General features: G+C 38.5%; 45 protein-coding genes (2 of these 45 only partly in view). 16 read left to right on the top strand and 29 right to left on the bottom strand.

Translation table 11 applies throughout. From position 1 onward, the window contains the following. Positions 1–621: the final stretch of a sulfatase family protein gene (locus tag D7Z94_RS24295; protein ID WP_120714247.1), read on the top strand. 870 nt of this gene lie to the left of the window's left edge; the window shows 621 of its 1,491 coding nt (coding positions 871–1,491); its start codon lies off the left edge, out of view; it ends in the stop codon at positions 619–621. 12 nt (positions 622–633) lie between these two features. On the opposite strand, the gene D7Z94_RS24300 is transcribed toward D7Z94_RS24295, so the two are convergent. The 8 genes from D7Z94_RS24300 to D7Z94_RS25720 all read right to left on the bottom strand — a co-directional run bounded on the left by D7Z94_RS24300 (position 634) and on the right by D7Z94_RS25720 (position 11,708). Beyond that, a complete protein-coding gene (locus tag D7Z94_RS24300; protein ID WP_120714248.1) occupies positions 634–4,215 on the bottom strand; it encodes a VCBS repeat-containing protein in 3,582 nt (1,193 codons plus the stop codon). A 169-nt stretch (positions 4,216–4,384) separates the two neighbouring features. Further along, positions 4,385–5,677, bottom strand: coding sequence for an HlyD family secretion protein (locus D7Z94_RS24305; protein WP_120714249.1), 1,293 nt, complete (start codon positions 5,675–5,677; stop codon positions 4,385–4,387). Beyond that, positions 5,678–7,888: a peptidase domain-containing ABC transporter gene (locus D7Z94_RS24310; protein ID WP_120714250.1), complete on the bottom strand. Its 2,211-nt coding sequence runs from the start codon at positions 7,886–7,888 to the stop codon at positions 5,678–5,680. It abuts the gene before it with no gap. A gap of 37 nt (positions 7,889–7,925) precedes the next feature. Then, on the bottom strand, positions 7,926–9,173 hold the full coding sequence (locus D7Z94_RS24315; protein ID WP_120714251.1) for a glycosyltransferase: 1,248 nt from the start codon (positions 9,171–9,173) through the stop codon (positions 7,926–7,928). 51 nt (positions 9,174–9,224) lie between these two features. Beyond that, positions 9,225–9,404, bottom strand: a complete 180-nt coding sequence (locus D7Z94_RS25565; protein ID WP_147415992.1) for a hypothetical protein — start codon at positions 9,402–9,404, stop codon at positions 9,225–9,227. 1,079 nt (positions 9,405–10,483) lie between these two features. Next, complete coding sequence (locus D7Z94_RS25710) at positions 10,484–10,645, bottom strand: hypothetical protein (protein ID WP_158594719.1); 162 nt, start codon at positions 10,643–10,645, stop codon at positions 10,484–10,486. A gap of 357 nt (positions 10,646–11,002) precedes the next feature. Then, positions 11,003–11,179 (bottom strand): hypothetical protein, encoded by a 177-nt coding sequence (locus D7Z94_RS25715; protein ID WP_158594720.1) that lies wholly within the window; start codon positions 11,177–11,179, stop codon positions 11,003–11,005. A 352-nt stretch (positions 11,180–11,531) separates the two neighbouring features. Continuing rightward, the gene (locus D7Z94_RS25720) at positions 11,532–11,708 is read right to left on the bottom strand and encodes a hypothetical protein (protein ID WP_158594721.1); all 177 of its coding nucleotides are present in this window, start codon (positions 11,706–11,708) and stop codon (positions 11,532–11,534) included. A gap of 367 nt (positions 11,709–12,075) precedes the next feature. Between D7Z94_RS25720 and D7Z94_RS24325 the strand changes: the two genes are divergently transcribed. Beyond that, the gene (locus D7Z94_RS24325) at positions 12,076–12,378 is read left to right on the top strand and encodes a helix-turn-helix domain-containing protein (protein WP_120714253.1); all 303 of its coding nucleotides are present in this window, start codon (positions 12,076–12,078) and stop codon (positions 12,376–12,378) included. Positions 12,379–12,501: 123 nt separating this feature from the next. Here D7Z94_RS24325 and D7Z94_RS24330 read toward each other — a convergent pair whose 3' ends face one another. The 5 genes from D7Z94_RS24330 to D7Z94_RS24350 form a co-directional block, all read right to left on the bottom strand. Beyond that, positions 12,502–14,265 (bottom strand): RagB/SusD family nutrient uptake outer membrane protein, encoded by a 1,764-nt coding sequence (locus D7Z94_RS24330; RefSeq protein ID WP_245967299.1) that lies wholly within the window; start codon positions 14,263–14,265, stop codon positions 12,502–12,504. A gap of 74 nt (positions 14,266–14,339) precedes the next feature. Next, positions 14,340–17,675, bottom strand: coding sequence for a SusC/RagA family TonB-linked outer membrane protein (locus D7Z94_RS24335; RefSeq protein ID WP_120714255.1), 3,336 nt, complete (start codon positions 17,673–17,675; stop codon positions 14,340–14,342). A 482-nt stretch (positions 17,676–18,157) separates the two neighbouring features. Next, the gene (locus D7Z94_RS24340) at positions 18,158–19,339 is read right to left on the bottom strand and encodes a THUMP-like domain-containing protein (protein WP_120714256.1); all 1,182 of its coding nucleotides are present in this window, start codon (positions 19,337–19,339) and stop codon (positions 18,158–18,160) included. 7 nt (positions 19,340–19,346) lie between these two features. After that, positions 19,347–20,447 (bottom strand): AI-2E family transporter, encoded by a 1,101-nt coding sequence (locus D7Z94_RS24345; RefSeq protein ID WP_120714257.1) that lies wholly within the window; start codon positions 20,445–20,447, stop codon positions 19,347–19,349. Positions 20,448–20,526: 79 nt separating this feature from the next. Further along, positions 20,527–21,177: a DUF4159 domain-containing protein gene (locus D7Z94_RS24350; RefSeq protein ID WP_120714258.1), complete on the bottom strand. Its 651-nt coding sequence runs from the start codon at positions 21,175–21,177 to the stop codon at positions 20,527–20,529. A 46-nt stretch (positions 21,178–21,223) separates the two neighbouring features. Here D7Z94_RS24350 and D7Z94_RS24355 point away from each other — a divergent pair, with 46 nt between their 5' ends. Then, on the top strand, positions 21,224–22,006 hold the full coding sequence (locus D7Z94_RS24355; protein ID WP_120714259.1) for a DUF1223 domain-containing protein: 783 nt from the start codon (positions 21,224–21,226) through the stop codon (positions 22,004–22,006). Between the two features lie 69 nt (positions 22,007–22,075). On the opposite strand, the gene D7Z94_RS24360 is transcribed toward D7Z94_RS24355, so the two are convergent. Together D7Z94_RS24360 and tsaD are read right to left on the bottom strand one after the other, a co-directional pair. Continuing rightward, entirely contained in the window at positions 22,076–22,783 is a 708-nt protein-coding gene (locus tag D7Z94_RS24360; RefSeq protein WP_120714260.1) for a 16S rRNA (uracil(1498)-N(3))-methyltransferase, read from the bottom strand. A 110-nt stretch (positions 22,784–22,893) separates the two neighbouring features. Beyond that, positions 22,894–23,916 carry a tRNA (adenosine(37)-N6)-threonylcarbamoyltransferase complex transferase subunit TsaD gene (gene tsaD / locus D7Z94_RS24365; protein WP_120714261.1) on the bottom strand — a complete coding sequence of 341 codons (1,023 nt, stop codon included), beginning with the start codon at positions 23,914–23,916 and terminating at the stop codon, positions 22,894–22,896. Between the two features lie 108 nt (positions 23,917–24,024). Between tsaD and D7Z94_RS24370 the strand changes: the two genes are divergently transcribed. The 4 genes from D7Z94_RS24370 (at position 24,025) to D7Z94_RS24385 (ending at position 31,531) form a co-directional block, all read left to right on the top strand. Continuing rightward, positions 24,025–28,431: a translocation/assembly module TamB domain-containing protein gene (locus D7Z94_RS24370; RefSeq protein WP_245967300.1), complete on the top strand. Its 4,407-nt coding sequence runs from the start codon at positions 24,025–24,027 to the stop codon at positions 28,429–28,431. Positions 28,432–28,587: 156 nt separating this feature from the next. Beyond that, positions 28,588–29,574 (top strand): 6-phosphofructokinase, encoded by a 987-nt coding sequence (gene pfkA / locus D7Z94_RS24375; protein ID WP_120714262.1) that lies wholly within the window; start codon positions 28,588–28,590, stop codon positions 29,572–29,574. Between the two features lie 23 nt (positions 29,575–29,597). Then, positions 29,598–30,599, top strand: a complete 1,002-nt coding sequence (gap, locus tag D7Z94_RS24380) for a type I glyceraldehyde-3-phosphate dehydrogenase (RefSeq protein ID WP_120714263.1) — start codon at positions 29,598–29,600, stop codon at positions 30,597–30,599. A gap of 80 nt (positions 30,600–30,679) precedes the next feature. Next, on the top strand, positions 30,680–31,531 hold the full coding sequence (locus tag D7Z94_RS24385) for an N-acetylglucosamine kinase (protein WP_120714387.1): 852 nt from the start codon (positions 30,680–30,682) through the stop codon (positions 31,529–31,531). On the opposite strand, the gene D7Z94_RS24390 is transcribed toward D7Z94_RS24385, so the two are convergent. Beyond that, the gene (locus D7Z94_RS24390; protein ID WP_120714264.1) at positions 31,524–31,904 is read right to left on the bottom strand and encodes a RidA family protein; all 381 of its coding nucleotides are present in this window, start codon (positions 31,902–31,904) and stop codon (positions 31,524–31,526) included. The genes D7Z94_RS24385 and D7Z94_RS24390 overlap by 8 nt on opposite strands. A 37-nt stretch (positions 31,905–31,941) precedes the next feature. Beyond that, positions 31,942–34,710 (bottom strand): putative LPS assembly protein LptD, encoded by a 2,769-nt coding sequence (locus tag D7Z94_RS24395; RefSeq protein WP_245967301.1) that lies wholly within the window; start codon positions 34,708–34,710, stop codon positions 31,942–31,944. Between the two features lie 91 nt (positions 34,711–34,801). Here D7Z94_RS24395 and D7Z94_RS24400 point away from each other — a divergent pair, with 91 nt between their 5' ends. From D7Z94_RS24400 to D7Z94_RS24440, 9 genes are all read left to right on the top strand, one after another. Next, entirely contained in the window at positions 34,802–36,160 is a 1,359-nt protein-coding gene (locus D7Z94_RS24400; protein ID WP_120714265.1) for an N-acetylmuramoyl-L-alanine amidase family protein, read from the top strand. Positions 36,161–36,214: 54 nt separating this feature from the next. After that, entirely contained in the window at positions 36,215–37,183 is a 969-nt protein-coding gene (locus D7Z94_RS24405) for an MlaD family protein (RefSeq protein WP_120714266.1), read from the top strand. Next, positions 37,184–38,515, top strand: a complete 1,332-nt coding sequence (locus tag D7Z94_RS24410) for a (Fe-S)-binding protein (protein ID WP_120714267.1) — start codon at positions 37,184–37,186, stop codon at positions 38,513–38,515. A gap of 1 nt (position 38,516) precedes the next feature. Next, the gene (locus tag D7Z94_RS24415; RefSeq protein ID WP_120714268.1) at positions 38,517–39,308 is read left to right on the top strand and encodes a (Fe-S)-binding protein; all 792 of its coding nucleotides are present in this window, start codon (positions 38,517–38,519) and stop codon (positions 39,306–39,308) included. 75 nt (positions 39,309–39,383) lie between these two features. Beyond that, entirely contained in the window at positions 39,384–39,866 is a 483-nt protein-coding gene (locus D7Z94_RS24420) for an ABC transporter ATPase (protein WP_120714269.1), read from the top strand. A 110-nt stretch (positions 39,867–39,976) separates the two neighbouring features. Next, a complete protein-coding gene (locus tag D7Z94_RS24425; protein WP_120714270.1) occupies positions 39,977–42,889 on the top strand; it encodes a glycoside hydrolase family 3 N-terminal domain-containing protein in 2,913 nt (970 codons plus the stop codon). A gap of 117 nt (positions 42,890–43,006) precedes the next feature. Next, a complete protein-coding gene (gene bshA, locus D7Z94_RS24430) occupies positions 43,007–44,152 on the top strand; it encodes an N-acetyl-alpha-D-glucosaminyl L-malate synthase BshA (protein WP_120714271.1) in 1,146 nt (381 codons plus the stop codon). Between the two features lie 64 nt (positions 44,153–44,216). Continuing rightward, complete coding sequence (locus D7Z94_RS24435; RefSeq protein ID WP_147415993.1) at positions 44,217–44,615, top strand: hypothetical protein; 399 nt, start codon at positions 44,217–44,219, stop codon at positions 44,613–44,615. Between the two features lie 112 nt (positions 44,616–44,727). After that, complete coding sequence (locus D7Z94_RS24440) at positions 44,728–45,900, top strand: OmpA family protein (RefSeq protein WP_120714273.1); 1,173 nt, start codon at positions 44,728–44,730, stop codon at positions 45,898–45,900. 114 nt (positions 45,901–46,014) lie between these two features. Here D7Z94_RS24440 and D7Z94_RS24445 read toward each other — a convergent pair whose 3' ends face one another. The 12 genes from D7Z94_RS24445 to D7Z94_RS24500 all read right to left on the bottom strand — a co-directional run. Next, positions 46,015–47,199: a GNAT family N-acetyltransferase gene (locus D7Z94_RS24445; RefSeq protein ID WP_120714274.1), complete on the bottom strand. Its 1,185-nt coding sequence runs from the start codon at positions 47,197–47,199 to the stop codon at positions 46,015–46,017. 16 nt (positions 47,200–47,215) lie between these two features. Further along, on the bottom strand, positions 47,216–48,391 hold the full coding sequence (locus D7Z94_RS24450) for a GNAT family N-acetyltransferase (RefSeq protein ID WP_120714275.1): 1,176 nt from the start codon (positions 48,389–48,391) through the stop codon (positions 47,216–47,218). Between the two features lie 7 nt (positions 48,392–48,398). Next, positions 48,399–49,595 (bottom strand): GNAT family N-acetyltransferase, encoded by a 1,197-nt coding sequence (locus D7Z94_RS24455; RefSeq protein WP_120714276.1) that lies wholly within the window; start codon positions 49,593–49,595, stop codon positions 48,399–48,401. Between the two features lie 98 nt (positions 49,596–49,693). Further along, on the bottom strand, positions 49,694–50,659 hold the full coding sequence (locus D7Z94_RS24460; protein ID WP_120714277.1) for a GNAT family N-acetyltransferase: 966 nt from the start codon (positions 50,657–50,659) through the stop codon (positions 49,694–49,696). A gap of 67 nt (positions 50,660–50,726) precedes the next feature. After that, positions 50,727–51,740, bottom strand: a complete 1,014-nt coding sequence (locus D7Z94_RS24465; protein ID WP_120714278.1) for a GNAT family N-acetyltransferase — start codon at positions 51,738–51,740, stop codon at positions 50,727–50,729. Positions 51,741–51,977: 237 nt separating this feature from the next. Further along, complete coding sequence (locus D7Z94_RS24470) at positions 51,978–52,643, bottom strand: LbetaH domain-containing protein (protein WP_120714279.1); 666 nt, start codon at positions 52,641–52,643, stop codon at positions 51,978–51,980. A gap of 301 nt (positions 52,644–52,944) precedes the next feature. Next, positions 52,945–53,160, bottom strand: coding sequence for an acyl carrier protein (locus D7Z94_RS24475; protein ID WP_120714280.1), 216 nt, complete (start codon positions 53,158–53,160; stop codon positions 52,945–52,947). 3 nt (positions 53,161–53,163) lie between these two features. Next, positions 53,164–54,234 (bottom strand): 3-oxoacyl-ACP synthase III family protein, encoded by a 1,071-nt coding sequence (locus D7Z94_RS24480; RefSeq protein ID WP_120714281.1) that lies wholly within the window; start codon positions 54,232–54,234, stop codon positions 53,164–53,166. 104 nt (positions 54,235–54,338) lie between these two features. Beyond that, positions 54,339–54,581 carry an acyl carrier protein gene (locus D7Z94_RS24485; protein ID WP_120714282.1) on the bottom strand — a complete coding sequence of 81 codons (243 nt, stop codon included), beginning with the start codon at positions 54,579–54,581 and terminating at the stop codon, positions 54,339–54,341. 3 nt (positions 54,582–54,584) lie between these two features. Continuing rightward, on the bottom strand, positions 54,585–56,309 hold the full coding sequence (locus tag D7Z94_RS24490) for an HAD-IIIC family phosphatase (protein ID WP_120714283.1): 1,725 nt from the start codon (positions 56,307–56,309) through the stop codon (positions 54,585–54,587). Between the two features lie 218 nt (positions 56,310–56,527). Next, on the bottom strand, positions 56,528–57,313 hold the full coding sequence (locus D7Z94_RS24495; protein ID WP_120714284.1) for a VOC family protein: 786 nt from the start codon (positions 57,311–57,313) through the stop codon (positions 56,528–56,530). A gap of 123 nt (positions 57,314–57,436) precedes the next feature. Then, positions 57,437–57,671, bottom strand: partial view of a GNAT family N-acetyltransferase gene (locus D7Z94_RS24500; protein WP_120714285.1) — the end only. Its footprint extends 797 nt past the window's final position; the window shows 235 of its 1,032 coding nt (coding positions 798–1,032); its start codon lies beyond the right edge, outside the window; the stop codon is at positions 57,437–57,439.

A 57,671-nucleotide genomic window follows, 5' to 3' on the forward strand; every position in this document is an offset into this window, starting at 1 on the left:
ACTGTTATGGAATACTTGAAAAAAGAAGGCCTGGATGAATCCACTTTGGTAATCTATATGGGGGATAATGGTTTTAGCTGGGGGGAGCATGGTTTGATCGATAAGCGGCATTTTTATGAAGAATCTGTTAAAGTTCCATTGTTGGTACGTTGCCCGGAATTGTTCCAAGGTGGAAAAACTCCCAAGCAAATGGTACAGAATATTGATGTGGCACCGACCATTTTTGATGTTGCCGGAGTAAAAAAACCGGACTATATGCCAGGTGTTTCCTTTGTTCCCATTTTAACGGGAAATACGGATGCACCTTCCCGTAAGGAAGTTTTTTACGAATATTATTGGGAATACGACTTTCCGATGACTCCCACAGTATTCGGAATGCGTACCGATAAATATAAGTACATCAAATATCAAGGAATATGGGATAGGAATGAACTCTACGATTTGGAAAATGATCCAGATGAAATGTATAATCTCATAGCGGATCCGGACAAGCAGGAAATTGTAAAATCGATGGCCTCTGCCATCTATGATTGGCAGGAGCAAACGGGAGGGATGAATATACCCTTAAAACGCACCGTTAAATATCGATACGGGGATTACAGGCATAAAAATGAATACTAAGGAACCTTTACTTTAAAAAGCAATTTTCCGTGTTTCCTTTCCTAGGGCATCAAAAATACGTATTTCTGCAGCATTAGTATTGATTGTTAAAGTTCTGCTGGATTGTGACTGGAAGGTACTGCCCCAGTAGAATTCTTGAACACTATGGGAACCGTCCTTATACTTAATTTGGGACCTTACCTCGTTGGGTTCTAACCGGACTAACCTCTTGAACAACTTTTGCCTGGGCTCAAAAACCCGCAAGGAATCATTGTTTTGGGAAGCTACAACAAGCATTTTCTCGTTATCGATATTAAGGGTCACCAAACTTTTACCATCTCCGGGTACAAGAAAATGACTTTTTTCCAAGGCAATGGGAGTAAAACTCCCTTTTCCTGTGTTTTTAAGGGCTAAGCCAACAAGAGCATCAGCAGGACCTTGCTGTACTTCCATCCCATAATCGTTACCTACTAACAATAGATCGACAAAATTATCATCATCCAAGTGTTTTGGTACTATTCCATAGATAGGAGCCAATTGTGCGGCGGTAGGCAGTGGGTGGATTTCAAATTTTCCGTTCCCAAGGTTTTCTACCCAAGAGGATTGCATATAGTTAAAGGATAAAACTGTGGCATCATCCAAAAGTCCATCCGAAAACATTTCAGGAAGCGTAGATTCCCCAAAAGCCCCGAATGAATTGAATTTTTTACGAATACCTACAAATTGTTTGGTAACATCTTGCCAGGGATGGTATAAGTACTCTTTTCTTGTACCTATGCTATCCCTTAGGTAATAGGAAATTAGGGGATCTATAGTGCCATTATCATCCAAGTCCTTGGCATATACTCGAACAGGCTCTTCAGCACTGCCCTTGAAATATATATTTTTCCCGGAATTTCCGGCTATATAATCCATATCGCCATCGTTGTCGAGATCCGCTGCCGCAAGGCTGTTCCACCAGCCTAGGTTGTTAGCTATGCCTGTATCCTTTGTGACTTCTACCAGTTTTCCATTTTCATTTTTAAAAAAACGAAGGGGCATCCATTCTCCGGCCAAAATCAGGTCTGGCCAGAAATCACCATTGAAATCTGTCCAAAGGGCATCACTAATTAATCCGGGATTAGTTTCAGGGAAAACATCCTTGGTGGCATCAACAAATTTTGGATTGCCCTTTGTACTCTCATTTCGCAGTATGTAAGAACGATCCGCCATGGGATAGGAAAAAGGTAAAACCCTGCTCCCTACAAATAAATCTAAGTCACCGTCCCTATCATAATCCGCGGCTTTAACTGCGGAGGAATTTGCAGTAATATTCGGTAGCGATTCTTCGCTTTCCGTAAAGTTGCCTTTTCCATTGTTGAGTAATAGTAAATCTTTATAGAATTCATGCCCGGCCGGGTATTGTCCGCATCCCCGGGCGATGTATAGATCTAGGTCACCATCGTTATCAGCGTCAAAAAGTAATGTCCCTGCATCTTCCTCTTGCAATTCAGCATCTTTTTTATAGGTTACTTCGCTCTGTTTGAACGTACCGCCCTTCTGTTGTAAAAACCATTTCTGTTTGAATTTTCTACTTGCGGCCACGAACATATCTTCCAAACCATCATTGTTGACATCACCGATAGCCAATGAAGGTCCATATTGCGAAAACTTATGGGGAAGGGTGCGCTGAAAATTAAAATCAATAAAATCATGGTCCTCACTCAAATGATCTAGATTATAGTTTTTGGACACTTCTTGAAAATCAATTTTTCCTATTTTGTCTTTTGTATCATCTACTCGTAAAGCAGAAGTATTATAGGTTATCTGTAATAGCGTATCCACCTTTACATTTGTTAACTTCTGCTTGCCTTCACCGGGCCAATAAATAATGATGCTATCGGCTACCGTAGCATTGCCCAATCCAAAGTGCAGTATGTTTTCTGGTTGCGAAAGATAACCACGCCCCGATAGGACAGACTTCTTTTGAATTATACCCTTTGTATAAAGTTCCGCTACTGCTCCAATAGCTGCTGTATTTTCTTTTTTTCCGATTAATTGCATACGGAGGTAATTGTTGTTTGAAGCTGTCTGGTCCAAATTATTCCTTAACAACAAGACGGGTTCATTAATATTATTTATGACCAAATCCAGATCACCGTCGTTGTCCAAATCACCATAAGCCGCACCGCTAGAAAATGTACCAAAGTTCAAACCCCATTCTTGAGTTACATCCGCGAAACCTAGGTCTCCCTGATTTTTAAAAACAAAATTTGGGATTTTTATTTCGGGAATAGCGGCAATCAGGGTTTCCTTGCTTACCAAACGACTGGCAGTTATCCTAAAATCCCCAAAATCCCGATCTGTTACATCCTTGGGGAAACCATTTGTGATAAATAAGTCTTGCCAACCATCATTGTCCAAATCGGCAAAAAGGGGAGCCCAGCTCCAATCCGTTTCTTGGACTCCGGCATACATCCCCATATCTCCAAAAATGGGATTCCCAGTTTCCGGATTGATGCCTAAATTCAATTGCATCGTATTACGTGCATACTGGTTTTCGTATCCATATTTTTTTGTGAAGATCTCCTTTTGGTAACTACTGGGCCCCTGAAACAATTTTTTACGTTTATTATAATAAGGTTGCATTTCCGTGGTATAAATGTCCATGCGCCCATCATTGTCGATATCCGCCAAGTCGCTGCCCATAGAGGAAAGACTAAAATGTTGGAAGACTTCGCCGGCACGGTTGGTAAATGTGCCATCCTGATTATTTATGTACATTAGGTCATTGCTCAAGAAATCATTCGCAACGTAAATGTCCAACCAGCCATCTTCATTAAAATCATTGATCAGGGTGCTATGACTATATCCATGGTAACGGATGCCTGCCTTTTCGGAAATATCCACAAAATAGGGATGTTGAAGACTATCGTTCCATTGGTTTTCGTAAAGTTTGTCCCTGCTCAGTGATGTACCGTCATCTTCTAAGGGTCGAAATTCAGTGGGATCAATACCCTCGATCCGATTTACCCCGATAAATAAATCCAAATCCCCATCATTATCATAATCAAAAAATTGTGCGTGGGAGGAATAGGTATAGTCGGCAATACCATACGCTTTACCCATCTCCTTAAATATGGGAATACCCTTGTCGTTGGTCCCTTGATTTATATAGAGCAGATTTCTTCGGCGTAACGAATCTTTATAAAAGGTGTTACAAACATAGATATCCTTTTTGCCATCAGCATTAACATCAACAATTGAAACCCCGGAAGACCAAAAAAGAGAATCCGGTTTCCCTATTAACGCCTTTTGTGAAATGTCTTCAAATTTTAGATTTCCTCTATTTAAGAACAGTTTGTTGTCCACCTGGTTTCCCGCAAAAAAAATGTCATCCAGCCCATCGTCATTTAAATCGCCCAAAGCGACCCCAGCACCGTTGTATACGAATTCGTTATCAATGATATTTATAGAATCGTTCTCAACAAGTTGATTGTTGAAATGAAGTCCGGATTGCACAGGTTCAATCTTTGTAAAAAGGGTAGGGGAAGGGTCCTTTTGTCCGCAGGAGGTGAGAAGTATAAGGAGTACAATTCCAAAAAATATGGAATTACTAGAAATTAAATTCTTCATTATATTTATTGTTCAGGTCTAAAGCGGTCAGCATACAAAGATGCAAGAAGACGACGAAAGAAACAAAAAAAGGACGCTCTTAAATTTAGAAGGCCTTTTGCGAATGCAGCAGCCATTTGATTCTTTGTAAATGGAAAAACTTAGGTTAAGAGTAGAATTTAGAAGTATATTATCTTTCGAAGGCCTCTTTTAACTGATAAAAAAACCGTTCCAGAAGCCTTAAATCTTCTGTAATAATCTCGGCACCCCCCCGCATTTCCTGTTTAAACTCGATTTCCTTGCCATAGCTGGTAATCATTTCCTGTGGCAAGGAAACATCCACTAAATAAAAGCCGTCCTTGTCTGGTGTTAAGGAAATATTTTCAACTTTTCCACTTAAAATACCAAATTCGGTCTCGGGATAGTTTTCGAGTTTCACATTTACATATTGGCCAAGTTTAATTTTGCCAGAATTTTGCGAGGGTGTTTTTAATTTTGCCACATAGTCCAAATTGTTGGAAGGTATAATGGTGAAAACAAGATCCCCCTGGAATACGGACTGGTTCTGGTCCCAATAGTTCATAAAGGAAACCTTGCCATCAATTTCCGATTTAAATACAAAAGTGTTTTCCCAATTCTTAATGGCCTGTTTTAACTGATTAAAAGCTTGAATGGTGGTCTTTAACAATTGAATTTCCTCTCGGGTCCTAGAAATCTCGGTTTCTTTGGATGTTTTTTTAGCCCCTCCGATTGCTTCCCTAATCTGTGAAATAGAAGCGCCAAGGGTTTTCGTATTTCTTTCAGAGGACAGTACTTCCAACTTTTTATTTTCAAATTCTTGTTGGGAAATAACTCCCTTTTCGTACAAGCCTTCATGGCGTTCCAAATCACTTTCCTTAAAAGCTAGTTCGGATTTGCTCAAAGCATATTGATCTTCCAGACTAGATAGCCTCTTTTTGAGCTCGGCCAAGGAAATCTTGTTGGCAATCGCCTCGTTGGAAAAAGGTTCTAATCGCTTGTTCAATTTGTATTGAAAATAGCTGTTCTCAAACAGAGCAAAACTTTGGTTGATATCCCCCAAAAAAAGAATGGGAAGACTGTCAAAGGGAAACTCAATGGATTGGTCTGATAGTCTGATGGTATCAATTATCGATTGTAGGTATAAGACGTCTTCTGTATTCGCTGTGTTCTCTAAGACTGCCAAAACTGTATTCTTTGTAACTTTTTGTGATTCACCAACGTGAATCGAGTCAAATTTGGCGGAAACCATGGCAAATTCCTTTTGGGGAGGGGTTTTGGTCGTAATGATAGCTTGGGATACTATTAAATCCGGGTACTTTATAAACCATGAAATGGCCAGTACCAAAATGATAAGTGATAGGAACAAGGTATTGCCCCAGCGTATCATCCAATGAGGGACCCGTGTAAGTATCTCCTGAACTTCTTCGCTCCGTAATTTTATGTTGTCCAAAGTATCTCCCATTTATTTGCTCAATTCCAATTGATTTTTCACTAAATTAAAGTATGCCCCTTGTTGTTTTATCAAATCCTGGTGATTTCCAATCTCAACAATCTTGGCATTGTCCAATACCACAATTTGATGGGCATTTTTTACAGTACTTAACCTATGGGCGATTACTATAACGGTTTTGTTCCTAAAGAACCGATCCAATTTTTCCATAATTACCTTCTCATTGTTGGCATCAAGCGCCGAGGTTGCCTCATCAAAAAAAAGGTAGTCCGGATCTTTATATACCGCTCTTGCTATGAGCAATCTTTGTTTTTGTCCGGTACTTAACCCTACACCCTCCATTCCTATTTTGGTATTATAGGATAACGGTAATTCTTCTATGTATTCTTCAATATTGGCTACATCAACTGCATATTTCAAGCGTTTTTTATCAATATGGTCTACTCCTATGGCAATGTTATTGGCAATGGTATCATTGAAGATATAGTCCTCTTGCATGACAACGCCGCACTTGTCCCTCCAGACTTTTTGAGATATATTCCTGATATCATAGGTGCCAAATTTTATTTTCCCTTTGGAAGGTTCATAAAACCGCAATAGCAATTTCATCAAGGTGGTTTTCCCGCTACCACTGGCCCCTACAATTGCGGTAATTTTATTGGCCGGAATATGTAAATTTAACTTTTGAAGAACAAATTTGTCAGAACCTCTGTACCTAAAGGATAGGTCCTTTATATGAAAATCAAGATTATCAGGAATATCATTGATTTTGTTCAGAATTTCGCTTCCTTCGTCTTTCTTGTTATGTATTTCACCAAGACGTTCCAATGATATTTTGGCATCCTGAACTTCTTTAATAAAATTGATCAATTGGGAAATAGGGGAATTCAACTGACCGACAATGTACGAAATGGCCAACATCATCCCTAGAGTGATTTCCCCATCAATGACCAATTTGGCGGAAAGGACAGTAATTAGAATGTTCTTTAGCTCGTTAATGAAGCCGGAACCCACACTTTGGTATTGTTCCAGAGCCAAGCTTTCAATAGAAATTTTGAACAAGCGGGCCTGCAGGAATTCCCATCCCCAGCGTTTCTTTTTCTCGGCGTTGTGAAGTTTTATGGTCTGCATCCCATTAATCAACTCAATCACCCTACTTTGTTCTTGGCTTATTTGTGAAAACCGTTTATAGTCTAAATCCCTACGTTTTTTCAGGAAAATTATGATCCAGCCAAAATATAGGATACTGCCAATTAAAAATATACCGAAAATCAAGAGACTATAGTAGGCCAGGACCAACCCAAATACCACTACATTTATCATGGAAAACAGGACATTCAATGAGGAGGTGGTAAGTATGCGCTCAATACGGCTATGGTCATTGATACGCTGAAGTATATCTCCAGTCATTCTGGAGTCAAAAAAGGATATGGGGAGTTTCATTAGCTTGATAAAAAAATCGGAAACTAAGGAAATATTAATTCGGGTACTGAGATGTAACAATATCCAACTTCGGATTACCTCAACTCCTGTCCTTCCTAGAAACAGGGCCAACTGCGCAAATAGAATAAGGTAGACAAAATTAATATCTTGGTTTTTGATTCCTACATCTACTACACTTTGGGTCAAAAATGGGAAGATAACCTGTAATAGGCTACCTGCCAAAAGACCGATGACCAGCTGCCAGATAAACCTTTTATATTTTATCAAGTAGCTTGTTAAGAATAACAGTCCTAAGGGCTTTACCTGTTCATCAGCGAGGTCACTTTCATAAAATTTTGATGTAGGCTCTAACAATAATGCTATGCCTTCCTCGGTGTTCTCGTCGGCGTTGTTGCCGATCCATGATTTTAACAATTCTTCTTTAGAGTGGTTTAATAATCCGTAACCCGGATCGGAGATTTTTAGGATATCTCCATTTTTTTTTCTTCTTTCCGCCCCGTACAGCACCACAAAGTGAACCTTGTTCCAGTGTAGGATACAAGGCAGAGGCGCTTTTAAAAGTTCTTTATAGGAAAGTTTTACACCAAGACTTTTGAAACCCAAGTGCTCAGCGGCATCACTTAGGTCCAATAAACTGCTTCCAGACCGTGTGGTTTCACTTATTTCCCGGATGTGGGGCAAGGAAACAGTTTTGCCATAGTGCTTTGCAATAATTTTTAGACATGTTGGGCCACAGTCTTTGCTATCAGGTTGGGTATAATGTGGAAACTTCTTTAGCATAGACCACTTTGGAAATTTTGTATTTTTAACTTTGCTTTTAAATGGCGGTTTGGAATTCGGGATTGGGCAACAACATTTTTATTTTTTCCTTTACTTCTGTTTCGGAGTACTTATCGATATCAAGGGAATCCCCAAGCCCATTGGCCTTTACCCGGGCTGCGTTACCATTTTGATCTATAAATTTATTCATAGGGACAACTAGCATGGGTACGTTGTGATGGAAGGCCTCCTTTACCGAACCCAATCCACCATGGGTGATGAACAAATTAGTATGGGACAATACATCTTGTTGTGGTAGATAATCAAAAGTGAATACATTGTCAGCGTTTTTTAGCTCCATTGTGTGATTGCCTTTTGAAATTATAAGTATGGTTCCTGAAAGTTCTTCCACAATTGAAATTACTGAATTGAAGAAGTTGGTAACCTTTGGACCTTGTGCTAGGGTGCCAAAGGCCATATAAATCACCTTGAAATTGGTTCCAAGGAGGTATTCCCTTTTTAGGTCTAAATAGTCGGAGGTATAATAGGCACTTTCATTTTTTGAAGATACTTTTTCAAAGAAATGTACGTGTTTGGGTAGTTTAAATGTTGGGAACTCCAACTCGTTGGGAAGAAGGATAAGGTTTTCGACACTTTTAATGCCCCTATTTAAGGAATGTTTTAGATCCACTTGTTTTTTCCAATCCATTCCGTACTTCTTACAGTGTTCTTTCCATAAAAAGGTTTCGTCCTTTCCAAGAAAAGCGATTTTTAGAATCATTTCTCGAAATCGTTGTTTAAACAATTCCTTAAACCATAAATAGCTTATCTTCATTTTAGATAATATCCCGGTTCGGGGAATGAAGCTGGAAGTCATCGGAGGAATACCTCGTGTCTTTCCTGAGTATACTTTGGTATGTACTATGGTGATATTTGGGACAAAAGGTCTAAAGAAAAAATAGTATTCGGACATGCTCTGATCAATATATACATGGGTGGGCTTGTATTCTTTGATTAGTTCTTGTGTTCTGCGAAACGCATTTTCAAACTCATCCTTTCTTTCTAAATAATATGTTTTTGAAATCAAGCTTTTTAGAAACAAACCGAGAAAAGATTTGTAATTTTTAATGATATATTCGGATAAGTATTCAAATTCTTTACATTCGAAACCTTCATCTTGAACCGTTTTAATAAGAGGGGCGGTGGCCGTAAAAATTACTTTTTCACCATGTCCAGCATAGGTATGAGCTAGCCCGAAAACAGGGTAGTAATGACTAAGAAAGGGTTGTATTACGAAGAGTTTCATCCGTTTTAAGGATTTGGCTCTGGTTTATACAGAGCCAAATACAAGATCTAATTAATATCCACAGACCCCCTGACCAGGTTGTAATACGGTACCGCCAGGTACCCCAGGTGGGCAATTTACAGGAGTATATGGAATAGGACAGAAACAATAGGGGGTAGAACCTCCCTTGACTGTCTTTAGTTGTTCCTTGGACAACAATTTGTCCGAGAATTTGGAAATAAGCTTTTTCATCTTTTTAATTTTAAAGATTAATAAATAATTTATGTAAACTGATCTGCAAATCCTCTTGAATTGTCTCTGTAGCCACATGTCCAATATAAAATGGATTAAGGCCTTGATAAAATCCAACCACGAAACTTCTTCCGTACGATTATTCAAAAATGTTCACACTTACCTTTGTAATTTTAACATGTTGCATGTATAAGTAAGAAGCTAGAATAGTACGAAAAAATTATTTCGTAATTCCTATAATTATAATAGTATTTTACTTACATAAAGTAATGAATAATAATTTGGTAATGTGCTTAAAACTTTGTTAAATAATAATTGATTAGTTTTTATAATATCTATCAAAAGTATCTATAGAATTTCTTCTTATCTGGTGTCGAGAGTCATATTACTTGTAATTCCTGTTTCTAATATTTCTAAAGTCCGATTTACAAAAAACAAACTACGAGTATAATAGATGAAAAAAAGCTTTCTGATATTAGGCCACGATGTGTTGATTCTTTTTTAATAGATTTAATTAAAAATACTTGGAGCTTTAATATCTTGAATTGCTGAGAAATTGTAGGTCTAGGTCAATAGATTTAGCAATATGGCAAGTATTCGTTTAACTTCTCTTTTTAAGCTAAAAGACCATGGTTTTCGAGGATTATAGGAACAATTATGACTTAGGAATTTGTACATTGAAAATTGAATTCTTGCATAAGGAATCGATTTAGGTCACTTTTCCTGTCTAAATTGAATTATGTTTGAATTTTTTTTAGAAAGAAACTCAGAGGAAGATATGTATTTGGAACCATACATTTTAGTAGACACTCGGCTTTTAAACCCAAAACCTTTATTTTGAATATTTTCGAAGAGTTTGGCAGTGGAGGTGAAAACTACTTTTTCACCTTGGTCAGGATACGTATGTTTTAGCCCGAAAGCAGGGTAGAAAAGCTTTGGAAAGGCAGTATCTGGAATAGTCTAACTTTTAAAATTTAGCCCTGTAATCACAGGGCTAAACTTAAAACTATGATTACTAATTGATGATAAAGGCTTTTGAATGTACCTTGCACCGAAAAAAATTTAGAACACAGTTGTCACTAACAGTATTGGGGAGGTAGTGGACCCCCGCAACACCATCCTGGAGGACAATCCACCGGACTATTACCGCAGAAACAGTATGGTGTGCTACCACCCTTTACGGTCTTTAACCGTTCCTTGGACAACAACTTGTCCGAGAATTTTGAAATGATTTTTTTCATTTTTTCAAATTTTTAAGATTAATAAATAATTTATACAAAGTGATCTTCAAATCCATGACATAAGCGGGTTTGCCGTACGGCAACAATAGTTGATTTACTATAGCGGTGTTAGTAGTGGTTCGATGTTTTGCGTTCTTACTTCCGTACCACGTACCACGATACCATTAACCTTAAATGATTTGTAAAGAATGTTTTAGAACGCAAAACTTTAAAATCCGATTGTACCCAAGCATTCTATGGTTTCGCAAAACTTAACTCTATTTGCCACGGTCTGGGTAATAGTTATAAGAAGCAAAAAAAACCAATCAAGGTATTCTTGTTTCAGTATGAACCGAACTAGATGTGTTTTACGGTTATTTATGGGCAACCACCAACTCCTGAAGGTACCTGACTTCCATTAGTATAACCCCAAGGACAGGCAATAAAAATACCGCTGCCAACACAAAAACAATAGGGGGTATCCCCTCCTTTAACCGTCTTTAACTGTTCCTTGAACAACAATTTGTCCGAGAATTTGGAAATAAGCTTTTTCATTTTTTCAAATTTTAAGGTTAATGAATAATTTATATAAACTGATGTGCAAATCCATAACATAAATGGGTTTACCATACAGTGCTAATGTTTAACTTACTGTACTAGTATTGGCTATGGCTTCATGTTTTAAACGTTCTTACTTCCGTACCACGATACCATTAACTTTAAATGATTTGTAATGAACGTTTTAAAACACGAAACTTCAAAATTCTATCGTACCAAAATATTCTGAAGTTTCGCAAAATTTAAGTCTATTAGCACAATCCGGATAAAAGTTATCAGGATTCGAAAAAAGACCAATCAAGGTGTTCCTATTTTAACATAAACCGTACTAGATGTGTTTTACGGTTGTTTACGGGCAGCCACCTACTCCTGAAGGTACATGACCTCCGGGGCCATAGCCAGGAGGGCAGGCAACATAGGCACTACTGCCAACACAAAAACAATAGGGGGTAGCCCCTCCTTTAACTATCTTTAAGTGTTCCTTGGACAACAATTTGTCCGAGAATTTCGAAATAAGCTTTTTCATTTTTACATCTTTTACGATTACTAAATAGTCTATGAGAACTGATTGGCAAATCCTGAAGTTTTCAAATTTTGGATATCCTTCTTTTGATTACGCAAGAGCAAAGGCCAGTTCGTTATTACTCTCAATTTATACAATCCGATTTCGAGATTGTAGGATTTTATTAATGAAAACTATAAGCTTGTTTATAAATGGCATAAAAGTTTCGGTACCAAAGAAAATATCAGAGTTTAAAGTATGTGGTATCAGCTGTAATAACAAATGTTATTATTATTTTCTTATATTATTTATAAGTTTATTACTACATATTTATATTTTTCTTATATTAACATGGGATATTTTTCTTTTTTGATCTTTAAATCGTTTCGTTATGCCCCAGGGAGAGATAGATATTTCAATTCTAAAATACAGAAAAGAAAAAAGGATCAGTCAAGCTGATTTTGGAAGATTGGTAGGTGTAAAGCAAGCTACTGTTTCCAATTGGGAATCAAAAAAAGTAATCCCCTCAGGGAAGCATCTAGAACGTATAAGGGAATTGATGGATTCTCAAATTCCAGATGGAAAGCCCAAATCAAGCTCGGATGAATTGGCCTTGCTTAAAGAGCTGTTATCGGCCAAGGAAGAAATAATTGTACACCTAAAAACTACGATTGATAGAATAAAGGAGGGGTGAAATGTAATATACGTATGTCCTCTACCGGTGTTTATAAGCTTAAAAATTGCTTATAAAATAAAAAGGGCCGCTCATTCGAGCGGCCCTTTTTATTTATTCAATAGTATTGTTTATTCCCTGATATTAGTATCCAGGATTCTGAGTCAATATATCAGCTCCTTGAATATCTATTTGCGACTGAGGAATTGGATATAATTCGTTTTTCCCAGCAGTAAAGCTAGCTCCTCCAAATTTCGTCACCAAATATTGGGATTCATAGGCCAGATAATCGTTCAACACATCTGCGGCTACGCCCCAACGAACCAAGTCAAAGAAACGATGGCCTTCCCCGGAAAGCTCCAATTTACGTTCGAAACGAACGGCAGTACGCGCATCTTCCTGTGTTGCAAATTGCGATGGTGGATACTCCGCAATTACATAATTTGCAGCATCCGTATCTGGATCATCATTTTCCTTTACCCAGTGCTCGGAATTGGCAGCTCTGGCCCTTACTTGGTTTACTAAAGCCCTGGCAGCTTCCAGGTTGCCCAATTCCACCTCAGCTTCTGCCGCCATCAACAATACATCCGCATAACGAATAATGGTGTAATTCATTGTTGCATAACCTCTGGTCCATGAACTACCGTCTGTAAAGGAATTCTCCTGAGATTTATAGTAAATATACTTTTTAGGAGAATAAGGTCCGGCATATGGAAAACTTCGAATCCAAGCCGATCCTGGATGCTCGATCCAATCCAAATAAGGAATTCCTTTACGACCAATAGAATGGTCTATTCTCGGGTCTAATGGATTTGCATCCTCTACAAAGGTATCCTCATCGTTCTCGTTAACAATAACATGGAAAAAGCTGTTTTGCACTTCATTTTCCGGATTGTTGTACGAACCATCCAACAGGGGAAGACCTTCAGGAGTAGTACGGAAGGAGTTGGCCAATTCAAAGCTAGGCTGAAAAAAACCACAGCAGTTACCAGGACCATCAGGACCGGTATTGTATGGATAGTTCAAATCGTCAAACGCATTGGCATTTTGAACGTTCCCTGTGTTATTGGCAGATTCCACATCTAAAACCGCCTCTGCATGATTATCGTTTTCCGCATTATAGATTTGTGCATAGTCATCCAGTAAGGCATACTTTAAATTATTAGAAGTAACCCCATCTTCAATTACATCATCGAACCATTGCTTAGCTTCAGCAAATTGTTGTTGATACAATTTAGCTTTGCCCATATATGCAGCTGCCGCCCATTTATTAACTCTTCCGGCTCCGTTATCCGCGGGAACATTATCAAATGCAAATTGAAAATCAGCCTCAATCTGTGTCCATACATCCGGAGTATTTGGAATCAACGGAACTTCCTCAGTAGGTACCGTTTCATCAAAATAAGGAATGCTATTGAAATGCTTCTTCAAATCAAAATAGAAGTGCCCACGTAAAAATCTAGCTTCACCAGCCAAACGTGCAACCGTTGCGGCGGGTATACCGTCGGCAGCAGTCGCTAAAGTGGACAGTACATTGTTGCAACGTACAATACCCTCATATCTGCCTTGCCAAAAACGTGTAAAATCGTTGTTGGGATCCACGGGGCTGGCCTCGTATCTCTGAATCGGGTTAATACTGGAATAATCCCCTGAATCTGTCCCCTTATTGGCATCTCCTCCACAAATGGAACCTGTAATCCAATGATTGGGTCCTTCAAAGCGGTTACCGAATACGCCGTTCAGTGCAGAATAGGCACCAATCAACAAACCTTCCACTCCAGCCTGGTTTTCCAAAAGCGGCCCGGCCAATGACCCGGTCGGGGCCACTTCCAAAAATTCATCGCTACAAGAGACCCCGAACATAAGGAGCGCAACAATGGCTATTGGCAATTTTTTTAGTCTATACATAGTTTTCATAGTTAATTTTTGCTTAAATATATGAATTATTTTTTTTCTAAATATCACAAGAATATCACAATCCCTTAGAGACCAAGATTTACGGTAATCAAATATTGTGGAGTTACTGGAAAGTTCCCAACATCAATGCCAAATCGAGTATCCACGTCTCCACCGACTCCTGGATCTAAACCACTATAGTTGGTTATGGTCCAAATGTTATTGGCGGAAAGGCCTACCTCAAAAGTACTTAGGCCTAAGGCATCCTTAACTTTGTCCTCAAAAGAATAAACCAAAGCCAAGCGTTGTAATCGTGCATAGGAACCATCCTCGACATACCAGGAATTCCCGGCACCACTGGTACTTAAATTGGTCTCGCTCTCCCATATTGGTGCAGCAGCATTGTTACCCAATTCCGGGGTCCATGATCGGAAGGCGGCAACCCCTTTAGCAGAACCTTCAAAGGTGCCAAAGAAATCCCTAAACCATTTGGATTGGTTCCAAATCTCATTCCCTACGAACCAGTTCCAGAACATTTCCATCTTCAATTGCTTATAATTCAATTCAATTGTTGCACCACCTGAGTAGTTGGGTATAGGATCTCCTAAATAGACCCTATCGTCCGGAGTAATGGCACCATCCCCATTAACATCTTCATAGCGGAAACGTCCCAATCCTTTGCCCTCCTGGGCGGGCGAATTGGCCACTTCTTCCTCACTGTTGAAGTATCCGATAACATTATATCCGAAGAAAGAGGAAAGCGGTCTGCCCACTTGGTTTCTCGTTGGGGAAATACCTCTAAAAGCTTGACCCTCTAAGAAATCTATACCGGGCGCAAATCTCACCACCTCATTTTTAAGGAAACTATGGTTTGTGGTTACTTGAAACGAGAGGTCCTCAGTGATATTCCCACGACCCACAATTTGGAAATCTACCCCTTGGTTCAACATGGCCCCTACGTTAACCGAAGGTGCGGCCGCCCCAAAACCGGTTACCCCGGGCAAAGGTATTTGAAAGAGCAAATCCTCCGTATCCTTTTTCCACCAATCAAACTGTACTTCCACATGATTGTCCCATAGACCCAGGTCAAAACCAATGTTCAAAGTAGTACTGGTCTCCCACTTGGCATCCGGGTTTCCGATCGTACTTGGCGCAAAACCTTCGTTGGCACCACTGTTCTGACCTTCAATAGGATAGAAAGTTCGTTGAAAACTGGATGCAAACAAGGAAAACTGGTTGGTAGGCGATACATTATTGGAATTCCCCATTTCCCCCCAACCTGCACGGATCCTCAGATTGTTAATTAAATTCTGGTTTTGCATAAAAGGTTCTGAGCTAACAGTCCATCCACCTGATACCGCAGGGAAAACCCCGTAGCGATTGTTCTCACCGAAAACTGAGGAGCCATCACGACGGATAACCCCGTTGATAGTGTACTTGTCATCAAAGCTATAACGCAATGTTCCGAATAAAGAACTGAAGTTAACCCCTGTAGCAATAGCCCCGGAGACTACCGGGCTTTGTACGGTAGACATGGTAATAAAGTCGATATCCGTTGAAAATGGGTTGATACCGGAACCGTTTATAAATCTACCTCGGGAAGGCGTAGTCGGGGTAGTAGCACCATTAATAGCCTCTATTCCACCTAATGCCTTGATACTGTGCTTTCCATAGGTCTTTTCAAAACTAACGGTGTTTGTAAAAATCCATTGAAAACCATAGCCCCAACCTTCGCTAAAGTTGTCACTGGCCTGGGGCTCGGAATCCCCAAGATAACGGAAACCATAAGATTGTCCAGTGAAGTTAATGTATTGTCCCCCTAGACTTGATCGGATCGATAGGCCGTCTGCCGGTCTTATTTCCGCAAACACATTTCCGAAGGTCTGAACGGCGAAAGCAACATCATCACCACTGTTCTGCTTCCTAATCCGTACCGGGTTACGGGGATTGTTAAAGCCTCCTGCGCGTGTACTGGCAAAACTACCGAATTCATCCCGTACCGGAAGGATAGTCGGCATACGATAGGCCGCGAGTATCTGCGATTCTTGGCTAGCAATACCAGCACCATCGCCACCACCCTGTTGTCCTATTACGGAGCGATAGGTCATCTGAAAGTTCTCCCCAAAGGATAGCCAGGGGGTTATATCCCATTCTGAATTGAAACGGGCCGTATAACGCTTAAATTCGCCTTCCAACATGATACTCGATTGGTCCTGTAGGCTTAAGCCAAAGGCAAAACGGCCTTTTTCCGTACCTCCATCAATTCCAAGGCTTACACGGCTTATAGGTGCGATACGGGTAACTTCATCGTACCAGTTGGTACCGGCCAAATTCGGCCTTATCAAAAAGGTATTTAGGGGGTCGGCTTCAAATGCGGCTCTCATTGCGGCCAAATCAATTGGGCCCCGTACACCACTTTGGTCTCCACCGGGCAATCCGGCCACTAATAGGTAGTCGGGGAAAGTCGGGGTTGGATTGGAGCCGTATTGTGGATGTGTATATTGTGGATCTGTTCCGGTAGCCCTCGCATTGTTCTCATAGGCAATGTGCGTATACCGCGCCATATCCTGGGGATTCATCATTTGTGGAGAACCCGCCGAGTTGGGGTCTTGAACCCCACTTTGTACATTTAACCTAAAATTGGTCTTTCTGGCTCCTTTTTTTCCTTGTCTGGTGGTATAAACGATTACCCCATTGGCGGCCCGGGCCCCATAAATAGAAGCTGCGGCGGCATCCTTAAGTACCGTGGTCGTTTCAATATCATCCGGGTTAAGAAATTCTATGTTGTTAATGGGAACACCATCTACCACATATAAAGGTTGGTTACCTCCAAAGGCCCCAAAACCACGTACCCGAATCTGGGATGCCGTACCGGGCTGACCATTGGTTACCACAGTAACACCGGCAACCCTACCGGCCAACTGCTGTTCTACGTTACCGGATGGTACGGCCGCCAATTCCTCGGCCTTTACAATGGAAACGGCTGCGGTAGTTTCCCGCTTGGTTTCCGTTTGGTAACCCGTAACGATAACTTCATCCAATGCCGCGGCATCATCCTGCAAAGTAACATTAACAGTAGATTGTCCATTAACCGCGACCTCTTGGGTTTGAAATCCTAGATAACTGATTACCAAAGTGGCATTGGCATCAACATCTAAGGTATAATTCCCATCAAAATCTGTTTGGGTTCCATTCGTTGTTCCTTTTTCAACAACGTTGGCCCCAGGGAGTGGAACTCCTCCGGAATCCGTAATTGTACCCGAAACGGTGGTTTGGAAAATAGTTTCCGCTTCAATTGTAATTTCATCATTTGCTTGGGCCAATTGTGTTCCCAAACAAATCAACATCGACAAAAACCCAATGGTTAGGAAAGAAAACTTTCCTTTGGGCCTTAACGAATTGTAATCTCGTTTTTGACTCATAATCCTTGTTGTTTGTTAGTTTAAATTAATCTTGATTTTTCAGGTTTTTCAACACTTGACAGCACACCAAACTGTTAAGGAAAACCCAAATTTCGGGTAATAATAACAAAATTATATGAATTACATAGACCCATTTTGCAATAATTTCCCAAATCCTACTATATTCTCAAATGTTAAATTTTAAAGACTATTGTGATTAAGCCCTTATTTTATTTGGCAATATGGCAATTTGGAAGGGTAAATTTTTGAGTATTCAGAATATTGCGGAATCACAAAGAAAATCCAATTTGTTAGGTATTTTCTCTCAAATCTTTATAGGCAATACGAGCCTACAACGTTGGAGTCGGCTATTATTTTTAGGGTTTGTTAACTTAAAAAGCGTTAAATTTTCCTAAAGTTTTACAAATGTGAGCTCCATGTGATTTTTATGATTTTGAAAGAAAAAAGGCTTGGATTTGCTTTGAAAAAATGCGTTGATCAAACTACACTTTTTTACAGTGAATTATAATTTTTTTGTTATTTACATCTGTCGTAAAGAATATGTATTCTTCGCCTCCCTCCAGAATCTTAAATCGTTTTCTGAGGGAATCCACATTTTCAGGAAAATTGCGGACGGTGATGTTTGCCTTTTTGATGCCAACAATTTTCATGATTTTTTTTGAATAAGACCATACTTTTTCAACCCTAAATTTACGACCAGGGAAGGTTTTCAATTCATTTGAAGTGTATAAGTGGGAATGAATATTGAGCTTACTTAGTGAATACCGTGCTGCCAAAAGTGAAAACGCCCCTGATTTTAAAATGGCCGAATTAGGTTCATAAAGGAAATTTTGAGGTTCGGCGGAGTTTGGCAGGGCACTTTTTTCTTCTTGAAGTGTAAAGTTGAACGTATCTACTTTTTGTTCATTGGCAATGTTGACTGTCTTCACCACGATTTCTCCGTTGAAATTAGCCTGTAATACCCACAATAATTCCTTTACTTCGTTTTTTAGGCTCACAATATGAATTTCCCTTACGAACTTTAGCTCCTTGATTCCGACCGATAGATCCAAAATTGGAGAGGTCTTTATCATAATATTATTGGATTTTTGAAAAAGTAAATCCAAATGCTTGGTAACATTGGGGGAACAATCGGATAGAAAGACCACCTTGCTATTTTGATTATCCCTGCGGGAAGGATCTAAGTAAATCCAATCAAACTTTAATTTGGATTCTCTTAAAAACCTCAATCCATCTCCTGAAATAACTTCAATGTTTTTTCTCCCAAGGACCTTAAAATTATGTGTAGCTATTCTCGATAGATCCCTATTCTTTTCACAATGATAAATAACATCCATTTTAAGAGCGAAGAAATTGGTGTCTACCCCGAATCCGCCGGTAACATCTACAAGGGATTTTCCATTAACAATTTTGGCTTTGTACCGAGCGGTGGTTTCCGAAGAAACTTGTTCAATATGTAGCTTATCCGGGAAATAAATCTTGGGTGTTTTATACCAGGTAGGGAGCTTTGTTTTTGATTTTTTTTTGGAAATTATCTGTTGTGCCAATTCTTTGTTCGAAACTTCTTCAAAAAAAGGTCTTTTCAATAAAAATGACACAATGTCAGTATCGATTTTATCTGAAATAAATTCCTGTATACCAGTCTTTAATAAATTTTTATTCAAAGTATAACTATAAATTACCAGTCAAGGATTTTACAATCTTATTTTCTGATAAAAACTCTTTTGAAACTACCTTGATAGCGGTATAACCAGGAACCGCCACAATCATACCTACTACCCCAAAAAGAAGACCGGCAATAATGATAATCAAAAAGATTTCCAAGGGATGGGATTTCACACTGTTGGAAAAAATAAAAGGCTGGGAAAAAAAATTATCTATTAACTGTCCTATCACCAGACCAATTAATACATAACCCGCCTTGGGTAGTATCACTGTACTGAAATCAGCACCTAAATTACTGGTCATGGTGAGAAGGATCATAATGACTCCACCAATAATAGGACCTATGTAGGGAATGATGTTGAAAAGGGCACATAAAAATGCAATTACAATGGCATTTTCTATGCCTACAATAAGCAGAACAATAGTATAAATGACAAAAAGAATAAATATTTGCAGGAGTAACCCAACAAAGTACCTGGACAATAGATTGTTTATTTTATCTATGGATTTTACCATCCCACTTTCCTTATCGTCCGGGACAAAGGTCAATAACCCCTTTTGGAAAAGCTTGCTATCCTTAAGAAAGAAAAAGGAAATAAACAATACGGAAAACAACCCTATACTAAATGTGCTGAGCACACCGACAAAAGAATTTAGGAAATTGGGGATAAAACCAATATCGAAGCCTTCCAAAAGGTTTTTCTCCAGTTCACTCTCCTCTATAATTTCGGTTACGACCTCCGGGGAAGCTCCAAAATATTGTGTGATTTCTTTGTATAGAGAATTCAAATTACTTTGCAATTGGTCAATATCCAACAAAGATAAGTTTTTGCCCTGTTCGGTAATCAATGGAATAAACAATGCTATAATACCTCCCAACAAACCTATCATTAATACCATTGTCAGAATAACGGCCAAGGTGTTCGGGAATTTGATCTTTCTTCTAAGGAAAAGTACAATAGGCCTGCCGATAAGAGCTATAACCGCCGCAAAAGCCAAATAGATCAGTACGGATTGTATTTTATACAAAAAGTATAGAACCAGTATAATACCGGTTAAGATACCGATGGCCCTGAGGATACCTTGTGATATAGTCTTCGAGTTCATATTTCCATCATTTTTGCTGGATTCTTCCCCTTCGTCACATTACTTCTTTCATACATAAGGGACCTCTATTGGATTATTATCAATTTCCGAATGCGTAAGAAACGATATTCGCTCCCATCCGAAGTGCCTTTTGACGGACCTCCTCGGGGTCGTTATGCACGGCGGGATCTTCCCAGCCATCTCCAAGATCACTTTCAAAAGTGAACAAAAGAACAAGCCTATTTTCATTGAAAATACCCAAGGCTTGCGGTCGTTTTCTATCATGTTCATGTATTTTTGGGAGTCCTTCAGGAAAATCATATTCTTGCACAAAAATTGGATGATCTTTGCCCAACTCCTCCAACTTCTTATTCGGAAAAACTTTGTCCAATTCTTTTCTAAGATAGGGTTCCATTCCGTAATTGTCATCAATGTGTAAAAACCCTCCGGACAATAGGTACGCTCTTAAATTCTGGGCATCCTCCTCAGAAAAAACTACATTACCATGCCCTGTCATATGTAAAAAAGGGTATTGGAAAATATTACTACTACCTGCATCTACGGTCGCCGGTTTTTCATTAATGGCCATTCCTATGTTTTCATTGCAAAAACGAATAAGATTGGGCAAAGCGGTTGGATTGGAGTACCAGTCCCCACCACCACTATACTTGAGGATTGCAATCTCTTGCCCTGTCAATGGAAATACCATGAAAAGCAAAAAAGTAGATAATAACGGTGTAAGTAACTTCATGAACTATCGAACTAAAACTCAATTGCATCAAATTTAAGTATAATCCATGTTGAAAAAAATCTTGTTGTCGATATTAGTTTTGGGTAGCCTTGTTTTTGCGGCCTTTACAAAGACCAATTCTGTTGAAAATACAATTTCTGATAACTCTTTAGTTACGAAAGAGACCTTTAAGCCGGTTGTGGTTTTGGAATTGTTTACATCTCAAGGGTGTTCTAGCTGTCCGCCTGCCGACGTGCTTTTGGACAAGGTTAAAAGAGAATATGCGGATGAGGTGTATGCCCTTTCCTATCATGTGGACTATTGGAATTATATAGGTTGGGAAGATCCCTTTAGCAAGCCTGAGTATGCAAAAAAGCAAAGAGATTACAATATCCAATTTCGTAATAGGAGTAACTATACCCCTCAGCTGGTTATCAATGGAAAGGAACACATAGTAGGGTCGAACACTAATTTGTTGTACAACAAGATCAGCGCCTACAAAGAGCAAAAAGCAGAGAATAAAATTGGACTGTCCAAAATTGATAATGATGGGCGAGGGGTTTCTTTTGAGTACGAGATTTATGGCAGTTTACAGGATAAAGAACTTAGGGCATTACTTGTGTTGGACCAGCGCCAAACAGAGGTCAGAAGGGGTGAAAATAGAAACAGGACCCTAAAAAACAGCAATATCGTTGTTGCTGAAAAGATGATAAAACCTTCGGAATCAAAAGGGAAGGGAGTTTTACTTTTTCCTAAAATCGTTAAGCCAAATGAAAAAAAGTACTTGATATTGCTCTTGCAAGATGTAAATTATAAAATAACAGGGGCCGTTAAAAGCACTGTTTTATGAACTAAGATGTTGTTTGTTTCTAAAGCCTCGTGAGGAGAACCATATATATCCATGCGGGGCTTTTTATTGCTAGCCGTTGTTAATTGTAGCAACTATGGTACAGGCCACTAAGGCAGCGGTTTCGGTACGTAGACGATTCTTTCCCAAGGAAACGGGCCAAAAACCTTTTTCGCCGGCTTGTTTGATTTCAGAAGGAGAAAAGTCCCCTTCCGGGCCTATTAAAATGGAGATGTCCTTATCCGGGGCTACTCTTCTTTTTAGATCCATTTTTTCACCCTTTTCGCAATGTGCTATAAAAAGGAGGCCCTGAGGAGTATTTTCAATGAAACTCTGATAGGAAATAGCATCGTTTAGTTTTGGAAGATACGTCTGTAAAGATTGCTTCATAGCAGAAAGGATTATTCTTTCCAATCGTTCTCGCTTGATCACTTTTCGCTCAGAGCGCTCACAGATAATCGGTGTAATTTGATCTACCCCAATTTCAGTGGCTTTCTCCAAAAACCATTCAAATCGATCTATATTTTTGGTTGGTGCAACAGCCATGTGCAAGGAGTGCATTTTGGGATGCGTTTTGGTCGTAGAAACAATTTCTGCCTTGCACTTTTTTATGTCCGCAGTTAGTATTTTGGCCTGGAACAAATAACCTCTACCATTGGTGATTTTTAAAAGGTCGCCTTCCTTTTTCCGAAGTACTTTAATTATATGGCGACTCTCTTCAGGGCTGAAGACAAACTGGGAAATGCTATTGTCCAAAGTTGGATTATAAAAAAGTTGCATAATGTCTAAGATAAGGTTATTGGAAACTCGATGTCTTGTTCATAAAAAGTTCTGGTTAATAGTATTGAAAATGATGGATTTTCAGGACTTTAAATGAATTACCTTCAAATTTATATTTTGTATCTCGCTTTAGCGGATATATTTTGATCTGTAAGTTGGTTTTGCATAAACTTGAAATATCCGGTTATCCCGATCATTGCGGCATTGTCCGTACAATACTCCAGTTTAGGCAAATATACATGCCAACCGTACTTTTTTTCCGCAGATTTCAAGGCAGCTCGTATGCCCGAATTAGCCGAAACACCTCCACCTATCGCAACATGTTTCACACCCGTTTGTTTAACGGCCTCTTTTATTTTATCCATTAGAATACGAACAATAGTATGTTGTATGGAAGCGCAAATATCATTTCGATTTTCCAATACAAAATTCGGATTTGCTTTTACCTCCTTTTGGACAAAATATAAAATACTGGTTTTTAACCCACTAAAGCTAAAATTAAGTCCGGCTACCCTGGGTTTGGGAAAAGGAAAGGCCTTAGGGTTCCCCAATTGGGCATATATATCGATCAAAGGACCTCCGGGGTAGGGCAGGCCCAATATTTTTGCGCTTTTATCAAAAGCTTCACCAACGGCATCATCCAAAGTCTCGCCCAAAATTTCCATTTTAAGATAATCCTTGACCAGAACAATTTGGGTATGCCCACCACTTAGGGTCAATGCTAAAAATGGAAAGCTCGGGCCCCGGTAATCTTGCCCGTCTATAAAATGAGCCAAAATGTGGGCCTGCATATGGTTTACTTCAACAAGGGGAATTTGTAATCCTAAAGCTAAGGACTTGGCGAAGGACGTACCGACCAATAATGATCCCAATAGTCCAGGTCCGCGTGTAAATGCTATGGCCGATAGTAGTTTTTTATCGATATTTGCTCTCATTAATGCTTGGTGCACAACGGGAACAATGTTTTGCTGGTGTGCCCGCGAGGCAAGTTCAGGAACGACGCCCCCGTATTCCTGATGTATTTTTTGGGTGGCCACTACATTGCTGAGCACTTTTTTGTTCAGTAATACTGCTGCCGAGGTATCGTCACAAGAAGATTCAATGGCTAGAATATAAATAGTTTTGTTTTCCACCCGGTTTGGAACAAAAATTGGATATACAAAGGTAAAACATAAAGCCCTATCAAAAAACTAAGGAAAATACTGATAAGAACTCTCTTAGTGTTCCTTTTAATATGCATTTTGGGTACCATAATCCTTTCCTTGCCCGTAGTTCAAACCCGTTTTGCCAAGTACGCCACAACTACTATAAATAATGAATTTGGGACTCATATTAATATTGACCGGCTTAGGGTTTCCCTAATCTCATGGGATACCTCACTGGAGAATGTTTATGTTGAAGACTATAAAAAAGACACCCTATTTTTCATCGATGAACTTACTACATCAATATTGAGCATTAGAAATTTGGCCAACGGAAAGTTGGAATTTGGAGAAATTGATATTGAACGATTGAATTTTAAGCTAAAGACTTATAAGGAAAGTAAAAACACCAACTTGGAAGTTTTTATTGATAAACTGGATGACGGCAAACCGAGAGAACCTGGAACTCCACCGTTTTTTTTCTCTTCCTCCGATGTAGAAATTTCCCAAAGTAATTTTAGACTTATAGATGAAAATAGAGAAACGGAGAATATCCTTGATTTTAGGGATTTGAATATATCGGCTTCCGATTTTCAAATTCTCGGTCCTGAAGTTTCTACGGAAGTACAGGAGCTTTCCTTTAAGAGCAAGAGGGATTTGGAAGTGGAAAAATTGGCCACAGTCTTTAAATATACCAAACAGCAAATGCGATTTGACTCCCTTAGAATAAAGACCCCCGGCTCCGATTTAAAGGGGAACTTGGTGTTTAACTATGATAGAAAGGATTTCGCCGATTTTACGGATAAAGTAAAAGTTGTGGCGAACTTTCAGGACACCAAAGTTGCCTTTAACGAAATAAACCATTTGTACGATCAATTTGGAAAAGAAAAAGAGGTTGTTTTTTCCTCTTCCATAAGTGGGGTTCTAAACAACCTGAACGCGGAACAGCTCTTCCTGCAATCTGATAATACGGGCATTCGTGGAGATTTCAATTTTAAGAACCTTTTTAGTAAGTCGGAGCCTTTTTCCATGTCGGCAAATATGAAGAACGTTACAACCAGCTATTATGAACTCCGATCGTTAATGCCCAATATTTTGGGCAAATCAATACCTTCCTTATTTCAAAAACTCGGGCAATTTACGATTCGCGGGGATGCCGATATCACCGAAACTTCTATCGATGCCAAAGTAAACATTAATACGGCTATTGGAAGTAGCTATACAGACTTGGAATTGACCAATGTAAACAACATTGATAATGCCGCCTACGAGGGTTTTGTATCCCTAATTGATTTTGATTTGGGAGACTTTTTAGATAATAAAAGGTTGGGCAAGACAACGTTGGATTTTAATGTGGAAGGACAGGGCTTTGTCCAGGATATAAACACGGAAGTAATTGGACAGGTCTACTCTGTGAATTTCAACAATTATGATTACAAAGACATTAAGGTCTCTGGAATTTTAAAGGAGCAATTGTTCGATGGTAGCTTGGTAAGCAATGATGAGAACCTGCAATTCAACTTCAAGGGGTTGGCGGATTTTGGAGAAGACAGTAACAATTTTAATTTTATTGCCTCCGTGGACCATGCAGACCTTAAAAAGTTGAACTTCATAAATGATAGTATATCAATCTTTAAGGGCAACGTAAATATGGACGTTACCGGGAACACCTTGGACAATTTAGTGGGTGATATCAAGTTTACCCAGACCATTTTTCAAAATAAGAACGACACCTATTATTTTGATGATTTTAAGGTCTCATCTACCTTTGAAAATGACTCCACTAGAGTAATCGATATAAACTCGCCGGACATTATTACGGGTTATATGAAAGGTAATTTCAAGGTCAACGAACTGGGTAAATTGGTACAGAATTCCTTAGGAAGCATTTATACCAATTATCGGCCTTTTGAAATTTCAGAAGGGCAGACTATGTCCTTTAATTTTAAGATATACAACAAAATAGTAGATGTTTTTTTCCCTGAAGTCCAATTTGATCCAAATACATTTATTAGAGGGAATATAATTGCTGATAAAGGAGACTTTAAGTTGAACTTCAAATCACCCAAAATACAGGCATATGGGAATGTGGCCGATAGTATTGATATAAAGATCGATAACAAGAATCCTTTGTTCAATACCTACGTCTCGGTAGCCGATCTTTCAACAAGTTATTATGATGTAAAGGATTTCAGCCTTATCAATACGACTTTAAAGGACACCCTATTTTTCCGTACGGAATTTAAAGGAGGAAGTGAATTTGATGATAGTTATAACCTAAATTTTTATCACACATTCAATCAAGAGAACAAATCTGTCATTGGCCTTAAGACATCGGACGTAAGTTTCAAGGGGAACCAATGGATTTTAAATAAGGAAGGAAATCGACAAAACAAAGTTATTCTCAATAGGACCTTGGATAGTATTTGGATCGAGGAAATCGTTATGAACAACGAAGAGCAGGAGCAAATACGTCTTAAAGGCCAGTTGGCGGATTCTACCTATAAGGATCTGGAACTTCAATTTAAAATTGTCTCCCTTAATAAAATCACCCCTTCAATAGATAGCCTAAAACTTCAAGGGGAAGTAAATGGAACGTTAAATGTACTACAAAAGGACGATGTCTATTTGCCTTCTTCCAATTTGGCCATCGCCGATTTTGCTATTAATGATATGAGAATGGGAGACCTTACCATAGGGATAGTTGGCAATAGGGATTTGACAGACTTTGTAGTCAATTCCCAGATTACGGATAAGGGCGTGGAGAAAATGGGAGTTGTCGGTAACATCAAAAATGATGGGGAGATTCCCCAGGCCAATCTTTTGGTAAACTTCAATGAGTTAGATCTGGAACCCTTTAGCCCGTTGGGAGAGGATGTCATCACCAATATCAGAGGCGATTTAAGTGGTAGTGCTAGAATAAGGGGGCCTGTGGACAATCCGGAATTCAGTGGTATTTTAACATTGGATAACGCAGGTTTGGCCATTCCCTACCTAAACGTAGACTATAGCTTTGCTCCCAACTCCCGGGTAGACTTACGAGACCAGACTTTTGATTTTGACCAAATCAGGATTACCGATGTCTCAAAAAGAACAAAAGCGGTTTTGGATGGCACTATTACCCACAGATACTTTGAGGATTGGTTTTTAGACTTGGATATTGATACCAACAATAATCGTTTTTTGATTTTGGATACGGCATTTGAGGAAGAAGTACTCTACTATGGCACTGGTTTTATAAATGGACAGGGTAGAATTTTTGGCCCTACCAATGCCCTGACCATTAAAGTAGATGCGGAAACGGCAAGGGGCACTTCCCTTAAAATACCGCTGAGCGATGTGGCTTCCGTGGGAGATTACTCCTTTATAAATTTTATAGAACGGAACAGTATAAAAACTATAGAGGAACAACGTATTTTGGAGGACTTTGAAGGATTGGAGCTCGAGTTTGATCTTGTTGTTACCCCAGATGCTGAGGTTGAAATTGTAACCGACCGTAAAACAGGAAGTTCACTTAAAGGAACCGGAGAAGGTATTTTATTGATACGTATCAATACCCGGGGAAAATTTGAAATGTTCGGGGATTTTGTAGTGGTAACCGGGGAATACAACTATCGGTTTGGCGGTATAATAGACAAAACCTTTACGGTTAGGCCAGGTGGAACCATCATATGGGACAGGGAACCTTTAGAAGCGCAATTACAACTTGAAGCGGTATATTCCTTAAATGCCAATCCTGCCCCGTTATTGGATGATCCGGGATACACAAGACGTATTCCTACACAGGTGGTTACCAAATTGACAGGAGAACTGGAAAGTCCGGATATTGAGTTTAATGTAGAGTTCCCTGGGACCAATACCATAGTCCAATCGGAATTGGAATATCGATTGCAGGACCCTACCGTAGAAGAAAGAAACGCTCTGTTTTTATTGGCCCAAGGCTCTTTTGTTAGCGACCAAAGCGGGATAAATAGGCAGGCAGTAACGGGCAATTTATTACAATCTGCCTCGGGACTATTAAATCAGGTACTGGGAGGTGAAAACGATAAATTTAATTTAGGACTTTCCTATGAGCAAGGAGTTTTGGATAGAAATGCGGATGTACAAACGGAGAATAGAATAGGCGTAACGGTTTCTACCCAGATAAGCGATAGAATATTGTTCAATGGCAGGGTAGGGGTGCCTGTAGGTGGAGCCAGTGAAACAGTGGTTGCCGGAGATTTTGAAATCCAATTGTTGCTTAATGAAGAAGGTACCCTAAGTGCCAAATTCTTTAACAGGGAGAATGAGATCCAAGAATTTTTTGCGCAAAGACAAGGCTATACGCAAGGTGCGGGTCTTTCGTATGAAGTAGATTTCAATAGTTTTAAAGAGCTCTTTAGAAGAGTGGTGGGCAAAACGGAAACGCAAGAAGATAGATTTCCCCAGACCGAAGAATTGCCCAGTTCAGTGATGGGAAAAGATAGCTTACTGAGATTCTACCCAAAGACAAAAGGACGTCGTTAAATACCTTAAAGGAAAAACCCCTTATGTTATATTTTAAGCATAGGAAATATCAAGGGTCTACGAAAACGATAGAGCTGGTTATATTGCCTAAATTAAGGACTTCAACAATTCCTAAATTGAAATAAGTTTGCTAATTTTGCTAGCTTAAAATTTTCGATGGTTTCCGAAATAAAGAAAATCGGTGTTTTTACCTCAGGTGGGGATTCACCGGGAATGAATGCAGCTATTCGGTCGGTGGTACGTACTTGTGCTTTCTTGAAGGTAGACTGTGTGGGTATCTATAGGGGTTATGAAGGGATGATCGAGGGTGATTTTAAACCCATGGATGCCCGTAGTGTAAACAACATCATCAACAAGGGGGGTACCATTTTAAAATCTGCCAGGTGCGAACCATTTCGGACCGAGGAAGGTAGAAAAAAAGCCTATGAACAACTTAGGGCTGAAGGAATCGATGCTTTTGTTGTTATTGGTGGCGATGGTAGTTTTACCGGAGCCATGATTTTCAATCAAGAATTTGATTTTCCGGTCATCGGGATTCCCGGTACCATAGATAATGATATTTTCGGCACCACCTTTACTTTAGGTTTTGATACAGCCCTTAATACTGTTGTAGAAGCCATAGATAAAATACGGGATACGGCCAGTTCCCACAATCGTCTCTTTTTTGTCGAAGTAATGGGAAGGGATGTCGGGCATATTGCCTTAAATGCTGGAGTGGGTGCAGGTGCCGAGGAAATTTTGATCCCTGAAGAAAACTTGGGTTTAGATCGTCTCTTGGAGTCTTTGAAGCGAAGCAAGGAATCCGGTAAATCCTCCAGTATAGTTATAGTTGCCGAAGGAGATAAAACCGGGAAAAATGTATTTGAACTCAAGGAGTATGTAGAGGAACATCTACCGATTTATGACGTAAGGGTGTCAGTATTAGGTCATATGCAACGTGGAGGACCACCGTCCTGTTATGATAGGGTATTGGCAAGTAGAATGGGGGTTAAGGCAGTGGAATCCTTACTGGAAGGCAAAACAAGTCTTATGGTGGGTGTACAGGACAATAGACTTATTCTGACACCGATAAACAAGGCAATAAAAGGGCATACAAAAATAGACAAGGAACTCATTCGGGTTTCCGAAATAATGACAACGTAATTTTTAATCTAAAAACAGATAAAATGTCAAACTTGAAAATAGGAATTAACGGATTTGGTAGAATAGGGAGGTTGGTTTTCCGATCAACCGTAAAAAGGGACAATGTTGATGTGGTGGCCATAAATGATCTTTTAGATGTGGAACACCTGGCCTATTTATTGGAATATGATTCCGTACACGGAAGATTCGATGGAACCGTAGAGATAAAGGACGGTAACTTGGTAGTCAATGGCAAAACCGTTCGAATTACTGCGGAAAGGGATCCCAAAAATTTGAAGTGGGATGAAGTAGGGGCAGATATCGTGGCAGAATGTACAGGTATTTTCACAACTTTGGAAACCGCCCAATATCACATTGATGGTGGAGCTAAAAAAGTAGTTATTTCAGCACCTTCCAAAGATGCCCCAATGTTTGTAATGGGGGTAAATCATAAAGACGTAAAAGCATCTGATACCATCGTGTCCAATGCTTCCTGTACGACCAACTGTTTGGCACCGTTGGCAAAAGTCTTGAATGATAATTTTGGGATAGAGGAAGCGCTCATGACCACTGTCCATGCCACAACGGCTACGCAAATGACTGTTGATGGTCCATCCAAAAAGGATTATCGAGGAGGTAGAAGTGCTTTGTTGAATATCATACCTGCTTCTACCGGAGCTGCCAAGGCAGTCACCAAGGTAATACCTGAATTGCAAGGTAAGTTGACGGGAATGGCCTTTAGGGTACCTACCGCTGATGTGTCCGTAGTCGATTTAACCGCACGGTTGGAAAAGGAGACTTCCTACGAGGAAATAAAGAAAGCATTTAAAGCTGCTGCCGATGGAGAGCTCAAAGGAATTCTAGGATATACCGATGAAGCGGTGGTTTCCCAAGATTTTGTCGGTGATGCGCGTACCAGTATTTTTGATGCAGGTGCGGGAATTGAATTGAATTCTAAATTCTTCAAGCTGGTTTCATGGTACGATAATGAAGCTGGGTATTCCAATAAATTGATAGATTTGGCTGAATACGTTCACAGTCTTTAAGTTTTTGATGCAAAAAAAGTTTTCCTGAAAATATACCGTTTTTTGTGTATTTTCAGGATTCTTTTTTTAAAAGGAAATATATGGTAGTAATAGTTGATAGTGGGGCGACCAAAGCAGATTGGATAGCTTTGGACGATAAGGGTGAACAGGTATTTTTTACACAGACTTTAGGACTTAGTCCCGAGGTTTTGACACGCGAGGTAATAGAGGACAGACTGGCTAATAATTTCGAGCTCTCCAAGAACAGCAACAAGGTTAAGCAACTCTTTTTTTATGGAGCAGGATGCGGAACCGAGCGAATGAGACGGTTTCTAAAGAAAATTTTTAAAGCCTTTTTTCCAAAGGCCAAGGCCGAGGTTAGGGAGGATACTTTTGCCGCAATCTATTCCACTACCCAAGTAGGGCATCAGGGCATTGTATGCATTTTAGGTACGGGATCCAATTGTAGCTATTATGATGGGCACCAAATGTTTCAAAAAGTAGTTTCCCTTGGTTACATCCCAATGGATGATGGAAGCGGTAATTTTTTTGGCAGAAAATTGATACGGGATTATTACTATCATAAAATGCCCCAAGATTTGGCCATGAAGTTTTCTACGGAGTACAACCTGGATGCGGATGTCATTAAGGAAAATTTGTATAAGCAGCCCAATCCCAACACCTATTTGGCCACTTTTGCGCGGTTTTTAGTCGAGAATAAAGACCATCCCTATTGTAAAGGTGTAATTGACAAAGGGTTCCAACAGTTTATCAATAACCATGTGATGCAATTTGAACTTGCTACTAAGGTTCCTGTCCATTTTGTAGGCAGTATTGCCCACTACCTAAAGGATGAACTCCAAGCGGTGGTCGAAAGAAACGACTTGGTATTGGGTGTTATTCGGCAACGTCCCATTGATGGACTTGTTGAATTTCACAAGCAAACTATCTAACCGCTACCATAGAAATCTCAACGTTCACAAACTTGGGAAGGTTGGCTACTTCTACAGTTTCACGGGCAGGAGCAGTATCGGCATTAAAGTAAGATCCGTATACTGCATTTACTTCATGGAATTGGTGCATGTCCTTTAAAAAAATGGTGGTCTTCACCACGTTTTCAAAAGTCATTCCAGCCTCATCCAAAATCGCATTTAGATTCTTCATAGATTGATGGGTTTCCTTTGTGATATTACCTTCAACCAATTCTCCGGTACTGGGATCGATGGGAATTTGTCCTGAAATATACAAAGTGTCACCACTTAATATTGCTTGATTATACGGACCAATTGGTGCAGGTGCCTCGGAAGTATTTATGATTTTTTTCATAACTTTTTGATTTAAAGGTATTTAAATGGAATTCGCTTTATCTTCTGGGTGGCTGACTTCTGTTTTCCCATTTTAAGTCACTGAGTATGGAGCTTTTAATCCCTATAAAGAAATACCAGCGTTCAAAATTTCCAAAGGGTGTCCAGTTAAAACGGAGAACGAAACTTTTTAGATCCCGTTCGAAACGGAGCTGGGTAAGCGTAAACCCTTTGTTTTTAAAATCATATCCTGAGGAACCCCCAACCTTCCATCTAGGGGAAAGCTCAATATCCCCGGAAAACATAAGGGAATGGCTACTAAACTCGTTTTGCCTTTGATTGTTACTATAAGTGGCAGAATAGGCTAACCTAAAATTCCAAGGAATTTTAGTACCATAAATTGGATTTTCCACGTCTTCGGAATCCCGATCATCGCCTCCTCTGGGAGGTTCATTAAATCGGTCCGCACGTCCAAAAAGGTCATCGTCCCGGCCGCCGCTCTGGGCAACATAATCGTAAGGATTTTCATCCTCTTCTTCGCCTTCTTCATCCTCCTTTTTACCAAAAGTTTTGCTATCAATGGAATACCCAACGTTAACGTTTGCCCTGGTCAATCTAAACAAACTGCCGCCATTATTTATGTTAAAGGTGTTTATGCGACGTCCATTATTATCTATGGCATAGGGATCTAGACCTGCCGAGAAATTGATGGCCATCTTATTATCCAGGATATTGGTACCACCATTGATACTCAAAGGACTTAACCGTAACGAATCAGCCTCAAAATTGTAGCCTGTGGATAAGTTTAAATTACTCAGCAAAGGAATCTTTTTGGGTTCCGTAGCGGTAGAATCCTTGTCCCTTACCTTGGCTTCAAAAACGTTGGCCAGGGAAAACCCTATGCTGTTGGATTTGCCTAAACTTGGCGCCCCATTTAAAGTTCCTTGAAACCGACTGAATTGCACTACTTCCCCGTCTCCATCGATATACTCGTCATAAAATTGATCAAAAGATGGAGCGAATCCATAGCTTAAGGAAGGTCTCATAACATGGCGTATAGCCTGTATTTTTTTGTCTTCACCAAAGTTGAAGGTTCCATAAAGCGTTGTACCAATACTTGCACTAAAATTATAGGTGTTGTAGCGGTCAAAGCCACTGATTGTATCTCGTACCACCTGATTCTCCTCCGCATCAAAACGCTGGTTAAAGGTTTCAAGGGTCCACACATCCTCGTAGTTACCTCCAACGCTGACACTAAAAAACTTGGCCACTTTAAAGTTAGTACTAATGGGAATCCGATGCCGGGCTCCGACCCTGGCATTGTCGAACATTCTACCGGTTAAAAAATCATCATCATTGGTGGTTAAACTGTTACGCGCATTAACGTCATACTGAAAATTTACATTCTGGATGATACCCTTTTTTATTCCGTCACGTTTGGCAAAGGGAAATATTCGTTCTAAACTGGCTTGGAAAGTGGGCAGCGTCATTTGAATGTTGTTCTCAGGAGCGTTGGCACTGGTATTTTGGCTATGGTTCACAGTAACACTCATATTTACCATAGGATATTCAGGAAATGTCTTGGAATATGAAATGGATGAATTAAGGCTATTGTTTTGGGTATTGGGTAGGTTTTGTTGCAATAAGGAATTTTGAAAATAGGTACTACTGCCCAAGTTGACCGACGCGGAAAACCGTGAATTGGGATTGGCCTTGGCATCTTGGGAATGACGCATCTGGATATTATAAATTGTTGTCCTACTATAGTCACTGAATCCCCTTTGGCTGGTAACCAGGTTTTCATACCTAAAGTTAATGTTTCCTTGGTATCTATAGCGTTTGGAATATGCAGATTGCCCCCTAAACCCATAGCTTCCATTGGTGTAAAAGTCACCTGTAAGGGTCAGGTCCAGATAGTCACTTATGGGAAAATAATACCCTCCTCCTTGAAGAAAATACCCGCGATCCGGATCATTTCCAAAGGTGGGCATTATTAATCCTGCAGTACGCCCAACGGTAAGGGGAAAATAGGCAAAGGGCAATGCGATAGGCGTGGGCACATCTGCTATATACAGATTGCTAAACCCTGCAATTACCTTTTTTTTGGGTACAAATTTGGCCTTTCTAACTCGAATGTAATAATCGGGGTCTATGGTGTCCTTGGATGTGGTCAACTTACCTTCATGCAAAAAGTAAACGGAGTCATTTTCCTTTTTGGTAATGTCCGCATAGACCTTCATGGCATCGCTCCCCAACTGCCCTAAACCTGCCTGTTGCTCCGTACGTGAATTCCATATCAATGCCTTTTGGGTATCAAAATTAAATCGGATGGAGTCCGGTATTACTTCATTGTTTCCCTGCTTAAAGAAAGGAATTTGTGTGTAGTTGCCCAAGGAATCCTTGATACGACCGGCGTATACCTCATTTTTTATATAGTCCAAGATAATTATGCCTGCCTTTAATTCCGTATCCTGATAATAGATTTCAGCTTCGTTGTACAAATATATTTTTTGGTCTTTTTGGCTCAATTTCACATAATCCTTGGCCTTGTATTTAATCTTATCCAGTAAAATTGATTCCTTTCTGTTGAGGGAGTCGGTTTGGGTGGAATCGTTGGGAATGCTATCACGTAGTGCAGTAATTGGAAATAGGGGAGCAATTATGGTATCCTTCTGCGCCTTTATGGGTAATGGAATTATTTGGTCTTCTTGGGCGTTTACCCAAATTGAACCAACCAAAAGCAGCAATAGGAAAAGAAAATGTTTATTTGATTGCAAGGCTATATATCCTATTTTTGTAAAGGTTTGGCTTTCCCCTAGCGTTGGCATTGGAGATCAAACTTACATATATTTTTTGTTCCCCTTATAGCGTATTACCATAAATTTAACCAAGTAGGGAGCATTAAAACGCTGTTATATTATGAATTTAAAACGGTTTTTTCCTATCATTTTTTTCTTGTCTGTTCTAGTTCTTAGCGCCTTCAACAAAAATAATACCGAATTAACAAATAACGATCCCTTTGTTGTTGTTTTGGATGCAGGCCACGGCGGTCACGATCCCGGAAATCTAGGAAATGGGTACTTGGAAAAAAATATTGCGTTAAAAATTGTCCTTAAGGTGGGTGAGATGCTGGAAAGTAACCCGGATATTAAGGTGGTTTATACGCGCAAGGATGATACGTTTGTTGATTTATTCGTACGGGGCGAGATCGCCAATAAGGCCAATGCCGATCTTTTCGTATCCGTTCATTGTGATTCCCATTCTTCGGACGCCCACGGAGCCGGTACGTTTGTTCTTGGCCTGCATGCCAATAAACAAAACTTTGAAATTGCCAAAAAGGAGAATTCCGTAATCTATTTGGAGGACAATTATGAAACCCGATATGCGGACTACGATATCAACTCCCCGGAATCCATTATCGGATTGACCATTATGCAGGAAGAATTTCTAGATCAAAGTATCATGCTTGCCAAAATAATGCAAGATAAATTTTCCGAGAAGTTGAAAAGAAACGACAGAAAGGTAAAACAAGCAGGATTCATAGTACTTCATCAGACATTTATGCCCAGTGTTTTAGTAGAGACCGGGTTTCTTACCAATAGATCCGAGGGAGCATATTTAAATTCTCAAAAAGGGCAAACGGAAATGGGCACTGCCATTGCGGAAGCCATCTTAAAATATAAGAACGGCGTTCAGGCCAATACAGCGAACGTTCCTATACAAGCTACACCGGAAGTGCCGTTGCCGAAGGATGAGACCATAATTTCAGAGAAAACAGTTCAGACCAAAACCGAGGAGCCAAATAAAAAACAACCAGACCCTACATTGGATGAAGTAGAAAAAGTTGCCGAAGCTGAAAAAAAAGACAATCCATCATCCACAACACCAAAAGATGCTCATAAGGTTATTGACATTGCGAAGAAAGAAACTCCAGAACAAACTAGCAAAGCTATTGAAAACAAGGAAACGGCTCCACCTATAAAAAATAAAGAGCTTTCTCCTAAACCTTCTGCCAATATTATATTTAAGATTCAATTGCTCGCCAGTTCCAAGGATTTAAGCCCTACATCTGATAATTTCAAAGGTTTAAGTCGGATTTCCAAGGAACCTTACAACAATCTTTTTAGGTATTTCTATGGTAGCACCAGTTCGTACCGGGAAGCTGGAATGTTAAAACGCAATGCGGATTTAAAAGGGTACACCACATCCTTTATCGTAGCTTATAAGGATGGAAAACGCATTTCCCTTCCTGAGGCTTTAAAATACGTTTCCGAATAGCACCGGTCTTAAAAATTTATTTCTAATTTTGTTAGCAATAGAAAAACCATCCTCTTGAAGTTATCTAGGGAAATTAAGACAGGAATCATTGTTATTGGCGGAATCCTGTTGTTCGTTTTGGGATTTAGTTACTTAAAATCAACCCCTCTTTTTGATGATAATATAACGCTTTATGCCGTTTATGACAATGTGGGCGGGCTACAACCTGGAACTCCAGTTTCCATTAATGGGTATAATGTTGGGACTGTTAATGATATTCGATTTAATGATGATTCAGGCAGATTATTGGTCACTTTCTCGGTCAAAAGTGATTTTGGATTCTCAAAAAATAGTTCGGTAGAACTCTATGATACCGGCATCATAGGTGGCAAGGGATTGCAAATAAATCCGATATTTGATGGTGCCCCAATGGTTTCCAAATATGATACACTATCCACGAAAACCAGACCAGGGCTAACGGAGTTGGCACAACAAAAACTTACCCCATTGTTCAAGAAATTCGAATCTGCGGTTACAGATGCGGATTCTTTGCTGGTTAATGTCAATGATGTACTGGATAATAGGGCAAGGGGTGACTTAAGGGATGCCATCCATGGTTTGAGCGGTTTGGTAAGTAGCCTTCAAGGTAGTGCTGAGGTATTGAATAAGTTACTGAAAAACAACGAAGGTAAGCTGGATAGCTCGTTGACCAATTTCAAGGAACTTACCCATAATTTTTCAAAGCTTTCAGATTCCCTGAATAATGCAGGTTTAGGCAGAACCTTGGCCAATCTGGAATCCACAATGGCCAGTTTAAACCGGGTAATGTCCAAAATAGATCAAGGTGATGGGACCTTGGGCAAACTTATGAACAACGAAGAGCTGTATAATAACTTGAGCAATGCCTCAAGGGAATTGGATTTGCTCTTACAGGATTTCCGATTGAATCCCAAACGTTACGTAAATGTTTCCGTATTCGGTAAAAAGCAAAAGGAATATACCGTTCCAGAGGATGATCCCGCTGAGAAAACAGATGAACAATAAATGCAATATCTTCCCAACATTTTATTTGTAGCTGCCTTGATGGCAGGTATTGGATTTTTTATCCGAAATGTGAAGAAATTGGCCCGGAACATAAAATTGGGCAAAAAGGTTGATGTAACGGACAATACTTCAATCCGATGGAGAAATATGTTCAAGATAGCATTGGGGCAGACCAAAATGGTGGTCAGGCCAATTTCGGGATTGCTTCATATCATCGTTTATCTAGGATTTATAATTATCAATATAGAAGTACTGGAAATCATTATTGATGGTATTTTGGGGACCCATCGTGTTTTTTCGCCATTGGGATCTGCTTACAACTTCCTTATTGCCTCTTTTGAAATATTTGCCTTGTTGGTCATTATTGCTGTAATCATCTTTTGGGTACGAAGAAACCTTATTCGTTTGGGGCGTTTTATAAAACCAGAAATGAAAGGATGGCCAAAGACCGATGCCAATTGGATTCTATACATCGAATTGATTCTTATGGTACTTTTTTTAACCATGAACGGAGCAGATTATCAACTGCAGCAGATGGATGCCACCCATTATACAAAGGCAGGGGCATTTCCTATAAGTCAATTTTTAGCACCTTTTTTTAATGGCATGTCCATACCTTCATTGATTTTAGTTGAACGTTCGGCTTGGTGGCTTCATATTTTAGGTATCCTTTTCTTTTTGAATTATCTGTATTATTCAAAACATCTTCATATCCTATTGGCTTTTCCCAACACCTATTTTGGCAAATTAGGGCCAAAGGGTAAGTTCAATAATTTGGAGTCCGTTACTCGGGAGGTAAGGTTGATGATGGATCCATCGGCAGACCCTTATACTGCTACTCCCGAAGCTGAAAATGGGGAGGAAGTCTCTAAGTTTGGTGCATCCGATGTAAAGGACTTAACTTGGGTACAGTTGTTGAATGCCTACACCTGTACTGAATGTGGCCGCTGTACCAACGAATGCCCTGCCAATCAAACCGGGAAAAAGTTATCGCCAAGAAAAATCATGATGGATACTCGTGATAGATTGGAAGAGGTGGGAAATAATCTGGATATTAATAAAGGGATATTCAAGGATGACGGAAAGCAACTGTTGGATGATTATATTACCCGAGAAGAACTTTGGGCCTGTACTTCCTGCAACGCATGTGTCGAGGCCTGTCCCGTAAGTATAGATCCTTTATCCATTATTATGGATATGCGCCAATATCTGGTGATGGAACAATCCGCAGCACCTTCCGAGCTGAACAATATGATGGGCAATATAGAGAACAACGGAGCTCCTTGGCCATTTAACCAAATGGATAGGCTTAATTGGGCAAAAGAGAATTAATATGGAAAGTGAACTAAAAGTACCCACCATGGCCGAGCTGTCCGCAGCGGGACAACAGCCTGAAGTCCTGTTTTGGGTGGGCTGTGCCGGAAGTTTTGACGACCGGGCCAAAAGAATCACCAAAGCATTTGTAAAGATTCTCAATAGGGCCAAAGTTTCCTTTGCGGTTTTGGGTACCGAGGAAAGCTGCTCCGGAGATCCCGCGAAAAGGGCGGGTAACGAGTTTTTGTTTCAAATGCAGGCGGTCTCCAATATTGAGGTACTCAATGCCTACGAAATTAAAAAAGTGGTTACGGCTTGCCCGCATTGTTTTAATACCATGAGGAATGAGTATCCCGACCTTGGAGGGAAATATGAGGTAATGCACCATACCCAATTTTTAGGGCAGCTGGTAGAGGAAGGCAAAATTACCCTTGAAGGTGGTAAATTCAAAGGAAAACGAATTACATATCACGACCCATGTTATTTGGGTAGGGCCAACAATGTTTATGAAGCCCCTAGGGATTTGATAAAAAAGCTGGATGCCGAATTGGTGGAAATGAAGAATTGCAAAAAAAAGGGATTATGTTGCGGTGCCGGAGGGGCACAAATGTTTAAGGAACCGGAAAGGGGGGATAAGGATGTGAATATTGAGCGAACAGAACAAGCCTTGGAAACAAAACCGGATATTATCGCTGCCGCTTGTCCTTTTTGCAATACCATGATGACGGATGGCATTAAGAATAAGGAAAAGGAAGCGATTATAACCGTACAGGATATAGCTGAGTTAATTGCCAATGCGGAGGAATTATGACCATTTAATTTGACCAGAATTGTTTTGCGATTCAATCTTTGAAGTTTATTTTTTTAATTTGTAATTCAACTAAAAATGTTAGTGCATTTTGACGATTTGCCGGATACATCTAGAATCTGGATATATCAAGCCAATAGGAGTTTTAATCAAGAAGAGTTAGATAGTTTACAGCGCGAATTGGACGATTTTATCCAAAATTGGACCGCCCACGGCGGTGAATTAAATGCGGGCTACGAGATTCCCTATAACAGATTTATTGTAATCGGTCTGGATCAGGCCCAGAATGCCGCTTCAGGTTGTTCCATAGATGCGTCCGTTCATTTTATCCAACACCTGGAAAAAAAGTATGATGTAGTGTTATTGGACAAAATGAACGTGTCCTACAAACAAGGGGAATATGTTGCCTATAAACCCTTGACAGATTTTAAAAAAATGGCTAAGCAGAAGGCCGTGTCCGAAAGAACCATTGTTTTCAATAATTTGGTGACCAATAAAGCAGAGTACAAAGAACATTGGGAAGTACCGGCATCGGAAAGCTGGCATTCCCGATTTATGTGATTACGGGTTGGTATAAAGGTTATGGCCAGCTTAAAACGCTTATTTTCCATTAAATCGATAAAGTGCAATAATCATTTGGATTTTTAGTTGTTTCCCCTAGATACTTTTATATGCGATTCTCCTTAACCGTTTCTTTGTTGTTTCTTATTGTTTTAGGCATTGAGGCACAGGAAAATCCGTTGATGACAGAAGATAGTTTGGCGCAATCTTCTTGGGTCAATGAACGGTATAGCGCAATGACTTTAGAGGAAAAGATCGGTCAATTGTTTATGATAAGTGTTGCTTCCAGCCAAGATAAAGGAAGCACCGATAAATTAAAGGACCTTATAAAGGAACACGGAATTGGTGGGGTTATTTTTTCTACCGGAGGCCCTCAAAGGCAGGCCAAGCTCACCAACGAATACCAAGCTATTTCCAAACTCCCCTTGTTGGTTGGTATGGATGCGGAATGGGGTTTGTCAATGCGATTGGATTCTACCTACGCCTTTCCCTGGAATATGACCTTGGGCGCCATTAAGGACAGTACTATTTTGGAAAAGGTAGGCTATCGGATAGGGCTGCACGCCAAACGTTTGGGAGTTCATATAAACTTTGCACCTGATATTGATGTAAACATAGACCCACAAAATCCAATTATTGGCAATCGCTCTTTTGGGGAGGATAGGGATAACGTGGCCCAAAAGGGTATAATGTTTATGAAAGGTATGCACCGCGCCGGCGTACTTTCCAGTGGCAAACATTTTCCTGGACATGGAGATACGGCAACCGACTCACACCATGCCTTGCCCGTAATTAATGTCACTAGACAAAGATTGGACAGCGTTGAGCTGTATCCCTTTCAAAAATTGATAGATGAAGGTTTAAGTAGTGTAATGGTGGCCCATTTGAATGTTCCCGCCTTGGAAATAAAGGAAAACCTCCCATCATCATTGTCAGAACAGATTATATCCGGCCTTCTAAAGGAAGAAATGGGATTTGACGGATTAGTTTTTACTGACGCGCTGAATATGAAAGGAGTAACCGATAAACGCGAGGAAGGGGATGTGGAATTGGCCGCATTTTTGGCGGGGAACGATATATTATTGATGCCCGGTAATATTAATAAGGCCAAAGAGAAGCTTTTGGCAGCGTATGAAAGGGGCCGGATTACTGAAAAACGACTTTCAGCATCCGTCAAAAAAATCCTGATGGCCAAATATAAAGTAGGACTAAGCGACTATAAACCTGTACAGGTACAGAACCTTTATAAAGACCTGAATTCCCTAGAGGATGACCTGGTCTATGACGAAGCTATTGAAAATGCCATTACCGTAGTCAAGAACAATTTTCAACTTATGGGCATCAAGAAATTGGAAAATAAAAAGATAGCCTACGTCAAATTTGGTGATGCCAACAGCTATTCTTTTGTGGAAGAACTAAATAAATATGCCAAGGTTACACAGGTTAACGGCAAGGATATTGTAACCTTAAAAAGAGAACTTTCAAACTATAATTTGGTTATCATTGGTTACCATAAGAATAATAGTAGTCCGTGGAAGCCCTATAAATTTTCAAAAAACGAACTCTTGTGGTTATCGGAAATAGCAAAACAACGAACTTCAAATACAATTTTGTCCGTTTTTGCCAAGCCTTATGCCTTGATGGATGTTGCATCCTTTAAGAGTATTGATGGGGTAGTGGTTGCCTACCAGAACAGTGACCAGGCCCAAAGAAAAACGGCACAGCTTATTTTTGGTGCCATTCCCGCAAAAGGAGTTTTGCCTGTAACGGCGCATCCGGACTTTCCTATGAATACCTCTGTGCAACTTGAGTCGTTGAAACGCTTAGGCTATAGTTTACCCGAGAGTGTCGGTATGAGTTCCACAAAATTGACCGAAGTGGATAGATTGGTAAATGATGGCCTGGATTCTTTGATGTATCCCGGTGCTCAAGTTTTGATAGCAAGAAAAGGAAAGGTTATTTACAACGAGGGGTTTGGAAAACCAACATATAAATCCACAGAAAAGATAACACCTGACCATATTTATGATTTGGCCTCAATCACCAAAATATTGGCTACTTTGCCATTGGTGATGAAAATGGAGGAAAAGGGCGATATTACTTTGAATAATACCTTTCAAGAGCTAGTACCCGAATATTCGGATACCGAGCTGAAGAATGTAACTGTTTTAAAAGCTTTATCACATTATGGTCGACTTCCAGCCTGGATAGCATTTTATGTGAGTACCTTAGATAAGAATAGAAAGCCTTCCAAGGATTTTTATAGAAATGAGCCCTCCGAAGGTTTTTCCTTTAAGGTTTCGGACAATCTTTATTTAACCGATGCCTATCAGGATTCCATTTATAATAGGATAGGTAGACAGAGACTAAAGTCCAATAGATATCGCTATAGTGATGTTGCCTACTTTGTAATGAAAAAGTATATAGAAGAAACCTACCGAACTCCATTGGACAAACTGGCCAATGATTTTTTGTATAAACCTATAGGAGCTTTCAATACCAGTTTTAATCCCTTGGATAAATTCCCTAGAAATAAGGTTGTGCCTTCGGAAGTGGATAAATATTTTCGGTATGAAATTGTACATGGATATGTCCATGATATGGGAGCCGCCATGCAAGGTGGTGTTGGGGGGCATGCGGGACTTTTTAGCAATGCCAATGACGTTGCCAAGATAATGCAGATGTATTTGCAAGATGGATTTTATGGGGGAACTAGGTTTTTGGACTCCAGGACGGTCAAAAAATTCAATACATGTTATTTTTGTGATAAGGACGTCCGTAGGGGAGTGGGCTTTGACAAACCCCAATTAAAGGAGAAGGGGCCTACCTGCGGATGCGTTTCCAGAAAAAGCTTTGGCCATAGTGGTTTTACGGGAACATATACATGGGCAGATCCCGAGGAAGAAATCGTATATGTGTTTTTATCCAATAGAACCTACCCCACCGCTTCCAATACGCTTTTGGTGAAATCTGGACTTAGAACAAGAATTCAGCGCGCCATTTATGATGCAATCATCGATTAATAGCAGCCTATAATCCACCTGCCACGTCAACCTATTGGCGATTTCCAAACTCATAAACTTTCCTTAATTACTGATTGTCATACAAACCGACAATTTCGTTTTCGTTACATTTGAAAAATGAAAATCGCTATAGTATGTTACCCCACTTTTGGGGGTAGTGGTGTTGTAGCCACGGAATTGGGAATAGCCTTGGCCGAAAGGGGTCATGAAGTACATTTTGTCACCTATAGACAACCGGTACGCTTGGAGCTATTGGGCAATAGAATACACTTTCATGAAGTTCATGTTCCAGAATATCCTTTATTTCATTACCAACCATATGAATTGGCCCTATCCAGTAAGTTGGTGGATACCATAAAACTCTATGGTATAGAGTTATTGCATGTACATTACGCCATTCCCCATGCCTATGCTGGATATATGGCAAAAAAGATGTTGGAAGAGGAGGGTATTTTTATTCCTATGATTACCACCTTGCACGGAACGGATATCACACTGGTAGGCAATCATCCATTTTACAAACCAGCGGTAACTTTTAGTATTAACCAATCCGATGTGGTTACTTCGGTTTCTGAAAATCTAAAGCAACGTACGCTCAAATTTTTCAATATTCGGAAGGAAATAGAGGTGGTTCCCAACTTTATTGATAAAACCAAGTACAGTGTTTCTTTTAAGGATTGCCAAAGATCATTGATGGCCAAGGATGATGAGAAAATCATTACTCATATCAGTAACTTTAGAAAGGTAAAGCATATCCCTGACGTCATCCATATTTTTCATAGGATCCAGCAGGAAATACCGGCGAAGTTGATTATGGTAGGAGAGGGGCCCGAAAAAGAGAATGCCGAACTGCTCTGTGATCGCCTCGGATTAAGTGAAAAGGTAATCTTTTTGGGTAATAGCCATGAAATAGACAGAATTCTTTGTTTTTCGGACCTTTTCCTTTTACCTTCAAAATCGGAGAGCTTTGGTTTGGCCGCTTTGGAAGCGATGATAAACAAGGTAGCTATAATTTCCAGTAATACCGGAGGAATTCCTGAAGTAAATAAGCATGGCATTACCGGTTTTTTAAGTGATGTGGGCGATGTTGAGGATATGGCAAAGAATGCCATAAAAATCCTTGAAGATGAAAGAAGGTTGGAAGAATTTAAACAAAATGCATATAATGCGGCACTCAAGTTCGATATTCTAAAGGTATTGCCCCTCTATGAGGCCATCTATGAAAAAGCCTATAAAAGCAGATATAAGAATTCTTTTATGTAGGATCAGTAGTATTTATATTACTACTTTAATCCTTTTCCTTTCTTGTAACGGACCTAAAAAAACATTGGATAAAAATGTAGAAGGAACGCATCTAAAAGAAGAACTGACCTTATTGTTACATGATGATTATAGTGGTTTGTCTACTGAGGAAACACTTGTTATCTCTACTGCCAAAGAACTGCACCAGTTTTTTTTAAAGGTAAATAGAATCAGAAAACCCGGGCTTCCAATACCTATAATTGATTTCTCAAAGGAGACAGTCCTAATTTATTGCGCTGGAGAAAAAGGTCAGCAAATTCTACCCAAACTGTCCATTACGGATATAACGGAAGAAGAAATTGTTATAACTTCCTATTTGGAGGAGAAACCAAAAAAGACCGTTTCCGATGCTATCATAAGTCCATTTAGCATTTACAAAATACCTTTTACCCAAAAGAAGATTATCTTCCAAAAAAATCGATGAACGAAAATTCTTATGTAGTCCATCGAAAAAAATCGCATTTCACAGTTTGGACTTCCGGTAAATAACTGCTTACCATACCTTTACATTAGTATTAGTCCTAAATTTTGAACCTATGAAAAGCTATACCCTACATTTGTTTGCCGTTGTCCTATTTGTTTCAAACTCTATTTTTTCTCAAGAAGAAGAACTTCAACTTACGTCCAAGGACAGCGTGGTCGTTAGTTCCTGGGTGGTAGGTCTTGGCCTTAATATTGTGGATGATTCCGCAACACCCTTTGGAGAGGATTTTTTGGATATCAAAGACACTTGGCATACAGTTCCTTATCCTTCTAGAATAAGTATAGGTAGATTTTTTAGAAGCGGAATTGGTTTAGAAGCTATTGGTACTTATAATAGATACAAGGAAGGAAAGATTGTCGATGGTGCTATAAACAGCAGTCTTAGGGAATACTTTGCCATTGATGGAAAGATTAGTTATGACATAAACAAGATTATCGGAGAAACTGGATGGTTTGACCCTTATCTTCATGTTGGTGCGGGCTATAGTTCTATAGGTTCGGTAGGAAGAAGTACGGCAAATGCGGGTTTTGGCTTTAATACATGGTTCAGTGATCGATGGGGTTTAAATTTTAATACCATGGGCAAATGGGGAATTCCAGAAGGGTCTACAAAACAAATACAGCATTCCGCGGCAGTGGTTTATAGATTTGGAATAAAAAAGGAATTGTCCAAAAAAGGGTTAGAAAAACTAGCTCTAATTGAAGCAATGGAAAAAGAGAAACAGCGTGTAAACGATTCCATAGCTGCTGCAGACCGGGCAAGGGAGGAAGCTGCTATGGCCAAACAATTGGCTGAAGAAAAAGCGAGGGCCATAGCTGAAAAAGAAAGAATTGAAGCCGAGAAAAGGCGAAAGCAACTCATAGAAGATAGAATAAAGGAACTAGGGCATGTATATTTCAATTTTGATTCCCACGCCTTAAATAGCGACTCTAAAAAGGTTCTTGAGGGATTGGCGGATATTTTAAAGGAAAACCCTGATCTTAAAATTAAAATTGCCTCGGGTACGGATTCAAGAGGCCCTGCTCCCTATAACCTTGGGCTTTCCCAAAGACGTGTTAATAGTACCAAGGATTATCTGCTAAGTTTAGGAATTGATCAGATTAGACTTTCAATAGAAGCATATGGCGAGAACAATCTATTAAATGAGTGTGATGATAACACATATTGCCCAGAAGCTAAGCATAAGATCAATAGGAGGTCTGAGTTTATAGTTATACGACTCTAAGAGGATTGAACCCTGACCAAAGATTAAAAGGGCACTTGGAAACAAGTGCCCTAGTATTTTTAAGCCATACCTCAATCAGATCTGCCTAATTTGAAGCCCTAGAATCCAATTGACCTAAATAGCTTTCAATACACTTTTGGTACTATCTCCTCCCTTTATCAAGTATGCTTTGCCCTTATCAACTTCAAATACTTCTGTTTTTGAAATATGTTCATCAGTTGCATAGAGGAATTCGTACACATATGGCTTTAAGAAAGAAAATGACCCTTCATTAAAATCTACCTTGGCCAAGTTCTCATAATGTTTCTCACTATTTACGGCCTGTAATTTATATTTCACTTTTTCGATATGCGTTGTTGGCTCCTTGTTAGTCCTTCTGACAAAACCCATAAGTGTTTTTCTTATTTTTCTATAAAAAATATGACCATTTTTGGATTTCAAGTAATTTTTTATAGACATTCCTAGGGCAATGGTTTTTGCATAAAAGGTAGAGCTTAATGACAAGGGAGAATAAACAATGTGGTTCTCAAAATTATATTCTTTATTACACCATTTCATTTTGTATTCAGGATTCCCCATGCTAAGATCAAAAATCTTGAATCCATTTTGAATACACCACTCCAACCGCTTATAGACAAGAGCTTGGCCTAGTCCAAATTTAGCATAGTCAATGTCATATGAAGAAATTGCACCGAAAAAAATCCTATCTAAATGGTAATTTAATGAAACTGCAATAGGTCTGTTACTTCCGTATATTACAAATAAGGAAGCTTTTCCAGAATTGATTTTAGCAAAGAATAGCTCGTAAAACTTATCCCATTCCAACAATCTTTTATTGGTTTCTTTGCGCTGATTAAATCTGCGTACCAATAAGTTGTGCAAGGCAGCCATAAGAAAAGAATACTCTTTTCTGGATATTTGGTTCTGATGAACTTCGTATCTTATATTAAAGCATGATTCTAAGCGATTTTTTCGCCTTATGACCGAGGTTCTAAACTTACGTTTTGTTTGTTTGGTAAGGTATTCTTCGATGCTGGAAACCTTATTTAGAGAAATTGCGTACCCTCGGATCTCAAAGAATCTTATGGCTCTGAACTGCTTTTTTAAATTGGCATTCAAATATTCGGGAACATACTTTACTATGTATACATTTCTATTTTTGGAGTTTTTGGTTTCAATTTGAGTGAGTCCATCAATACTATCATCAGTATAGGAATATGAAATATCTGAATAGATTTCATGAAAAATACCTTTCTCAAAGAGACCGAAGTACAAATCTATTTTCTCTTTGTTGAACATTTTGATTGAAGTAAGGTTAATACTGATAATTGATGATAATACTTTTTTTCTCTCCCTTGACTAAATATGAAGACCTATCTAAAATTTTAAACACTTTAATACTTTTGATGCTTTGGCAACTGGAATAAAGAAAGGTGTACACAGGTCTTCTTAAAATGGAGTTACTATCATCATCAATATTTATTGGTATAAGTTGAAAATTGGAGTCGACGACAGAAATATTTTCGAAACTAATTTCAGGTTGGGCTTCAAATGCTGTTTTCCGATTCAATATTCGAAAGGCATATCCTTTGAATTTCCTGAATATTAAGTGGGCGTTCCATTTTTTCATAAAATATAACGATCTATAATACCATGATATTTTATAGGTCATTAGATTAGCGATGACTTTGGAAAGCAAACTTCTGGAAGTAAACAATATATGACTGTAGTAATTATATGTGCTGTCCGTAAAAACTTTCTTATAATCCAAATCTCCTTTCATCATATCATATATCCTAATTTTTTTTTCGAAACACCATTCTAATTGTTTCAGAATACCAATGAAACTTAGATAAAATTTAGAGAAATCAATATCAAATGACATCATAAATCCAGTATAGATGTCTTTGTCTATTAAATTTAGAGAAATACTAATAGGCTTTTCCTCATCATAAATGACGAAGAGCGAAGCCCTTTTTTTCAGAATCCTCAAATACATAAGTTCTTTATAAGAATCCATTTTGTCCAAACCATCATATTTCATTTGCTTTAGACTAAATCGCCTTTTTATCATGAGTTTTAGCTGGTCGAAGAGGAAGTCGTAATTTTTCTTATCAATATGACCATAATACATCTTATAACGTACATTAAAACATAGTTCAAGCCTCTTTTTATAAGCTCTATTTTGAGATCTTTTTTTTGCACTTAACCGTGACAGTAGATAGGCCTCCATATTTTGGTACAAACCTAAATTGATGAAATACCCATGGTACATTTTCGCCTTCCTTTGCTTAAAACCTGGATGTACCTTCATATTTAAATATGCCGGAATATCTTTGATGACATAGATTTCCTTGGCTTTTTCAATTGTGCTTTCCGGACTCTGCAACAAAAGTTTTTGGGAAAAGGTATTGGAGATTCTTGTATAAAAAAAAGACAACCAGTTTTTCCATTGTACGTCATCTAAGAAATTTAATCTGCGGACGCTCATATACAATCTATGATATATTGTTTGTATGGTGTGGTGCTTTGAACACTAACTTTTGTGTCTTTTTTAGCCCGGAAATGACGTAGTTGCCATCAATATCGTTCATTCTATGAACATTGATATTTTTAGAATTTTCAAAATTTAAATATTGAAAATTGTAAGCGTGTTTTCTAATGAACGCATATTCATCATCATCTATATCTACCTCAGATAACGAGGCTCTATCCAATTCAATATTGGAAATGTCCTTGAGGTCAAAAATTGTCTCTTGATCAATCCTTTTTTCTTCTTTTGCACTTCCCTTTAACAAAGATTTTATGCCATAATATGGTTTAAGCAAATTTGTTCTGCCTAAAAACCACCTCAATTGCAATAGCCGCAATATTGTTAGCGCCTTAATTTTTTCACCTATATTTTGTTTTTTGTAAATAACATGATGCTCAAATTTGTAAACAGTGTTACACCACGTTCGCTTATAGGCCAGATCGCCTAGGGAAAGATCAAAGATGGTATGATTATTTTCGAAGCACCAATCCAACTGTTTCCAAATATCGATATAACCCAATCGAAACTTCGAATAATCGATGTCATATGATCTAATGTAATTTCTAAAAACATTCTGATGATGGTAATTAAGACATATATCAATGGGCTTATTTTTATCAAAAATCACAAAAAGAGACGCTGATTTTTTTAAGATCATGTCCAGTGTGTTATTTTTCAGGTATTCCCAGTGCTTCAAACTTTGGTGCACATCACCTCTTTGAGAAAACCTTCTTCCTATCATTTCCTTTAGTTTCCGGAATAAAAAACCAAACTCTTTCTCGGTAATTTCGCCATAGTACATTTTATATCGAATATCAAAACAGGTTTCCAATCTCCTTAGGTACCCTCTCATTTTTGACCTGCTTTTGGATCCGAATTGAACCCCCATATATTTCTGTAAGCTTGGATATTTTCTTAAATCGGCCAAAAAACCATCTTGATGTTGAATTCTAAATAAGTCATAGCTATCCTTTGGCCTCGCCTCAAGATATGTTGGTATATTGTTGACGACTATGTTTTTATAAAGTTCTACCTCCATTTTTTTGTCGTTAAAAAAATCTTGGTCGTTACTCACATTATAAATATTCCAATAGCAATCATAAACAATTCCTTTGACGAAAAAATCAAACGTAAAATTGTTCTTAAGCTTTAGAAAATCCATAGTGATTCATTTACTTTGAAGTTCAGCTTTATTGATACTTAAGAAGGTATGGATTTCGCCTTAGTATTAAAAGGAGGAAACGATTTCTATAAGTCAATTTATTCGTTTCTCCACGCATAACCTTTCAATTTTTTCCTCTTTGTATAATAGTACAATCTGTCCAGCTGAAACGTACCTCCTATAATACCCTTGTTCCGCAAAAGCTGCTTCAATTTCAACTTTTGCGATGTTATAAAAGCCAAAAATCTATGGATTGGGGAGTGTACGGAGTAGAAAATATGATAATCAAATAAATAATTATGATTGCTCCAGCGCAGCTTATTTTCAGTAGCTCCTTTGGATACATCCCAAACAGCAAAATTGTTAGCATAGCTCCACTCAATATTCTTGTACATGGCTATGTCCCCCAAACTGTATTTAAAATAATCGGTGTCGTAGATTTGAATGAAACTAAAAACAATATCTCCCCTATGGAAATTCAAAGTTATGGTTATTGGCTTTGGACCGTCATAAATTACGCATATTGAGGCCTCCTTTGAAAGAATCTTTGGGTAAAATAGGTCATGATAATATTTCCAGTCCAATAGGTATCTATTGTAAATTTTCTTCTGATGAAACCTTGTTTCCATAAGACGATAACATACGTCGAAAAGATGATCATATTGATTTCTATCTATTTTCCCGTAATAAAATTGATAGCTTATCTCATGGTTTAATTCAAGCTTTCTGTGCTTAGCCCTTAGATTCTTTCTGGAATTCTTTCCTAGATTTTGGCCAATTAATTCATCAACACTATTAAATCTCTTTAGATTTATAAGATAACCCTTATACTGGGGTATTTTTAATATTGCTGTCTTGGTTTCTCGCTCTAAACGTTCTACGTCTAAATAATCAGGAATATCACTAACTATACAAAACTTGGGCAAGCTACTTGATTTGTTATGGTCATAGGACGCCTTTAGTTTCTCGCCCGATAATTTGTTCACTATAGTTTCTACATAAAATGGTGGGATGGTGTAGTCAAAACAAATTTGAATTACAAAATTAGTATGTCTAGACTTCATAAACTTTTGGTGGTTTTAATATTTTATGGCCAGTCCTGTAATTCATCAACAGTGCACAAAAAAGAACTTATTTATTGGCAGCTTTGGTTTTTTTTCCAAACATGAAAGTAAATTTATGCAACAATTCATTAACCTTTTTATCCCTTAAATATTGTTTTAATTGAAACAAATACTTCAATGAGAAGGCGATGGATTTGGAGTAAAATGAATTTGAATTGTATATTATATGATATTCAAAATCATATTTTAAGCTACCCCAGCGTTGCTTGTAATCGTAATGGCCCTTTGAAAAGTCCAAAATTCTGAAATTGTTTTCTAATGACCATTCGATTAGATTCATGATATTCACTGTGCCTACATTGGATTTGCGATATTCTATGTCAAAAACTGTTATGGCCACATGGATAGCATTACCCGACATATAATTTAACATGACTCCAATAGGTTCCTTATTGTCAAATACCACATAAAGAGATGCCTTTTTATTCAAAATCATGGGGTAGACGACCTCCTTGTAAAAAGACCATTCTTGGTCTTCAAGATTGTTATTGGAGACTCTTTTGTCCTCGTACCTTTTAACTAAAAGCTGCCTAAATTGTTCAAAAATTAAATCATACTCATTTCTGGAGATGTCTCCATAATACATTCTATATTGAATGTCGTAATTAGCCTCCAATTGCCTTTTATAACTTTTTAATTTGTACCTGCTTTTTCTGTTAAAGGCAACATTCATGTATCCATTTAGGTCTTTGAACCCGTGCAGCTCAATCAAATAACCAGGATATTGTTTTACAATAATCCGTTTTAACGGACCATCTAAAGGTTCTAATGCAGCAAAATAGGCGGGAACATCATAGATTAAAAATACCTCATCCCCTAAGTCCTGGGGATTTGATTTGGTTAACGAATATGTAATGCCTTTTGTAACGGTTGTGCCTACATTGATGTATAGGTTTAAAAACTTATGTTTTATGAAAGAAATGTTTTCAAAAAAATCGAAGGAGATACCTAATTTGTCATTGTTAAAATGCTTGGACCATGTGGTTGTAAAGATGTTTGATGTGAAAGGGTTGGACTGCATTTAAATAAGGGCTGTTATTGTTATATGACTTCAAAAAACAACATGCATTCTAAATAGTACGATCTTACCTAGTTCGTGTCAAGTGGGTTAATCAATATGGAAAATCATTCGATTTAAGGCAGAAATCATTCAATTTGTCCTTTCAGTTGATAGTATTGGAACCAACTAGAGGATTCTTTTTACTTTATTATCAATGATTGAAAGTTGGGCTATTGCAAAAAAGAATAGATGAAAGGCTTAACCGACCTTAGGAATGGCCATCACTTTTTCTTTAAAGCGATAGAAAACGGTAGTATCGTCCTTTACATTTTTGTCCACGAGCATCCCAGATTGTATCACATTGTTATTCCCTATTTCAACCCCTGGAACTGTAAATGATCTAATTCCGAAATAATTATTGTTGCCGACCTTGACAGATCCAGCCACCCCTGCTACTGAAAAGAAATTGTTATCGCCTACAACGCTATCATGACTTATGAAACAATAGGACGTTAGTAGGTTATAATTTCCTATAGTAGCATATTTTTCAAGCATACAAAATGGTCCCGCAATATTTCCTTCACCTATGCAAATGTCATTTGGCATTACCACACTATGATGAAAAAAACTTCCTATTTTGGCATTTTTCTCTTTTAAGGCCTTAATCATTTTTTGTCTAAAGCCAATATCCATAACAGCGATTAAAACCTCTTCATCAGGTTTTGGTTCGTATGAGTCAATGTCGCACAGTACGGGGGCCTGGAAATCGTATTTTTCGTAATGATCCTTTACGTGGTCGTCGTAATCTATATATCCCAAGATATTGATCTTTAGATCTTCACGCACTCTCTTATTATTGTCTTCAATATAAAATGTGACTTCCGAGGCACATCCTCCAGTACCTAATATTATTACATTTCTCATAAACCTTGATATGTTTTAGCAGTTGTACTTGACTCTCAAAACTACTTTTTATTCCTGGAAATGACAATTCGAGCGTCAAAGAATAGTTATAACTACATTAATATCCGATTAAACTTAGATATTATACCTGCAAATTGCATTAGCGGGGAGCGTGATGGGTATTAAATCTTAACACCTCAACCTATTTTAGAGCCTTTTGCCTGTGCTTTATTGGCAAATCGGGGTTCCCAAAATCACTTGGTTTATACATATTTTTTTACGGGCATATCGCTCTTAGCCCAAAAAGTAAATTGAGCTTTTCTTATATTTTACTTTCAATCAGTTGCTTTAACCCCAAAATGGTACCTGAGTTATCTATTTCTTCTGCGGATAAGGCCACGCTATATTCCGAATCACAAAATGCAATAATTGATAAAACGGTCAAAGAATCCCAAGCCTCAAAAGAATCAAGTTCATCTTCAAGATTTACGGATTCCACTTCCAGTATTTCAGAAATTGATGATAGAAAATTTTCCATAGTCTAATTGTCGTAATCGATCGTTTCACAAAAGTCCAAATTACCCATTTCCAAGAACAGCGAGGACCAGCTAAGACCGTTTCCAAAACCACATATGCAAATAAGAAAGGACTCTTTTTTAAGTCTTTGGCCCAGATTAAAGGAAATCAAGGTAGGTATAGTAACGCTGGCTGAATTCCCGAAATTTTCAACAAGGTTATTTGGCATTTTTTCTTCAGAAAGACCCATCACATTGGATAGCTGCTTCACCATAAACTTATTGGGTTGATGAAACATAAAATAATCTATCTCCTCCTTTTTCGATCCCGCGCTATCCAATAAATCATTGATCATTGGCGGTACCTCCCTTTGAACGAAATTGAACACTTCATCTCCTTTCATGTCTATATGATCTAATGCCTTGTAATTGCCGGCCTTATCCTTTACCAATTCTGCAGTTTTTTCTGTAGAAGGCAATTTAAAGGCACCAGCAGGTATTATCAAGGCATCCGCCCCGGTTCCATCTGATTTTACGGAACCGTATATCGTTTTTCCATCAGGGTCGTTTTCAACTATGGTAATGGCAGCCCCATCACCTGTTAGTGGCCCACTACTCCTGTCTTTCTCGGAGACTTTAGTGCTGAGAATATCAGCATTTAGCAGGACTACTTTGTTTATTTTATCTTGTTCTAGTAACATAAAGGCCTGATTTAGACCATAGGAATATCCTGCGCACCCCTGATTAATATCCGAACAATAAATATCCTGTTTTAAGCCTAACCTGCCATGAATAATGTGAGTTGTTGCCGGCATAAAATAATCCGGTGATTGCGTAACTAGAATTAGTGCATCTATATCTTCTTTACGTAGCAGTTTCCTATCAAACAAATGATTTAGTCCGAAGACACATAAATCCGAAATCGTAGTTCCTTTGTTTACGACTCTTCGTTTGTTAAAACCCATTACCAATTTAAGCTTCATCGATTGACGACGTGTAAACTCATAGTTGTCAATTTCATCCTCAAATTTGATTTCTTTTTCCGGCAAAACCGCAAGAATTCCAGTGATTTTCTTGTTTTTAAATTTTAAATTCATAGAATATAAATTAAAAATGGATTAAAAATACTTGAATTGTGGCAATCCATATCAATAATACAAATAATTCATAGGAACATTGTTCATTGATTAATCGTTTTATATCAATTCAGATTATGGCTAATAGAATCTATTATTTCGCTAACATCCTTCCAATCTTGAATTTCACTTGCTTTAAAACGAACTTCGAAATGTTTTTCCATAGCATCTACCAGCAGAACATGCATTAGGGAATCCCATTCATCTATATCTATCGCTTTTGTAGATTCCTCTACTGTAATTTCCTCATTGTCAAGAGTTTCTACGAATATCTCTTTGATTTGTTCCAATATTTCGCTTCTTGTCATAATTTATTTCTTAATTCTTATATAATTTTCTTTGTCCTCATAGTTGTCCAAGTCAAGTATAAAATAGGGGTGACTTTCTTCAAAGCCTAAATTGGGATAATGGTTTTTCACCATGTCATTTTTTGCAGTAGGGATGTATTCCCCCTTAATTTGGGCAAACCCGTGTTCTTTGGCAAAATCGACAATTGTGTTCAAAACAAAATTTTCCATGCCACGTTTTAGAACCCTGCAACTCATAAACCAGGTTTCAACAAATAATACGTTCGCATTTTCTTTTTGTAAGATCACAACACATATTAAACCATTGTCTCCATATTTATCTTCTAACGTAAAAGAAAAACTAAAGTAATCATCGGATTTGGAAATTTTCTCAATATCCGCTTCGGAATAGCGAATGGTCCTTAGGTTAAACTGATTTGACCTCTGAGAAAGCTGTGCCACCCTTGGTGTGTTAAACTTATTAAAAGCCTTAACATCAGAGCACATTTCCAAATTCTTCAAAAAATCCTCTTCATTGGCGAATTTTTGATGGGCCTTGGCCCTTTCCGCTTCTATTTGATAAAGCTTGGTTCTCTCTTGATCTTCATTAGAAAAAGAAACGGTTTCGAAAAGATTTAATTCATACAAGTATTCGAGATAGTTTGTTGGGTCTTCCGGTAATTCAGGCACTTGGATATCCGGAATATTTTCTCTAACCATATTTCTTTCAAAAGGATTGTCGTCCAGAAATACCATAGAATCAAAACCTATGTTCAGGATACGCTGAATCTGACGAATGTTATCAGCTTTGTTATCCCAATTCGCCCTAAAGACGGAAATGTCCTCTAGGCGTAATATCATATCTGGATGCCTTTCGAAAGGTTCTTTTGCTACAGACTCTGTATTTTTGCTGCAGACCGCCACAATAATACCTCTATTTTTTAGTTTTTTTACCCAATATTGAAATTCCGTAAAAGCCTTGCCTATACCAAGACTTCCAATATGTATATTTTCTATACCATCATCACCAATAATCCCTCCCCAAGTTGTGTTGTCTAAATCAAGAATTACACATTTTTTGAATTTGCCAAAGATAGCTTTGATCAAATCGATGGTCTTGTTGGCAACTTTTGGTAAAAAATCAATACTCCATACCATTTCGGTACTTGTGTACATGGAAGGTTGAAAAACATTCAATTTTCCTACTTGATTTTGTAGTGAGGAAACATCGCATAAAAACAAATTAGATTTTTTGGAGGCCAATACCATTAACTCGTAATTGAGTTTTCGTAATTGAAACAAAAATGAAGATTCTGTTTTGTTGGCATAATTCCCAAAAACGGAATCATCGATTTCAGTATAGTTGTAATAAACTACTTTGGCATTGAGTTGATCATTAATAGTGGAGTAGATGGTTTCAATAGCGTCCAATTCGTTTTTTGCAAGGGAAGTATGCTTTTCCATCGCAAGTTTATTGTATTTCCCAAGTAGCTTATGGGAAGATTTAAACAAAATGACCACGTCTGGTTTAAATTGGTACAAATCTGAAGAAGGGTCATGTACTTGGCGCTCTATTTGGTTGAAATCAGCTTCCCATATATCAAAATTAAAACCTTCATCGTAACCCATGCCCTTCAAGGCCTGCACCAGGAATTGAGTTGCCGTATCACCTAAAACTGCCAACTTAATGGTTTTTAAGTTAGAAAAGTCCTTCTTAAGGTTCTTTTTGAGCTGTAAAAAATTTTTCACCTAATTAATTCTAAAGTAGTTGATTTATCATTTCTTAACTAACGTACAATTTCTGAATATCGTCTACTGATTCAAATTTATTGGGATAGATTGCTTACAATTTTACTTTTCCTTTGGTTGTGCAATTTAATTAGCACCCCAATATGGGTACTTATTTGTATGATGTCCGCTTTCTATTAAGAATCATTAAGAGCTTTTGTTTAGGATTGAATGTGGTATTAACGCCATATTCCTTCTGGAATTGGTTTCTCTTCCACTATTTCAACAAGCAGGTTATCCGGTCCTCGAACAAAAAAACTTTTTTGGCCATGGACAGGGTCAATTTTGATATCATTTATAATTTCTACATTTCCTGATTTCATTTTTTCAAATACAGGTCCAATATCCTCAAAGGAAAATCCTATATGATCTAATACCGTTCCATCAGTAGGTTTAAATTCCTTTGGAAACCAAGACCTTTCCTCTAAGGGTTTACCATAGACATAAATATTTATATTGTCAACAAGTAAGTAATTCCATTTAAATAGCCGGTTTCCCCATTCCTGCGCTTCTTTGTTCACTGGAGTCAGACCTAGATAGGATTCAAACCAGGTCATTGTCCTGTCAATGTTAGAAGCTAATAAGTGGATATGTTCAAAAGTATGATTTTTATTACCCGTAAATACCTCAACAATTTCTTTGTCAGGCCCTAAAAAATACATCCAGTGATTGTCGCCAAGGGGTGTAACAGGAGCGTGTACTTCTATTCCTTCTTTTACCCGCCAACTAAATTCAGAAGGACCATCTACTCCTGACCATCCTATATGCCATAGGCTGGAGCCTAAATGGCTGGGTGGTGGAGCATCAACATGATCAAGAAGCAAAAATGATTTCTCGGTAAAAAGAGCGTCCGTCCTATCTCGGTATTTCACATACTTGGCACCGAAAAATTTTTGGTAGTATGCAATTGTCGCGTCTTTATTGGTCACATTTAGGTGAACATGATGGAAATTTGCTTTTCTCATTTTTTATCTATTGTTAGTTCTTTGGCGCAATTTCAATTTGATGTTCGAAGTACTAATATATTCGGTAATTTTTTGAGAAGATGTCATGGCTAAAAAATTGTCGCCAAACTATGATACATTTCTTTATCTGTTATGGCGATACTGGGGGAAGTAATGTAATGACTCCTGGCAGTGCTCATTTTTTTTGTGCTGTTGGACCAAATCTTCATAAATACTTTCGTTGACCATATATTTCCAAATATTGAAAGGCCTAAAAAACTTAGAAAACCCTGATTTAAAATAAAATAAAGAATCTTCTTTACTGCCAACCCCACCACCGAGATTGAAATATTTGAAGTTCTCCCGGGTACTTCTAATT

The sequence above is a fragment of the Ulvibacterium marinum genome (assembly GCF_003626755.1).
Taxonomy (GTDB): Bacteria; Bacteroidota; Bacteroidia; order Flavobacteriales; family Flavobacteriaceae; genus Ulvibacterium; species Ulvibacterium marinum.

Coding starts and splice junctions, on each gene's coding strand:
- D7Z94_RS24315 (WP_120714251.1), bottom strand. CDS start 9,173: ATGAAACTCTTCGTAATACAACCCTTTCTTAGTCATTACTACCCTGTT.
- D7Z94_RS24415 (WP_120714268.1), top strand. CDS start 38,517: ATGGAAAGTGAACTAAAAGTACCCACCATGGCCGAGCTGTCCGCAGCG.
- D7Z94_RS24325 (WP_120714253.1), top strand. CDS start 12,076: ATGCCCCAGGGAGAGATAGATATTTCAATTCTAAAATACAGAAAAGAA.
- D7Z94_RS24455 (WP_120714276.1), bottom strand. CDS start 49,595: ATGGATTTTCTAAAGCTTAAGAACAATTTTACGTTTGATTTTTTCGTC.
- D7Z94_RS24445 (WP_120714274.1), bottom strand. CDS start 47,199: ATGTTCAACAAAGAGAAAATAGATTTGTACTTCGGTCTCTTTGAGAAA.
- D7Z94_RS24310 (WP_120714250.1), bottom strand. CDS start 7,888: ATGCTAAAGAAGTTTCCACATTATACCCAACCTGATAGCAAAGACTGT.
- D7Z94_RS25715 (WP_158594720.1), bottom strand. CDS start 11,179: ATGAAAAAGCTTATTTCCAAATTCTCGGACAAATTGTTGTTCAAGGAA.
- D7Z94_RS25565 (WP_147415992.1), bottom strand. CDS start 9,404: ATGAAAAAGCTTATTTCCAAATTCTCGGACAAATTGTTGTCCAAGGAA.
- D7Z94_RS24480 (WP_120714281.1), bottom strand. CDS start 54,234: ATGAATTTAAAATTTAAAAACAAGAAAATCACTGGAATTCTTGCGGTT.
- D7Z94_RS24345 (WP_120714257.1), bottom strand. CDS start 20,447: ATGAACTCGAAGACTATATCACAAGGTATCCTCAGGGCCATCGGTATC.
- D7Z94_RS24360 (WP_120714260.1), bottom strand. CDS start 22,783: ATGCAACTTTTTTATAATCCAACTTTGGACAATAGCATTTCCCAGTTT.
- D7Z94_RS24350 (WP_120714258.1), bottom strand. CDS start 21,177: ATGAAGTTACTTACACCGTTATTATCTACTTTTTTGCTTTTCATGGTA.
- gap (WP_120714263.1), top strand. CDS start 29,598: ATGTCAAACTTGAAAATAGGAATTAACGGATTTGGTAGAATAGGGAGG.
- D7Z94_RS24420 (WP_120714269.1), top strand. CDS start 39,384: ATGTTAGTGCATTTTGACGATTTGCCGGATACATCTAGAATCTGGATA.
- D7Z94_RS24335 (WP_120714255.1), bottom strand. CDS start 17,675: ATGAGTCAAAAACGAGATTACAATTCGTTAAGGCCCAAAGGAAAGTTT.
- pfkA (WP_120714262.1), top strand. CDS start 28,588: ATGGTTTCCGAAATAAAGAAAATCGGTGTTTTTACCTCAGGTGGGGAT.
- bshA (WP_120714271.1), top strand. CDS start 43,007: ATGAAAATCGCTATAGTATGTTACCCCACTTTTGGGGGTAGTGGTGTT.
- D7Z94_RS24495 (WP_120714284.1), bottom strand. CDS start 57,313: ATGAGAAAAGCAAATTTCCATCATGTTCACCTAAATGTGACCAATAAA.
- D7Z94_RS24425 (WP_120714270.1), top strand. CDS start 39,977: ATGCGATTCTCCTTAACCGTTTCTTTGTTGTTTCTTATTGTTTTAGGC.
- D7Z94_RS24355 (WP_120714259.1), top strand. CDS start 21,224: ATGTTGAAAAAAATCTTGTTGTCGATATTAGTTTTGGGTAGCCTTGTT.
- D7Z94_RS24395 (WP_245967301.1), bottom strand. CDS start 34,710: ATGCCAACGCTAGGGGAAAGCCAAACCTTTACAAAAATAGGATATATA.
- D7Z94_RS24300 (WP_120714248.1), bottom strand. CDS start 4,215: ATGAAGAATTTAATTTCTAGTAATTCCATATTTTTTGGAATTGTACTC.
- D7Z94_RS24460 (WP_120714277.1), bottom strand. CDS start 50,659: ATGAAGTCTAGACATACTAATTTTGTAATTCAAATTTGTTTTGACTAC.
- D7Z94_RS24440 (WP_120714273.1), top strand. CDS start 44,728: ATGAAAAGCTATACCCTACATTTGTTTGCCGTTGTCCTATTTGTTTCA.
- D7Z94_RS24465 (WP_120714278.1), bottom strand. CDS start 51,740: ATGCAGTCCAACCCTTTCACATCAAACATCTTTACAACCACATGGTCC.
- D7Z94_RS24450 (WP_120714275.1), bottom strand. CDS start 48,391: ATGAGCGTCCGCAGATTAAATTTCTTAGATGACGTACAATGGAAAAAC.
- D7Z94_RS25720 (WP_158594721.1), bottom strand. CDS start 11,708: ATGAAAAAGCTTATTTCGAAATTCTCGGACAAATTGTTGTCCAAGGAA.
- D7Z94_RS24400 (WP_120714265.1), top strand. CDS start 34,802: ATGAATTTAAAACGGTTTTTTCCTATCATTTTTTTCTTGTCTGTTCTA.
- D7Z94_RS24305 (WP_120714249.1), bottom strand. CDS start 5,677: ATGGGAGATACTTTGGACAACATAAAATTACGGAGCGAAGAAGTTCAG.
- D7Z94_RS24410 (WP_120714267.1), top strand. CDS start 37,184: ATGCAATATCTTCCCAACATTTTATTTGTAGCTGCCTTGATGGCAGGT.
- D7Z94_RS24470 (WP_120714279.1), bottom strand. CDS start 52,643: ATGAGAAATGTAATAATATTAGGTACTGGAGGATGTGCCTCGGAAGTC.
- D7Z94_RS24390 (WP_120714264.1), bottom strand. CDS start 31,904: ATGAAAAAAATCATAAATACTTCCGAGGCACCTGCACCAATTGGTCCG.
- D7Z94_RS24385 (WP_120714387.1), top strand. CDS start 30,680: ATGGTAGTAATAGTTGATAGTGGGGCGACCAAAGCAGATTGGATAGCT.
- D7Z94_RS25710 (WP_158594719.1), bottom strand. CDS start 10,645: ATGAAAAAAATCATTTCAAAATTCTCGGACAAGTTGTTGTCCAAGGAA.
- D7Z94_RS24475 (WP_120714280.1), bottom strand. CDS start 53,160: ATGGAAAATTTTCTATCATCAATTTCTGAAATACTGGAAGTGGAATCC.
- D7Z94_RS24485 (WP_120714282.1), bottom strand. CDS start 54,581: ATGACAAGAAGCGAAATATTGGAACAAATCAAAGAGATATTCGTAGAA.
- D7Z94_RS24330 (WP_245967299.1), bottom strand. CDS start 14,265: ATGTATAGACTAAAAAAATTGCCAATAGCCATTGTTGCGCTCCTTATG.